Source organism: Streptomyces sp. enrichment culture (assembly GCF_964273255.1).
In the GTDB taxonomy this organism is placed as follows: domain Bacteria; phylum Actinomycetota; class Actinomycetes; order Streptomycetales; family Streptomycetaceae; genus Streptomyces.
In genome coordinates this window covers 3,489,183-3,546,192 of record NZ_OZ186835.1, presented here as the reverse complement: position 1 = coordinate 3,546,192, position 57,010 = coordinate 3,489,183, and the positions used below count along the sequence as shown (strand labels likewise).

At 73.7% G+C, this 57,010-nt stretch carries 51 protein-coding genes and 2 pseudogenes (2 of these 53 only partly in view); 38 read left to right on the top strand and 15 right to left on the bottom strand.

What is annotated here, in order from left to right:
* On the bottom strand, positions 1-601 hold the 5' portion of the coding sequence (locus ACSU53_RS15255; RefSeq protein WP_437028143.1) for a helix-turn-helix transcriptional regulator. It extends 374 nt beyond the left edge of the window; only the first 601 of its 975 coding nucleotides appear in the window; the start codon lies at positions 599-601; the stop codon falls past the left edge of the window.
* Positions 602-849: 248 nt separating this feature from the next.
* Between ACSU53_RS15255 and ACSU53_RS15250 the strand changes: the two genes are divergently transcribed.
* The 18 genes from ACSU53_RS15250 (at position 850) to ACSU53_RS15165 (ending at position 17,202) form a co-directional block, all read left to right on the top strand.
* Positions 850-1,308 (top strand): hypothetical protein, encoded by a 459-nt coding sequence (locus ACSU53_RS15250; protein ID WP_437028141.1) that lies wholly within the window; start codon positions 850-852, stop codon positions 1,306-1,308.
* Between the two features lie 384 nt (positions 1,309-1,692).
* Positions 1,693-2,625: an LLM class flavin-dependent oxidoreductase gene (locus ACSU53_RS15245; protein ID WP_437028139.1), complete on the top strand. Its 933-nt coding sequence runs from the start codon at positions 1,693-1,695 to the stop codon at positions 2,623-2,625.
* Positions 2,626-2,752: 127 nt separating this feature from the next.
* On the top strand, positions 2,753-3,799 hold the full coding sequence (gene mpaB / locus ACSU53_RS15240; RefSeq protein WP_437028137.1) for a daptide biosynthesis RiPP recognition protein: 1,047 nt from the start codon (positions 2,753-2,755) through the stop codon (positions 3,797-3,799).
* Complete coding sequence (gene mpaM, locus ACSU53_RS15235; protein ID WP_437028136.1) at positions 3,796-4,605, top strand: daptide-type RiPP biosynthesis methyltransferase; 810 nt, start codon at positions 3,796-3,798, stop codon at positions 4,603-4,605. The genes mpaB and mpaM overlap by 4 nt, the downstream gene beginning before the upstream one ends.
* A complete protein-coding gene (gene mpaD / locus ACSU53_RS15230; protein ID WP_437028134.1) occupies positions 4,602-5,873 on the top strand; it encodes a daptide-type RiPP biosynthesis aminotransferase in 1,272 nt (423 codons plus the stop codon). The genes mpaM and mpaD overlap by 4 nt, the downstream gene beginning before the upstream one ends.
* A 66-nt stretch (positions 5,874-5,939) precedes the next feature.
* Positions 5,940-6,089: a daptide-type RiPP gene (locus tag ACSU53_RS15225; protein WP_437028132.1), complete on the top strand. Its 150-nt coding sequence runs from the start codon at positions 5,940-5,942 to the stop codon at positions 6,087-6,089.
* 189 nt (positions 6,090-6,278) lie between these two features.
* Complete coding sequence (gene mpaC / locus ACSU53_RS15220; RefSeq protein WP_437028130.1) at positions 6,279-7,616, top strand: daptide-type RiPP biosynthesis dehydogenase; 1,338 nt, start codon at positions 6,279-6,281, stop codon at positions 7,614-7,616.
* A gap of 54 nt (positions 7,617-7,670) precedes the next feature.
* A complete protein-coding gene (locus tag ACSU53_RS15215; RefSeq protein WP_203591784.1) occupies positions 7,671-7,829 on the top strand; it encodes a daptide-type RiPP in 159 nt (52 codons plus the stop codon).
* Between the two features lie 84 nt (positions 7,830-7,913).
* Positions 7,914-8,072, top strand: coding sequence for a daptide-type RiPP (locus tag ACSU53_RS15210; RefSeq protein WP_203591785.1), 159 nt, complete (start codon positions 7,914-7,916; stop codon positions 8,070-8,072).
* 100 nt (positions 8,073-8,172) lie between these two features.
* Positions 8,173-8,337 (top strand): daptide-type RiPP, encoded by a 165-nt coding sequence (locus ACSU53_RS15205; RefSeq protein ID WP_203591786.1) that lies wholly within the window; start codon positions 8,173-8,175, stop codon positions 8,335-8,337.
* A gap of 100 nt (positions 8,338-8,437) precedes the next feature.
* On the top strand, positions 8,438-8,602 hold the full coding sequence (locus tag ACSU53_RS15200; protein WP_203591786.1) for a daptide-type RiPP: 165 nt from the start codon (positions 8,438-8,440) through the stop codon (positions 8,600-8,602).
* Between the two features lie 166 nt (positions 8,603-8,768).
* Complete coding sequence (gene mpaP / locus ACSU53_RS15195) at positions 8,769-10,406, top strand: daptide biosynthesis intramembrane metalloprotease (protein WP_437028127.1); 1,638 nt, start codon at positions 8,769-8,771, stop codon at positions 10,404-10,406.
* Positions 10,407-10,475: 69 nt separating this feature from the next.
* Positions 10,476-13,001 carry a class III lanthionine synthetase LanKC gene (gene lanKC / locus ACSU53_RS15190; RefSeq protein WP_437028125.1) on the top strand — a complete coding sequence of 842 codons (2,526 nt, stop codon included), beginning with the start codon at positions 10,476-10,478 and terminating at the stop codon, positions 12,999-13,001.
* A complete protein-coding gene (locus tag ACSU53_RS15185) occupies positions 13,001-14,275 on the top strand; it encodes a YcaO-like family protein (RefSeq protein ID WP_437028123.1) in 1,275 nt (424 codons plus the stop codon). The genes lanKC and ACSU53_RS15185 overlap by 1 nt, the downstream gene beginning before the upstream one ends.
* A gap of 58 nt (positions 14,276-14,333) precedes the next feature.
* A complete protein-coding gene (locus tag ACSU53_RS15180; protein ID WP_437028121.1) occupies positions 14,334-15,218 on the top strand; it encodes an ABC transporter ATP-binding protein in 885 nt (294 codons plus the stop codon).
* Positions 15,215-16,522: an ABC transporter permease gene (locus ACSU53_RS15175; RefSeq protein WP_437028119.1), complete on the top strand. Its 1,308-nt coding sequence runs from the start codon at positions 15,215-15,217 to the stop codon at positions 16,520-16,522. Before ACSU53_RS15180 ends, ACSU53_RS15175 begins: the two co-directional genes overlap by 4 nt.
* Before the next feature lie 169 nt (positions 16,523-16,691).
* Complete coding sequence (locus tag ACSU53_RS15170; protein WP_437028118.1) at positions 16,692-16,880, top strand: hypothetical protein; 189 nt, start codon at positions 16,692-16,694, stop codon at positions 16,878-16,880.
* An 85-nt stretch (positions 16,881-16,965) separates the two neighbouring features.
* A complete protein-coding gene (locus ACSU53_RS15165; protein WP_437028116.1) occupies positions 16,966-17,202 on the top strand; it encodes a hypothetical protein in 237 nt (78 codons plus the stop codon).
* Between the two features lie 79 nt (positions 17,203-17,281).
* Here ACSU53_RS15165 and ACSU53_RS15160 read toward each other — a convergent pair whose 3' ends face one another.
* The gene (locus tag ACSU53_RS15160) at positions 17,282-18,235 is read right to left on the bottom strand and encodes an NAD-dependent epimerase/dehydratase family protein (RefSeq protein ID WP_437028115.1); all 954 of its coding nucleotides are present in this window, start codon (positions 18,233-18,235) and stop codon (positions 17,282-17,284) included.
* Entirely contained in the window at positions 18,232-19,149 is a 918-nt protein-coding gene (locus ACSU53_RS15155; protein ID WP_437028113.1) for a ScbA/BarX family gamma-butyrolactone biosynthesis protein, read from the bottom strand. The genes ACSU53_RS15160 and ACSU53_RS15155 overlap by 4 nt, the downstream gene beginning before the upstream one ends.
* Before the next feature lie 295 nt (positions 19,150-19,444).
* On the opposite strand from ACSU53_RS15155, the gene ACSU53_RS15150 reads away from it, so the two are divergent.
* The 4 genes from ACSU53_RS15150 (at position 19,445) to ACSU53_RS15135 (ending at position 23,757) form a co-directional block, all read left to right on the top strand.
* Positions 19,445-20,098 (top strand): ScbR family autoregulator-binding transcription factor, encoded by a 654-nt coding sequence (locus ACSU53_RS15150; protein ID WP_437028111.1) that lies wholly within the window; start codon positions 19,445-19,447, stop codon positions 20,096-20,098.
* A gap of 521 nt (positions 20,099-20,619) precedes the next feature.
* Complete coding sequence (locus ACSU53_RS15145; RefSeq protein WP_437028109.1) at positions 20,620-22,131, top strand: DUF2252 domain-containing protein; 1,512 nt, start codon at positions 20,620-20,622, stop codon at positions 22,129-22,131.
* A 364-nt stretch (positions 22,132-22,495) separates the two neighbouring features.
* Entirely contained in the window at positions 22,496-23,335 is an 840-nt protein-coding gene (locus ACSU53_RS15140) for a hypothetical protein (protein WP_437028107.1), read from the top strand.
* A 92-nt stretch (positions 23,336-23,427) separates the two neighbouring features.
* The gene (locus tag ACSU53_RS15135) at positions 23,428-23,757 is read left to right on the top strand and encodes a rhodanese-like domain-containing protein (RefSeq protein WP_437033212.1); all 330 of its coding nucleotides are present in this window, start codon (positions 23,428-23,430) and stop codon (positions 23,755-23,757) included.
* Positions 23,758-24,102: 345 nt separating this feature from the next.
* On the opposite strand, the gene ACSU53_RS15130 is transcribed toward ACSU53_RS15135, so the two are convergent.
* Genes ACSU53_RS15130 through paaA form a run of 5 tightly spaced genes read right to left on the bottom strand, consistent with a single transcriptional unit; the run spans position 24,103 to position 27,959 of the window.
* Entirely contained in the window at positions 24,103-25,164 is a 1,062-nt protein-coding gene (locus ACSU53_RS15130) for a 2Fe-2S iron-sulfur cluster-binding protein (RefSeq protein ID WP_437028105.1), read from the bottom strand.
* Positions 25,164-25,727, bottom strand: coding sequence for a 1,2-phenylacetyl-CoA epoxidase subunit PaaD (paaD, locus tag ACSU53_RS15125; protein ID WP_437028103.1), 564 nt, complete (start codon positions 25,725-25,727; stop codon positions 25,164-25,166). Before paaD ends, ACSU53_RS15130 begins: the two co-directional genes overlap by 1 nt.
* Positions 25,721-26,509, bottom strand: coding sequence for a 1,2-phenylacetyl-CoA epoxidase subunit PaaC (gene paaC, locus ACSU53_RS15120; RefSeq protein ID WP_437028101.1), 789 nt, complete (start codon positions 26,507-26,509; stop codon positions 25,721-25,723). Before paaC ends, paaD begins: the two co-directional genes overlap by 7 nt.
* Positions 26,506-26,796, bottom strand: a complete 291-nt coding sequence (gene paaB / locus ACSU53_RS15115; RefSeq protein WP_437028099.1) for a 1,2-phenylacetyl-CoA epoxidase subunit PaaB — start codon at positions 26,794-26,796, stop codon at positions 26,506-26,508. Before paaB ends, paaC begins: the two co-directional genes overlap by 4 nt.
* Positions 26,793-27,959, bottom strand: a complete 1,167-nt coding sequence (paaA, locus tag ACSU53_RS15110; protein WP_437028097.1) for a 1,2-phenylacetyl-CoA epoxidase subunit PaaA — start codon at positions 27,957-27,959, stop codon at positions 26,793-26,795. Before paaA ends, paaB begins: the two co-directional genes overlap by 4 nt.
* 1,051 nt (positions 27,960-29,010) lie before the next feature.
* Here paaA and ACSU53_RS15105 point away from each other — a divergent pair.
* From ACSU53_RS15105 to ACSU53_RS15095, 3 genes and pseudogenes are all read left to right on the top strand, one after another.
* On the top strand, positions 29,011-29,922 hold the full coding sequence (locus tag ACSU53_RS15105; RefSeq protein WP_437033210.1) for a DUF5819 family protein: 912 nt from the start codon (positions 29,011-29,013) through the stop codon (positions 29,920-29,922).
* Positions 29,919-31,040: pseudogene (locus ACSU53_RS15100) on the top strand (HTTM domain-containing protein); the annotation flags it as partial. The gene ACSU53_RS15105 and the pseudogene ACSU53_RS15100, both read left to right, overlap by 4 nt.
* Positions 31,041-31,704: 664 nt before the next feature.
* Complete coding sequence (locus ACSU53_RS15095; protein ID WP_437033208.1) at positions 31,705-32,472, top strand: TrmH family RNA methyltransferase; 768 nt, start codon at positions 31,705-31,707, stop codon at positions 32,470-32,472.
* 216 nt (positions 32,473-32,688) lie between these two features.
* Here the strand turns inward: ACSU53_RS15095 and paaN are convergent, their stop codons facing one another.
* A complete protein-coding gene (gene paaN, locus ACSU53_RS15090; RefSeq protein WP_437028095.1) occupies positions 32,689-34,380 on the bottom strand; it encodes a phenylacetic acid degradation protein PaaN in 1,692 nt (563 codons plus the stop codon).
* Positions 34,381-34,551: 171 nt separating this feature from the next.
* Between paaN and ACSU53_RS15085 the strand changes: the two genes are divergently transcribed.
* The gene (locus tag ACSU53_RS15085) at positions 34,552-36,072 is read left to right on the top strand and encodes a 3-hydroxyacyl-CoA dehydrogenase (protein WP_437028093.1); all 1,521 of its coding nucleotides are present in this window, start codon (positions 34,552-34,554) and stop codon (positions 36,070-36,072) included.
* Positions 36,069-36,659, top strand: coding sequence for a TetR/AcrR family transcriptional regulator (locus tag ACSU53_RS15080; RefSeq protein WP_437028091.1), 591 nt, complete (start codon positions 36,069-36,071; stop codon positions 36,657-36,659). The genes ACSU53_RS15085 and ACSU53_RS15080 overlap by 4 nt, the downstream gene beginning before the upstream one ends.
* A gap of 209 nt (positions 36,660-36,868) precedes the next feature.
* Here ACSU53_RS15080 and ACSU53_RS15075 read toward each other — a convergent pair whose 3' ends face one another.
* On the bottom strand, positions 36,869-37,354 hold the full coding sequence (locus ACSU53_RS15075; RefSeq protein WP_437028089.1) for an Lrp/AsnC family transcriptional regulator: 486 nt from the start codon (positions 37,352-37,354) through the stop codon (positions 36,869-36,871).
* Between the two features lie 189 nt (positions 37,355-37,543).
* Between ACSU53_RS15075 and pdhA (ACSU53_RS15070) the strand changes: the two genes are divergently transcribed.
* The 6 genes and pseudogenes from pdhA (ACSU53_RS15070) (at position 37,544) to ACSU53_RS15045 (ending at position 44,960) form a co-directional block, all read left to right on the top strand.
* A complete protein-coding gene (pdhA, locus tag ACSU53_RS15070) occupies positions 37,544-38,686 on the top strand; it encodes a pyruvate dehydrogenase (acetyl-transferring) E1 component subunit alpha (RefSeq protein WP_437028087.1) in 1,143 nt (380 codons plus the stop codon).
* Positions 38,683-39,687, top strand: coding sequence for an alpha-ketoacid dehydrogenase subunit beta (locus ACSU53_RS15065; protein WP_437028085.1), 1,005 nt, complete (start codon positions 38,683-38,685; stop codon positions 39,685-39,687). The genes pdhA (ACSU53_RS15070) and ACSU53_RS15065 overlap by 4 nt, the downstream gene beginning before the upstream one ends.
* Positions 39,687-41,216 (top strand): dihydrolipoamide acetyltransferase family protein, encoded by a 1,530-nt coding sequence (locus ACSU53_RS15060; RefSeq protein WP_437028083.1) that lies wholly within the window; start codon positions 39,687-39,689, stop codon positions 41,214-41,216. The genes ACSU53_RS15065 and ACSU53_RS15060 overlap by 1 nt, the downstream gene beginning before the upstream one ends.
* Positions 41,217-41,317: 101 nt before the next feature.
* Positions 41,318-42,265: pseudogene (locus tag ACSU53_RS15055) on the top strand (NTP transferase domain-containing protein); the annotation flags it as partial.
* Between the two features lie 206 nt (positions 42,266-42,471).
* On the top strand, positions 42,472-43,866 hold the full coding sequence (locus tag ACSU53_RS15050) for a molybdopterin molybdotransferase MoeA (protein ID WP_437028081.1): 1,395 nt from the start codon (positions 42,472-42,474) through the stop codon (positions 43,864-43,866).
* A complete protein-coding gene (locus ACSU53_RS15045; protein WP_437028079.1) occupies positions 43,863-44,960 on the top strand; it encodes a potassium channel family protein in 1,098 nt (365 codons plus the stop codon). The genes ACSU53_RS15050 and ACSU53_RS15045 overlap by 4 nt, the downstream gene beginning before the upstream one ends.
* 202 nt (positions 44,961-45,162) lie before the next feature.
* On the opposite strand, the gene ACSU53_RS15040 is transcribed toward ACSU53_RS15045, so the two are convergent.
* Both ACSU53_RS15040 and ACSU53_RS15035 read right to left on the bottom strand, forming a co-directional pair.
* Positions 45,163-46,011 (bottom strand): ABC transporter permease, encoded by an 849-nt coding sequence (locus tag ACSU53_RS15040; RefSeq protein WP_437028077.1) that lies wholly within the window; start codon positions 46,009-46,011, stop codon positions 45,163-45,165.
* Positions 46,008-47,042, bottom strand: a complete 1,035-nt coding sequence (locus ACSU53_RS15035; protein WP_437028075.1) for an ATP-binding cassette domain-containing protein — start codon at positions 47,040-47,042, stop codon at positions 46,008-46,010. Before ACSU53_RS15035 ends, ACSU53_RS15040 begins: the two co-directional genes overlap by 4 nt.
* A 681-nt stretch (positions 47,043-47,723) precedes the next feature.
* On the opposite strand from ACSU53_RS15035, the gene ACSU53_RS15030 reads away from it, so the two are divergent.
* Entirely contained in the window at positions 47,724-48,704 is a 981-nt protein-coding gene (locus ACSU53_RS15030) for an NAD(P)H-quinone oxidoreductase (protein WP_437028073.1), read from the top strand.
* Positions 48,705-48,792: 88 nt separating this feature from the next.
* Here the strand turns inward: ACSU53_RS15030 and ACSU53_RS15025 are convergent, their stop codons facing one another.
* Entirely contained in the window at positions 48,793-49,620 is an 828-nt protein-coding gene (locus ACSU53_RS15025; RefSeq protein ID WP_437028071.1) for a hypothetical protein, read from the bottom strand.
* Positions 49,621-49,888: 268 nt separating this feature from the next.
* Here ACSU53_RS15025 and ACSU53_RS15020 point away from each other — a divergent pair, with 268 nt between their 5' ends.
* On the top strand, positions 49,889-50,428 hold the full coding sequence (locus tag ACSU53_RS15020) for a bacterial proteasome activator family protein (protein ID WP_437028069.1): 540 nt from the start codon (positions 49,889-49,891) through the stop codon (positions 50,426-50,428).
* Positions 50,429-50,536: 108 nt separating this feature from the next.
* On the opposite strand, the gene ACSU53_RS15015 is transcribed toward ACSU53_RS15020, so the two are convergent.
* Positions 50,537-52,180, bottom strand: coding sequence for a protein kinase domain-containing protein (locus ACSU53_RS15015; RefSeq protein WP_437028068.1), 1,644 nt, complete (start codon positions 52,178-52,180; stop codon positions 50,537-50,539).
* Positions 52,181-52,528: 348 nt separating this feature from the next.
* Between ACSU53_RS15015 and ACSU53_RS15010 the strand changes: the two genes are divergently transcribed.
* Positions 52,529-54,115, top strand: coding sequence for a protein kinase domain-containing protein (locus ACSU53_RS15010; RefSeq protein ID WP_437028066.1), 1,587 nt, complete (start codon positions 52,529-52,531; stop codon positions 54,113-54,115).
* Positions 54,116-54,233: 118 nt separating this feature from the next.
* On the opposite strand, the gene ACSU53_RS15005 is transcribed toward ACSU53_RS15010, so the two are convergent.
* Positions 54,234-55,217: a phosphotransferase enzyme family protein gene (locus ACSU53_RS15005; RefSeq protein WP_437028064.1), complete on the bottom strand. Its 984-nt coding sequence runs from the start codon at positions 55,215-55,217 to the stop codon at positions 54,234-54,236.
* A 435-nt stretch (positions 55,218-55,652) separates the two neighbouring features.
* On the opposite strand from ACSU53_RS15005, the gene pdhA (ACSU53_RS15000) reads away from it, so the two are divergent.
* On the top strand, positions 55,653-56,894 hold the full coding sequence (pdhA, locus tag ACSU53_RS15000; RefSeq protein WP_437028062.1) for a pyruvate dehydrogenase (acetyl-transferring) E1 component subunit alpha: 1,242 nt from the start codon (positions 55,653-55,655) through the stop codon (positions 56,892-56,894).
* A gap of 1 nt (position 56,895) precedes the next feature.
* Positions 56,896-57,010, top strand: partial view of an alpha-ketoacid dehydrogenase subunit beta gene (locus ACSU53_RS14995; RefSeq protein ID WP_437028060.1) — the 5' portion only. The gene runs 863 nt beyond the window's last position; only the first 115 of its 978 coding nucleotides appear in the window; the start codon lies at positions 56,896-56,898; the stop codon falls past the right edge of the window.

Below are 57,010 nucleotides of genomic sequence, written 5' to 3'. Positions count from 1 at the left end.
CGCGTATCTCCGCGCCTTTGGCAGCGAGTTCCCGTAGGTAGGAGAGGGTGTCGGCGTCGTCCAGGGCGGGCGCGGCCATCAGGGTGCGCATGCGCACGCCCCGGCGCAGGATGCGCAGGTCGATGGGGCGGGAGAAGTCCGCCGACTCGGGACTGATGATGCCCGTCGGGTTCGTGGTCAGGCTCTCGGTGCGGGCGAAGAAGGTGAGTTCGTCGATGACGGCCCGGACGGCTTCGAGGCCCTCGATCTGCTGGACGGTCGGGGCCTCCTCCGGCGGGCGCGGTGCCGGGGCCGTCTCCCGTTCCTGCTGCAGGGACTCCACGATGCCGTTGCCGCGCGCGGTCTGCTCCAGCTCGGCCTGCAGGGCGTCCAGCCGGTGGTCGATCAGGTGCTCCACGGCTCTGGCCGGGGCCACGGGGCGCAGGGCGCCGGTGTGGGTGCGGGTGGCCAGGCCGAGGGTGACGAGCCGGTCCGCCGTCTCGGTGTGGGTCTCGGCGGCGACCTGGTCGGGTTCGTCACCGACGCCCTGGCGCAGAAGCCGGCGGTAGAGCGCTTCCTCATCTCTGGCGACGCCCAAGAAGTCCAGACGTGGTTGCGCCACGGATTCCCCCCTGTGTGCACGAACTGTGCCGATCTTCCCCCAAGAAATACCCCGGGTAGCACCGACGGCGCCATGCGTCGTACGGGGCCGATGTGTCCCCGGGGGGCGGTTCGTGCAGCAAACGGCACGTGTACGACGCAGCAAGTTGCACGCGAACCATCTCGTTCGAGGGGGTTCCGGACGGCAGAGTTGTTCTCGCCAGGAGGAAGCACCGCAAGAGAACGAACCACTCGATACTGGGGGAAATCGTGAAGCGCTCTGTTGCCGGAACCAGGAACGGTCTTGTTCGCGTCGGCGCCCGTGCCGCCGCCACCCTGCTGGCCGGGGGACTGCTGACGCTGGCGGGCCAGGGGATCGCCCAGGCCGCCGAGAACGGACCCGCCTCCGGACGGGCGACCACGCAGGCTCCGGCCGGCACCGCCGGTTCGGCCGGGCTCCCGGGGGAGGTCGCCGAGGGGGCGGCCGGTCTGGCACGGACCGTGGTCGACGGCCTGCTGAACCACGACTGGGGGGTCCCGCCGGCCAAGGACGTGCCGGGCAACCACGACTGGGGTGTGCCGCAGCCGTCCGCTCCGGACAACCACGACTGGGGGGTCCCGCCGGCCAAGGACGTGCCGGGCAACCACGACTGGGGCGTGCCGCAGCCGGTCGTGCCGGACAACCACGACTGGGGCGTTCCGCCCGTCGCGCCGAACCCCGGTCGCTGACCGGGCCGGACGCCGGCCCGCTGCCCGGGCCGTCGAGCCCCGCCCACCGGGCGCCGGTGCTCACGGCCCGCGGTCCGGAGTGACCCGCGGGCGGCCCCGGCTGCCGTGCCGGGCCGCCGCCGCCGGCGCACGGCAGCCGGTCGGTGGCCGGCCGTTCCGGCTCCGGACCCCGACCCGTACCGGGCCCCGTCGCCCCGGGCCCCGTCGCCCCGGGCCCCGTCGCCCCGGGCCCCGCTCCGCACCCGCCGTCCGGCCCCTTCCGTCCGCCCCATCCACCCGTTCGTCCCGCCGTCGTGCCCGCGCACCGCCCGACGGCCGGCCGCCCCGTGCCTCACGAGAGAGATATATGTCGTCATGACGGATTATTCGGTTCTGATCCCGTTCGTGCCGCGTCGGCTTGAACAGACGCTGCCGTTCGCGGGCCTGGTGAACTGGACGCCCGCCGTGCGCCTGTGGCAGGGGCAGTCGATGATCCTCGAACCGCACCAGACCTTCGTGGGAGCCGCCGGCGCGGGATTCCGTGTCCCGGTGGGATTCGGTGTCACGCTGATGCCGCTGCGGCATCCGTTCGAGGCCGCCAACCAGGCCCGCTCGGTCGCCCTGGCCACCGGCCACCCGGTGATCGCGGGGTTCGGACCCGGTGCGCCGGCCTTCCAGCAGAACCTGCTCGGGGCGTCGTACGACAAGCCCCTGGCCGTCGCCCGCCAGTACCTGACGGCCGTGCGCGGACTGCTCGACGGCGAGGTGGTGGAGGCGGACGGGCCCGACTTCACCTTCCGGGCGCAGCTGGCGCCGGCCGCCGCGCCCCGGGTGGACGTGGGGCTGGGGGTCCTGCGGCCGGGCATGGCACGGCTGGCCGGCGAGATCGCCGACGCGGTGATCACCTGGCTGACGCCGCCGTCCTACCTGCGCGAGGTCATCGTGCCCGCGGTCGAGGAGGGCGTGGCGCGGGCCGGCCGCACCGAGCGGCCCCGCATCGTGGCCATGGTGCCCGTCGGTCTCGAACGCGAGGGCACCGCTCCCGAACGGCTCGCCCTGGCCTCCAACTTCGCCCACTTCCAGGCTCCGCACTACCTGGACATGCTCGGGCGGGCCGGCGTCGACACCGGGGGCGGCGACGTGCACGCCGTCGCCCGGGGAGCCGTCGACGTGGGCGCCGTCGTCACCGGTGACCCGGACACCGTCGTCAAGCGGCTCGACGAGTACCGCCAGGCCGGCGTCGACGAGATCGTCCTCAACACCACCGGCGTCCACAAGATGTTCGGCGCCCAGGAGGCGATCGGCGACCTGACGGAGATCCTCCGCGGCGCCGTCTAGGACCTCCCGTCCGGGGCCGCCGGGCCCGCGCCCGCCCCGGCCGCACCCGCCCCGGCCGCACCCGCCCCGGCCGCATCCGGCACTGCCACCAGCCATCAGCCACCAGGCAACGAAGGACCAGACAGTCATGGACACACAGACGCGCAGACGCGCGAAGGAGCACATCATGTCGTGGGGGTCGGGCGGCCGACGGCCGGCCGGCGCCCCGGGGAACGCGCCCGCCACGGTCGTCCTGGCCGATGCCCGCCACCTCGACGCGGTGCGCGCCGGCGGACTGACCGGTCCCGGCACCCTCGTCTTCACGCCGGGATCCGGGGAACCCCGGGACGGCGTGGTGCCGTACGGCGGCTCCCTGAGCGAGCCCGGTGAGGACTTCGCCCTCGGCGAGGACTTCTTCCTCCAGACCCAGGACTACGCCTCCAGCGCCTTCATGTCCGTGCTCGGCCCGACCGTGCTGCGCATCTTCGGCCCCGCGGACTTCTCCGCCTTCCTCGCCGACGCCGACCGGGCGTTCTCCGAGGGCGTCTTCCCCGAGTACCTGATCACGCCGGCGGTGCTGCTCGCCGACACCGCCGCCCTCGGCGGGCCGGCGGGCGCCGACGGCCCCGCCCTGCGGCTGTACGTCGACGCCGGCGGACGGATCTCGCTGTCGCCCACCGGTTCACCGCTGGGCACGGTCGGTGACGACCTGACGACCCTGGTGACCCGCTACGAGCACACCAACGCGGCCAGCGAGGCACCCTGCGCGGTGAGTCTGGCCGCCGCGGTGCCGGAGGAGGCGCGGACGGCGGCACTCCAGGTGCGTCCCTTCCTCGCCCGCTACCTCACCGCGGTCAAGGCCCTGCGGGCGATGACCGCCCAGGACATCGGCCACCTGACCGTCTCCGGGTTCGGCCACCGGCTCACCGAGGGCCTCGCCGCCTCCGGCGCCGAGGACGACCTGCTCGACCCCGCCGTCCCGCTGGTCCTGTGGAACACCGACCAGGCGTACGTCGTGGCCGGCGGGCGGGTGTTCGCCGTCGACCGTTCCTTCGCCGGCGCCGTGGAATGCCTGCTCGCCGCGGGCCCCGCCGCCTCGTCCTTCGTCCCCGACCACGTCCTCGACCGGGCCCGGGCGTTCCTCACCGAACGCGGCCTGGCCCTGGACACCCGTACCCCGGCAGGTGCCCGATGACCTCCCTCACCCTGACCCGCCCGCCCGGCCTCGGCGGCGCGCGGATCGCCGAACTCGGCGACCGTGCCCGGCTCTGCGGCCTCTACGACGACCAGGGCGCCCCCCTCTACGACGACCTCGCCGCCGCCGACGGCTTCGAGATCCGGGACATCGTCGGCGCCGTGCGCGCCGCCGGTGACGGCCCGGTGCTCGATCTGGCCGCCGGCGCGGGTCGGTTCACCCTCCCGCTGCTGGCCACCGGACGCGAGGTCACCGCACTCGACCTGTCCGAGGACATGCTCCGGCTGCTCCGGGCCCGGCTGGCCCGCGCCCCCCGGGCGGTGCGCGAGCGGTGCACGGTGGTCCGGGGCGACATGGCCGCCTTCGACCTGGGCCGGGAGTTCGCCCACATCGTCCTCGGCACCACCTCCCTGTCCCTGCTCGACGCGACGGGCCGGGCCGGCCTCTACCGGTCGGTGGCCGCGCACCTGGCGCCCGGCGGACAGTTCCTGCTGTCGGTCATGGAGCGCGCGGACGACGACGTGCCGACCGAGGTGCACGCCCGCGTCAAGGGCGCGAGCGGCACGGCGTACGACCTCTACGAGTACTGGCCGGCCGGTTCCGACCACCGCTACGTCACCATCGCCCCGTCCGAGCCCGCCGACGGCCCGGTCACCGTGTGCGTGGACGAGGTCGGCACGATGAGCATCGCCGCCATCGAGACCGAACTGGCCGCGGCGGGACTGACCGTGGCCGGACGCCGGCCGCTGAGCGGGCCCGGCGACCGGCACCGGGTGCAGCTGCTGAAGGCGGTGGCCGCCCGATGAGCACCCACGCCCTGTGGCCCTACCTGATCGCCCCGAGCACCCACGGCAACGACAGCCAGTGCGCGGTGAGCGCCCGCGGGCACCGCGTCACCTTCGCCGACGGCAGCGAGGTCCTCGACGCCGACAGCGGCCTGTGGAACGTCAACCTCGGCTACGGCAACGAGGCCATCGCGGCCGCCGTGGCGGAGGCCGCCGCCAACGGGTCCTACCTGCACTCCTTCCGGTTCGAGAACACCTACGCCCGCAAGGCCGCCGACGACCTGCTGACGGTGTGCGGCACCGAGCACTACGCCCGGGTGCTGTTCTCCTCCGGCGGAGGCGTGGCCAACGACGCCGCGATGAAGCTGGTGCGCCACTACCACGCGCTGCGCGGCCGGCCCGAGCGGAACCTCGTGGTCGCCCTGCGGGGCAGCTTCCACGGACTGACCTTCGGCGGCTTCGCCCTCACGGGCGAGGACCTCGGCCAGCGCGCCTACGGCGTCGACCAGCGCCTCATCCGGCACGTCACGCCCAACGACATGGAGGAACTGCGCACGCTGATCGCCCGCAGCGGCCGGCAGATCGCGGCCGTGGTGGTGGAGCCGGTGCTCGGCACCGGCACCGTGCCGCTGACCGACGACTACCTGGCCGAGCTGGTGCGGCTGCGCGACGAGAGCGGCTACCTCCTGGTCGCCGACGAGGTCGCCACCGGCTTCGGGCGCACGGGCACCTTCTTCGCCTCACAGACCTGGCCGGGCCAGCCCGATGTGCTGCTGTCCTCCAAGGGGCTGACCAACGGCACGGTCCCCGCCTCGGCCGTCGTCTTCTCGCACGAGATCGCCGACGCCTTCACCGGGCACGACGCGATCCTCACCCACGCCGAGACCCAGGGCGGCAGTTCCGTGCCCTGCGCGGCGATCAGTGCGGCCGTCGCGGAGATGCACCGCCTGGACGCGGTCGTCGCCGGCCGCCGGGTGGCCGCCCGGCTGGACGCCGCCCTCGACGACCTGGTCGAACGGCATCCGCTGGTCACCGGCGTCACCGGGCGGGGCTGCTTCCGCACCCTGCACGTCGGGGGACCCGGCGGGCACCGCCTGTCACCGCCCGGAGTCGCCCACCTGGTGGGCGCGGTCCGCAGGGCCGGAGCCATCGTCCATCCCGGTCCCGCCGGCATCCAGCTCGTGCCGTCCCTGACGTACAGCGATGCCGAGGTCGACGAACTCATGACCTGCGTCGAGGCAGGACTCGACGCCCTGCTTCCCACCCCGAGGCCCGCCGGCCGCCGCTGACCCCGCCGGCACCGCCACCCCGTACGCCCACCCCGTCCCCCCCGCCCTACCGGAGGAATCACCGCCATGAACGAGCAGATGCCGCAGACCGAGGACTTCCCGGCCGACGTCACCGAGCTGGAGATGCAGGAGCTCGAGGCCCTGGAGTCACCGGGCTTCTGGACCGGCGTGTCGATCGGGACCGCCGTCAGCGTCTCGGTCGTGGTCGCGACCTGACCGCCGCACGAGCCGAGCGTTCCCACGGCCTCCACCGCCCCCGGCGACCCGGGGGACGAAGACCGGCCGCAGGTCCTGCCTCGGCCCCGCTTCCGGCAAAGGAATGAGCTGGGCCGAGGCAGGTCCCCCACCGTATCCGATCCGACGAACCCGACACAGAGCACGCGTTGACGTGGTCAGGAGCCCGCTGTGACTACTGCTGTGAGGACCGACACCGCCGCTTCCGGCGGCGACCGGCACGGCACCCGGCGGCCGGCGAAGGTCTGTAAGGGGGCCGTCCGGCCCGAGTTCATCCCGCCGGCCCCGCCGCTGCGCGGCATCGGCCGCCTGGCCGACTGGCTGCGCCGGGACGGCGCACCGGCCGTCACCGTCATCGCGGACCCCGCGGTCGCGGAACAGCCCGTCACTGCCGGGGTGCTGGACCAGGTGAGGACCGCCGGGCACACGCCGCGCCTGATCGTGCTGGACGGCCCCACCGGGCTCGACGCGGTCGCGGAGACGGCCGCCGGGCTCGACCCCGAGGGGATCGTCGTCGCCGTCGGCGGCGGCACCACCCTCGACTTCGCCAAGCTGGCCGCCCTGTCCGCCCGCCATCCCCACTTCCACCGCTACCTCACCGCCCCGCAGCGCAGCGGCTTCCTGGTGCTGCCCCCGGCCCTCGGACCGCACGTCCGGGTGCTGGCGGTGCCCACCACCCTGGGCACGGGCAGCGAACTGGGCACCGTGGCCTGCTTCTCCCGCGACGGCGGCAAGTTCCTCGCCACGGGCTCGTGCCTGCGGCCGGTGGCGGCCCTGTGGGCGCCCGAGGCCACGGTCACCCTGCCGCCCGCTCTCGTCGCCGACGGCGTCCTGGAGGCCCTGTTCCGCACGGTCAGCCCCTACACCGGCGACGCCACCGAACTCCCCGAGCAGGACGCCGCCGTGGAGGCACTCGCCCGCCGGATCGTCACCGCCGGCTACGAGGTCGCCGCCCTGCGGGACCGGGGCCGGCCGATCCCGGCCGAACTGCGCCTGCGGATCGCCGAGTCGAGCGGCGAGAGCCAGATCGGGCGGATCAACATCGGCCGCAGCCCCTACGCCGTGAAGTGCTGGGCGATGGCCAACGAGCTGTCCACCACCCTCGACCTCGCCAAGATGCGCACGGTCGCCGCCCTGTGGCCGGTGCTGTGGCGGCACACCCTCGACGGAGACGCCCGGCTGGGCAGCGCCGCCCGGATCACCCGGCTGTGGAGCGTCCTGCGCGCCGCCGTCCCTGCACTGCCCGACGACCCCGCGGACGGGCTGCTGCGGCTGATGAGCGACTGGCACATCGACCGCACCGTGCACGCCGGGCCCGCACAACTGGCCCGCGCCACCACGCGCATCATGCGCGGCTGGGGCGCCGGTCTTCCCATCCTCGACGAGTTGAGCGGCACCGATGTGCGCGCGCTCCTCGACGAGGCCACCGAGCCGGCCTCGGGCGGATCCCCCGCCGCCCGGGGCTCCCAAGACCACCACGGCGTCCGGCCCCCGGCCGACCGCCCGTGATGGAGACACCGAGAACGTCCCGGACCTCCCGGGACCCGACAGAAGGAGCACGTCATGAGCGAGAACAACATCGTCGAGACCGAGCTGCAGGACCTCGCCGTCTCCGAGCTGGAGATGCAGGAGCTGGAGACGCTGGAGGCCCCGGGCTGGGCGACCTCCGCGGGCGTCAGCGTCGGTATCTCGCTGGTCTCCGTCGCCTGGAGCCTCACCTGATCCACCGTCGGCCGGCCGCTCCGGGCCGGCAGGTGCACCACCCGAACGTCACCGGACCATCCACGAACCGAGGGAGAGCACGTCATGAGCGAGAACAACATCGTCGAGACCGAGCTGCAGGACCTCGCGGCCACCGAGCTGGAGATGCAGGAGCTCGAGGCGCTGGAGGCCCCGGGCTGGGCGACCTCCGCGGGCGTCAGCGTCGGCGTCTCGCTGGTCTCCGTGGCCTTCAGCCTCACCTGATCCACCGCAACTCCCCAACTGTCCGATCCACAGGGTGTTTCACGTGAAACATCCGCTTCCGGTGAGAAGGGCTCACCGGTCCATACGAGAGGAATCCGTCATGGCTGAGATCAAGAACGACGCGCCGGTCGCCGCTGCCACCGCCGAGAACGTGGAGCTGGAGATGCAGGAGCTGGAGGCGCTGGAGGCCCCCGGTTTCTGGACCGGCGTGTCCATCGGCGCCACGGTCTCCTCGGCCGTCGCCACCTCGATCGCCCTCACCTGATCCACCGCACGTCCCCACCTGTCCGATCCGCGGGGTGTTTCACGTGAAACATCCGCTTCCGGTGAGAAGGGCTCACCGGTTCACACGAGAGGAATCCGTCATGGCTGAGATCAAGAACGACGCGCCGGTCGCCGCTGCCACCGCCGAGAACGTGGAGCTGGAGATGCAGGAGCTGGAGGCGCTGGAGGCCCCCGGTTTCTGGACCGGTGTCTCCATCGGCGCCACGGTCTCCTCGGCCGTCGCCACCTCGATCGCCCTGACCTGATCGCGGCCCGCGACGAGGGACGCGACCCCCAGTGAGTAGCCCTCACTAGGTCTTCGGCACCACCGCAGATCCTGCCTCGGCCCTGCTTCCGGCAAACGAATGAGCTGGGCCGAGGCGGGGGGCGCCCCACCCCACCGACCGACCTCTTCCGCGTAAGGACACCACCGTGAGCGCTACCACCGCTTCACCCGCTGCGCCCGCCGCGCACACGCAGCGGCCGAACCGCGCACCGGGCACCGAGATCCACCCGCCCATGGGCGACGGCGGCACATGGGTGCTGCAGCGTGGCCCGCGCTACATCCGTGTCAGCCCCGAAGTCGCCGCTCTCGCCGAGCACTTCGACGGCCGGCGCGACCACGACGAACTGGCCCGGTTGATGGGCGGCACCTGGACCGCCGAGATGGTCGGCTTCGCCGTCCGGCGGCTGGACGACCTCCAGCTGGTCGACAACGGCGACATGAAAGCCCCCCGCCGCCAGGGCCGTTTCAAGATGGTCCCGCCGTTCACCTTCCAGTTCACGCTGCTGCGTCCGGGCCGCACGATGCAGTCCCTGCAGCCGCTCTTCGCCCGCATGGGCAACCGGTACCTCGTCGGCACCGCCCTGCTGATCGCCGTGGCCGGCCTGCTCGCGCTCGCCGTGCAGAACACCTACGTCACGTCGTCGCTGTCCGGCCCGTTGTCGCCGCTGACCTACCTGGGCATCCTGGCCGGGCTCGTCATCGGCACCTCGATCCACGAACTGGGCCACGCCGCCACGCTGATCCGCTACGGCGGCAAGCCGTCCCGCATCGGGATCATGCTCTTCTACCTGATGCCGGCGTTCTTCTGCGACGTCTCCGACGCCTGGCGCCTGCCGCAGCGCCGCCAGCGCGTCCACGTCGCCCTCGCCGGACCCGCCGTCCAGACCTTCCTCGCCGGTGCCGCCGCCCTCGCCGCCTGGCCGCTCGCCGACTCCGGCGCCAAGACCGCCCTGGTCTTCTTCGCCCTCGGCAGCTACATCACCGGCCTGCTGAACCTGCTGCCCTTCATCAAGCTGGACGGCTACATCGCCCTGATGAGCCACGTCGACATCCCCTACCTGCGCGACCGGGCCATCACCGACGCCCGCCGTCTCATGGCCCGGCTGCTGTTCGGCGGCACCTACGAGCGCGAGCTGACCCGGCGCTGGACCACCGTCTACGGCCTGGCCTGCATGGTCTTCCCGCTCTACCTGCTGTCGACCGCGCTCCAGCTCTGGATCGACCTGCTGCGCCGCGGCGGCGTCATCGGCATCTGCCTGGCGGCCTGCGGGGTGTCGTACGGGCTGTACTTCCTGGGCCGCGGGGTGCGCAGGCTGGCGGCGGAGGTCCGCGCGTCCGGTGCCGGACGGCCCCGGATCGCCCTGGTCTCCACCGCTGTGGCCGCCGCCGCGGGCGCCCTGATGTTCCTGCCCGTCCCGCACACCGTCTCGGCGGCCTACGTCAGCCGGCCCGGCGGCACCGACCTCGTCCTGCTCGACGGGGCCGACACCGACCGCATCGCGCCCGGCCAGAAGGTCACGCTCACCACCAACGGCCCGGTACTGAACCCCACCACCGGCAGCGCGACCGTCGGCGACGCCCCGGCGGCGGCCGGCGAGGCACCGCTGGACTCCTTCTTCCCGCTCGACCTGGACGGCGCCCTGACGATGCCGGTCACCAGCTACCGGCTCGACCTGGACGGCCCCCTGGACGAGCCCACCGGGGCGGCCCGGGTGGACACCGGCCGGCTGCCGCTGTGGGAGGTGGGCTACCGCACCTACATCAGCCCCTTCCTCCCGTCCTGAACCCCGCCCCCGCCCCCGCGCGGCCACCGCCGCGCGCCACCATCCCGATCCACGGTCAGGAGACGTCTCGTGCTCGACTTCCGCTTCCTCGACTTCTGCCGCGAGGACTCCCTCTTCTACGACGCACCCGATCACGACGGGGCCACGGACCAGGACTTCCACGCGGGCCGCGTCCCCGGAACCGGCTGGACGGTGACCCGCGGCAGAGAGTGGACCTTCTGCACACCACCCGACCTGGACGTGCCCGACCAGGGCTGGAAGATCCACGTGTCGGCCTCGCCGGACAACGCCGCCGAACTCCTCGACCAGGTCGTCCCGTACTGCGTCGAGCACGGCCTGATGTACAAGTACATCTCCAACCGGGAGATCCTCGGCCGGCGCGGCAGCAAGTACGGCGACCGCAGCGCCAGCGGCAAGTTCATCACCATCTACCCGCCCACCGAGGAGATCCTCGAACGCACCCTGCGCGAGCTGGACGAGCTGATCGGCGGCACCCCCGCCCCGTACATCCTCAGCGACCTGCGCTGGAACGAGGGCCCGCTGTTCGTGCGCTACGGCGGCTTCGTGCTGAAGATGGCCCGCGCCGAGAACGGCGCCCTGGTCCCCGGCATCCGCAATCCCGACGGCGAGATGGTGCCCGACGTGCGCCGCCCCGCGTTCCGGCCGCCGGAGTGGGTGACCCTGCCCCCGTTCCTCGCCGAGGCCCACGCCCGGCGCAAGGAGGGCACCTTGAAGAACTTCCCGTTCCGGGTCTACAAGGCCCTGCACTTCTCCAACGGCGGCGGCGTCTACCGCGCCGTCGACAACCGCACCGGCGCCGAGGTCCTGCTCAAGGAGGCCCGCCCGCTGGCCGGCCTGGACGCCAGCGGGGCCGACGCGATCACCCGCATGGAGCGCGAGCACTGGGCGCTGACGACGCTGGCCGGGCTGCCCACCGTGCCCGCCCTGGTCGACTACCGGGACGGCCACGAGCACCGCTTCCTGGCCCGCGAGTTCGTCGAGGGCGAGGCACTGATCGACGTGCTGCGCCGCCGCCACCCCTTCACGTCCGGCCAGGACTCGCCCGAGGTGCGCGCCGCCTACACCGCGTGGGCGCTCGACATCCTCGACCAGGTCGCCCGGGGCGTGGCCGACATGCACCGCCGGGGCGTCGTCTTCGGCGACCTGCACCCGGGCAACATTCTCGTCAAGGCCGACAACACGGTCGCGTTCATCGACATGGAGACCTGCACCCCGGTCGACGCCGGCTACCAGCAGGCGATGGGCGCCCTCGGCTTCCACGCCCCGCACCACCTCACCGGCCCCGCGGTCGACCTGTTCGCCCTCAACGTGCTGCGCCTGACGATGTTCATGCCGCTGCCGCAGGTGGTGCCGTGGGGCGTGGCCAAGGTGCGCACCCTGCTGGAGGCGGCCACCGAGCACTTCGACCTGCCCGAGTCGCTGACCCGCGCCATCGCCGACGGTCTCGGCCCCGAGGTCCTCACCGGCGACCGCGACTTCCGGGCGGACTGGCCCGCCAACCCCGGGCCCGGCCTGCGCGAGGCGATCGCCCGGTCCATCGTCGAGGCGGCCTCCCCGGAGCGCGACGACCGGCTCTACCCCGGCGACGCCATGCAGTTCCTCGTCCCGGACGGCGGCACGACCTTCGCGTACGGCGCGGCGGGCGTGCTGTGGGCCCTGTCCCGGACCGGCCACCGGCCGCCGGCCGAGCACGTGCAGTGGCTCGCCGACCACGCCCGCGACGCCGAGACCGACGGCCCCGGCTTCTACACCGGCCTGGCGGGACTCGCCTACACCCTCGACCACCTCGGGCGCCGCGAGGAGGCGGACGCGGTGATGCGGCGCGCCTTCGCCACCCCGGCGGCGAACGTCAGCGACTCGCTGTGCAACGGCTGGTCGGGCCTCGGCCTGGTCGCCCTGCACCTCGCGGAGCGCCGCGGCGACGCCGCGTACCTGGAGATGGCCCGCACCCTGGCCGGCCGGCTCGGCGGCCCCGAGAGCGCCCCGGCGGGCCCCAAGCGGGTCGGCCTGGTCCACGGGCGCACCGGCCACGCCCTGTTCCTGCTGCGGCTGTTCGAGCACACCGGCGACGTGCGGCACCTGGACGCCGCCGAGGCGGAGCTGCGCGCCGACCTGGACACCATCGACCTGGACCAGGAGGACAGCAGGCTGCGGCTCGGCCCCGGACTGATCGGCAGCGCCGGACTCGCCCTGGTGATCCGGGCGTTCCAGCGGTACCGCCCGAGCGCCTGCCTGGCGGCGGCGCGGGCCCGGCTCCTGGAGACCGTGCACACCCACTTCGCCATATCCTGCGGCCTGTTCACCGGCCGCGCGGGCGCCCTGTTCGCGCTGACCGGCGAGGACCGCGACCCGGCCCTGGTCCGCACCCACCTGGACGCGCTGGGCTGGGAGGCCATGGCGGCCGAACCGGGCCGCGTGGACTTCCTCGGCGACCACGGCTACCGGCTCTCCACCGACCTGGCGACCGGCTCGGCCGGCGTCCTGCTGGCCCTGGCCGCGCTGGACGACGACACCACCACCGCACTGCCCTTCCTGGGCGGCACCCCGGCGCCCGCCTACGTGGAGGCGGCCTGATGATCGACGTACCGCGCACCCTGGCCCCGGCCGCCGGCGTCGCCACCCGCTACTCGCTGGTCCCGCCGCGGGACGGCAACCCGCTGTGGAGCAGTGCCGTCGCGCTGGCTCCGGTGGCCGGAGCGGACCCGACCGAGGTCCCGCTGTCGGCCCTGGTCGCCGGCGCCAACGGGCACTCCCGGGCCGACGCGCTGCTGCGCGGCGCCGGGGAGGCCGTCGAACGCCGGGCGCTGCACCCCGACGACCGGCTTGGCACCGTCCGCGGCACCGCCGCCGGGCTGGGCCGACCGGCGCTCGCCGCCCACGACGCCCGGAACGCGCTGGCCCACCCGGACGCCGCCCAGGCGGAGCTCGACTGGTATCCGGCGACGCGGCTGAGCGACACGGCCACGGTCCTGGTCCCGGCCGCGCTCGTCGACTGGCCGGCCACCGCGTCGGGCGCCCTGTTCGACCCGGGGCCGTCCGGAGCGGCCTCCGGCGGCAGCGCCGACATGGCCCTGCGCTCGGCCCTGGTCGAGATCGTCGAGCGGGACGCGTTCACCACCGCCTGGGGGCGCCAGCTGCGGCTGCCCTGCTGGACGGACCCGTTCGCGGCGGCCTCGGGGACACCGGACCGCCCCACCGGCGAGGCGCTGCGCACCCTGTGGCGGCGCGCGGCCGACGGGGGAGTCAGGACGGTCTTCGCCCGCATCCCGACCGCCGTCGACGGCCTGTGCTGCGTGGTGGCCTGCCTGCTCGAACCGGAGCGCCCCGGCGCCCTGGTGACCGTGGGCATGAAGGCGTCCGACCGGGCGCACGACGCCCTGCTCGGCGCCCTCCAGGAAGCCTGGCAGGTCCGGGCGGCGCTGGAGGCCACCCTGCTGGACGGTCCCGTGACCGACGTGCCGGACCCGCTGGTCACCGAGCACGACCGGATCCGGTACATGCTCACCGCGCGGGCCCGCCGCGCCGTGCGGGACTGGGCCGACGGCTTCGTGCCCGCCCCGGCTCCGATGACCGCCGCCGAGGTGACCACCGACGGGATCGTCACCGCGCTGCTCGCCGACGGCGCCGACCCGCACGTCGTCGACCTCACACCCCGGCTGCCGGACACCGTGGCCGCGATGGGCTGGCACGCGGTGAAGGTCGTCCCGGCCGGCTACCAGCACCTGCGGATGGACGAGACCCACGCGTGGAGCTGGAACCGCTCCCGGCTGGCCTCCGCCCCCGAGCGCACCGGTTGCCCGGCGCGCCTCACCGACCACCGGGCCGCGGCCCCCCACCCCCTGCCCTGACCGGGCGGCCCCGCCCGGGCCCGCCCCCGATCCCCTCGAAACGGGAGGACACCGAACGATGCTGGAACTGGACAACGTCGTACGTCGCTTCGGCGACCACTGCGCGGTCGACCAGGTGTCGTTCCGCGTCGACGACGGCCGGATGACCGGCTTCGTCGGCGGGAACGGCGCGGGGAAGACCACCACCATGCGCATGATCATGGGCGTCCTGGCCCTCAACGGCGGCGAGATCCGCTGGAACGGCGGCCCGGTCACCGCCGAGGACCGCCGCGGCTTCGGCTACATGCCCGAGGAGCGCGGGCTCTACCCGAAGCAGACCGTGCTCAGCCAGCTGGTCTACCTGGGCCGGCTGCGCGGACTGAGCGCCCGCGCCGCCCAGGACTCGGCCTCCGGGCTGCTCGACCGGCTCGGCCTGGGGGACAAGCGCGACGCCCGCCTGGAGTCGCTGTCGCTGGGCAACCAGCAGCGCGTGCAGATCGCCGCCGCGCTGATCGGCGAACCGCACCTGCTGGTCCTCGACGAGCCCTTCTCCGGCCTCGACCCGCACGCGGTGGACTCCATGGCCGAGCTGCTGCGCGAGCACACCGCCCGCGGCGTTCCGGTCCTGTTCTCCTCCCACCAGCTGGAGCTCGTCGAGCGGCTCTGCGACGACCTGGTCATCCAGTCCGCGGGACGGGTCCTCGCCCAGGGCACCGCGAGGGACCTGCGCCGCCGGGGCCGGGTGCGCCACCGCCTGGTGACCGCCGGGTCCACCGGCTGGCTGCAGGACGTCGAGGGCGTCGACGTCATCGAGCGGAGCGAGGGAACCGCACTGCTCGAACTCGCCACCGACGAGGTGGCCGACCGGCTCCTGGCGGAGGCACTGCGCCGGGGCCCGGTACGGGAGTTCGCCGAGATCGTCCCCAGTGTCGCCGACGTGTTCAGGGAGATGACGGCAGCATGACCACGCTCACCACCGAGACCGCAGCGCACACCGGAGAGCACGTGAGCACCGGGACCACCGGGACCACCGAGCCGGGCGGCACCACCGCCGGCCCCGCGCCCGCAGCGGGCGGACCGCACAAGGCGCCGAAGAAGCGGCAGCCGTCCGCCTGGCCGATCGTCGCCGCGCGGGAGATCGCGGTGAAGATCCGCGACCGGGGCTTCCTGCTCTCCACGGTCGCCACCCTGGCCGTCATCCTCGGGGCGGTCGGACTGCAGGTCTACCTCGCCTCCACGGTCGGGAAGATCACGGTCGCGGCCGTCTCCACCGACGCCGACCAGCTGGTCCGGCAGGCGGAGGCACTGGCCGACCGCGCCGACCAGGACATCGAGATCAGCGTGCGCGCGCAGTCCTCCCCGGACGCGGTGCGCGACGCGGTCCGTTCCGGCGACGTCGACGCCGGGCTGCTGAGGACGTCGGAGGGCTGGACGCTGCTCGGCGACACCGACAGCGACTCCACCGCCGCCACCTGGATCGGCGCCGCCGTGCAGACGGCCGCGCTGGAGGCCAACGCCGCCGCCGCGGGCACCGACATGGAGACCCTGGCCGAGGGCGCCACGCTCCAGCACACACTGCTGTCGCCCGACGAGACGCCCGAGACCGTGGTGCGGATGGCCACCTACTTCTTCGGCTTCCTCTTCTACCTCGCGGCCGTGCTGCTGGGCGTCTCGCTGGCCACCAGCATCGTGGAGGAGAAGCAGAACCGGATCGTCGAGATCATCGCCGGATCCATCCGTTTGCGGGACCTGCTGGTGGGCAAGATCGTCGGCAGTACGACGCTGGCCCTGGCCCAGATGGTGGCGTTCACGGCGGCCGCGGTGATCGGTCTGGTCGCCACCGGCGAGAGCGGCACCCTGGGGCAGGTCACGACGGGTCTGGGCTGGTTCCTGGTCTACTACGTGGTCGGGATCGCCGTCCTGGCCTGCGTGTTCGCCGCAGCCGGAGCCATCGCCACCCGCACGGAGGACATCCAGTCCACCACGACCCCGGTGAACGCCCTGGTCGCCGTCGTCTTCGTGGCCGGCATCACGGCCACCGGGACGGCCCAGAGTGTCCTGTCCTTCGCCCCCCTGACCTCGACCATCACCATGCCGGCCCGGATCATCGCGGGCGACACCGCCTGGTGGGAGCCCGCGGCCTCGCTGCTCGTCTCGCTGGGCGCGGCCACCCTGGTCGTCCTGGCCGCCGAGCGGGTCTACCGCAGGGCCCTGATGCAGACCGGCCGCAAGCTGTCCTTCCGTCAGGCCTTCAAGCTGGACGACTGAGCCGGGCGCCGGGCGGCACTCCCGCCCGGCCTGGCCGGAACCGCTCCGGCGGACGCGGACGCGTCCCTACCATCCAGACGCCGGCCGGCGGCATCCCCGCCGGGCATCGGCGGACCCACCCCGTCCACCCGGTCCGAAGGACCGGAACAACCCCCCGAGGAGACACGTCATGAGCGACACCAACCGCCCCAGCAACACCGTCCTGTACGCCGCCCTCATCGCCATCCTGTGCGGTGCCGAGGTGGCGGTCATCACCAGCGACATGGAGAACACGGTCCGGTACGGTCTGGGCGCCGTGCTGCTCCTGGCCCTGATCGCGTGCGTGTTCCAGCTGAGCCGCACCCGCCGCACCCGCTGATCCCGCAGCACGGCGTTCGCCCCAGGCCGGGGCCGCCCCCGCCCCCCGAGCGGCCCCGGCCGGAACCATCCTCCTGGAGGCTTCCATGCCCAACGAGCACCCCGTCCGCATCAGCGGCCCGGACGGCGCCCCTCCGGAAACCGCGGCGATCCGCCTGATCGCCCTGCTGCCCCCGGGGTGGCGGGCCGCCCTCCTGGAGTGCCACGACCGCACGGCGACGCTGACGCTCACCGTGCCGGACGGCGTCGCGGCCCCGGCGGTCGACGGAACCCTCGACGACATCCTCGCCAACCCGGTCCTGCGGGGCTGGTCCAGAAGCTGACGGCACCGCCCCCGCGTCCTCAGCCGTCCACGGCGACAAACCGCTTGGTCGGTACGGTCGGGCCCCGGAAGACCGTCACTTACTCGCCATGAACGCCGGGCCGCCCCGCCACGAACGTCCGGTACCAGGGCGCCGCCTCCGCGAACGCCCGGGAGAAGCCCGGGCCCGGTGAACAGTCCGCCTCCTGCCAGAAGGCGTCGTCCGCGAACCAGTGGTCCACGGTGAGCATGCCGAGGTGATGCAGCGCCCGTGGAGAACCGGCGGCGCGGTCCAGGGCGGTGGGCACGTCCACGGCGCCCGTTCCGTCCGCCGGCCGTCCCGTCGCCAAGGTGCCCACCGCGGCGAGGAGTTCCGGGACGGGGACCGGCTCGGGGTGGCTGACGTAGTGGACGCTGCCGGGGGACCAGGCCCCGGACAGCGCCGCGGCCACCGTGGCCCGGCCCAGCGTGGTGACGTCGATCATGGACTGACGCGCGTCGCAGCCGGTCAGCGTCGTCGCCGACAACTCCCGCAGCAGGGCGAGCAGCCCGGGGACCACCCAGCGGTCGCCCTCCCCGTACACCAGGTGCGGACGCAGGACCACCCCGCCCGCGTCGAGCACGTGCCGTTCGGCCGCCGCGCGGCTGCGGCTGGTCGCGGAGACCGGGGCGACCGGCGCCTCACCGGGCCGTACGCCGCGGAAGGGCCCGCGGCCGTGGACCGCCGCGGTGCTGACGTACACGATCCGGCGCACGCCGCTGCGCACCGCCTCCTCCACCAGGGCCCGGGTGCCGAGGTCGTTGACCGCCGTGACGGCGGCGGGATCGCCGTCCACGCGCGTGGCGCAGTGGACGAGGACGTCGGCCGAGGCGCAACAGCCGTCCAGCGTGGCGGGATCGGCGAGGTCGCCGGGCACCTGCACGGCGTCCGGCGACCCGGGCGCGGAGCGCCGGGACAGCAGGCGCAGGCGCACCTCCGGCCGCTGCCGCGCCGCCGCGGCGACCCTGCCGCCGATGAAGCCGGTCGCGCCCGTGAGCAGGAGGTTCACCGTCACGATGCGGCCTGCAGCGGGGCGTCGGGGGCGGCGGTGAGGGTGGCGGTGAAGACGTGTTCCTCGTTCTGCCGGCCCGTGACCCGGACCGTCGCCTGGTCCTCGGTCTTGTCGAGCACCTCGGCCTCTATCAGGCAGGGGGAGTCCAGTTCGGCGTAGCGGCTGAAGGCGACGGCCATGGCGGACGGCAGGAAGGGCAGCCGGCCCGAGGCGGCGGTCGCGGCCTGCCGCGCCGCTTCGAACAGCACCATGCCGGGCACGTGGTCGTTGGGCCGGGGGAAGAGGACCGGGTGACCGGTGTGCACCCGCAGCCGCCAGGTGCCCGTGCCGGCGGGGGCGAGGACGACGTCGTCCTCGCGGCTGCGGCCGACCTGGGCGGGCGGTATCGCGGGCAGCAGGGGTATGCGGGCGCCGACGGCGGCCAACTGGCGGGCGCGCAGGCGGCGGTAGGCGGCCGGTGAGGTGCACCCGGTGCTGCCGGTGCCGCGCGCCACGAGCCGTCCGGCCCGGCGGAACTCCATGGTGGTGCGCATGCTGTGCAGTCCTCGGCCGCGTCGGCGGACCTCGGAGCAGACCACGTCGACGGTGACCGGCTCGGCGGCCTCCGAGAGCAGCAGCCCGGACGGGTCCGTCACCACTTCCAGGTCACGCATGACGAAGTGGGTGTCCGCGGGGGCCCCGAACTCGGCGTGGGCGAGGGCCATGGAGGTCTGCCGCAACGTTTCGCCGACGATCATCGGATCATGGTGCCGGTCGTCCACGGGAGCGAAGAAGGCGTGCTCGGCGGGCCAGCGGGCGGTGACCCGGAAGCGGTCGGCGGAGATCCGGACCCATTCGACGGGGAAGACGTCCGACAGGCGCGGCCGGTGGGCGAGTTGCGGTGTGACCGGCGTGGGGCCGCCTGCCGGTGCCGCCACGTCCGTACCCTCCTGTGAGAGACCGGCCGGGCCCTCCGCGGACGTGCTTAAGTCACCTGTCTGCGGCATGGAGACCCCCGAGGTCGACGGCCTGGTTCCAGTCAACTTCGCACTAAGATACGGACGAGCCGGTTTTTTTCCAAGTGATCGGCGTCGCAGACCGCCCCGCATCACTGAGGATGTCCTCACGCGCCCGTACGACACGGCGGCCGCACCGCCATCGCACCCGCACCGCCGGGGCGAGCACGCGGGGGCCCGGGGCGATCACGAATCACGCCAGATCAGGAGGCACCCGATGGCGCGACAGGAGCGCGCGATCCGCACGCGGCGGACGATCCTCGAGGCGGCCGCGGCCGTCTTCGACGAACGCGGATACACCTCGGCGACCATCGGGGAGATCCTGGAACGGGCCGGGGTGACCAAGGGCGCGCTGTACTTCCACTTCGGGTCGAAGGAGGAGCTGGCGCTCGGCGTCTTCGAGGAACAGCTGGCGCTGACCCTCCCGCCGCAGGCCAGCAAGCTGCAGGAACTGGTCGACTCGGGGCTGGTCCTGGCCCTGCGGCTGCGCACCGAGCCCCTGGTCCGGGCGAGTGTCGGACTGGCGCTGGACCAGGGCGCGCTGGGACTGGACCGTACCCCGGCGTTCCGGATGTGGATCGACCAGACCACCCGCACCCTGGCCGAGGCGAAGGCCGGGGGCGAACTGCTGCCGCACGTCGACCCGACCGAAACCGCCGAGCTGCTGGTGGCCAGCTTCTCGGGAGTGCAGCTCCTGTCCCAGCTCCGGTGCCAGCGGCGCGACCTGGAGCACCGGGTGGTCGTGCTGTTCCACCACATGCTGCCGGGCGTCGCGGTGCCGGCGGTGCTGGCCCGGCTGGAGATCTCCGCTGAGCGGGCGGAGCGGGTCTCCGCACAGGGGCGTGCCGAGCCCATGGCGGAGGCGGGCTAGGCGGTGGCGACGGGCCCGGCGACTGAGCGGCGTCGGTGTCGTCCCGTCTCTCCCGGCATGGGGGACCGTCCGACGCGGAGGGGGCGCGGCAGAGGCCGCACCTGCCACGGAACGCCGAGCGGGGCCGGCGGCGGCAGAACCACCGCCGGGTGACCAACGGCCTTCTCCTCCGGCAGCGTCGCCGTCACCGCACCGCGCGGTTCTCCGCCCGTCGGCCGCGTCGACGACGTTGCCGGCCCGTACACCTAGGGGGCGGGCGGAAGGACGACCGTGCCCGGCCCCGGAAGCACCAGCCACTCGTGCCCGTCGACCGGAACGCGGGGTGGGCGGTCCGCCGTGGGCGCGGTGCGCCGTCGTGCTGCTCGGCCGGTTGTCCACAGGGTGTGACGTGTTCCGGCCCCCGGTTGTAGCGTCTGCCTCGTCGATGCCGTTCCTCGCACTGCCGGTGCTCCGTGCAGGCGCGAGGCGGCGAGCCGGGTCGGTGCGCGGGCGGGCGCACCCTCGCAAGGGGGAAGGCTGCAGTGAGCGAACAGGGTGCCGGAGCGGTCGGAGCCGCGCAGCGTGGGCGGGTGCAGGGCGGGCGGGAAGCCGGAGCGGGACCGCGGCTGCCGCGGGTGAAGGGCTTCGCCGGATGGCCCGCCGAGGGCTCCGCCAAGGCGGACGGCAAGGCGCTGCGCGGACGGGTGCCGCGCGCCGGACACGCCCGGCTCGACCTGGACGCCGCGCGGCCGGACGCGGTCGCTGCCGTCGAGGAGTCCAGCCGTGGCCGGCTGCCGGAACTGACACCGATCCGGGTGGGCCGGATGGCGGCGACCCCGTTCGCCTTCCTGCGGGGCTCGGCGGGCCTCATGGGGCACGACCTGGCCCGCACTCCGGTGACCGGGATCCGGGCCCAGATATGCGGCGACGCCCACGCGGCCAACTTCGGCCTCTACGGTGACGCGCGCGGCGGCCTGGTCATCGACCTGAACGACTTCGACGAGACGGCGCAGGGCCCCTGGGAGTGGGACCTCAAGCGGCTCGCCGCCTCCCTGGTCCTGGCCGGCCGGGAGGCCGGTGCCGACGAGGACACCTGCCGCGCCGCCGCCCAGGACGCGGCGGGCGCCTACCGCCGCACGATGCGGCTGCTGGCGAAGATGCCGGTCCTGGACGCCTGGAACGCCATCGCGGACGAGGAACTGGTCTCCCACACCGACGCCCACGATCTGCTGGGCACCCTCGAGCGGGTCTACGAGAAGGCGCGGGCCAACACCAGCGGCCGCTTCGCCGCCAAGTCGACCGAGGCGACGGAGGACGGCGGGCGCCGCTTCGTCGACGCGCCGCCCGTGCTGAGCCGGGTGCCGGACGCCGAGGCCGTCGCCGTGGCCGCGTCCCTGGAGGAGTACGTCACGACGCTTCCCGAGGACCGCCTGCCGCTGCTGGCCCGGTACGCCGTGCACGACGTGGCGTTCCGTGTCGTGGGCACCGGCAGTGTGGGCACCCGCTCGTACGTCGTCCTGCTCCTGGACCACCGCGGTGAGCCGCTGGTCCTCCAGGTGAAGGAGGCCCGCCCCTCGGCCCTCGCTCCCCACCTGCGGACCGCCGGCTTCGAGGTGGCCGGGCCGCTGACCGGTTCCGACGGACACGCCACCGGCGGGCCGACGGCCGGCGCCGCCGGGCACGAGGGCCGCCGTGTGGTGATGGGGCAGAAGCGCATGCAGGTGGTCAGCGACAACCTGCTGGGCTGGACGACGGTCGACGGCCGCCACTACCAGGTGCGCCAGTTCCGCAACCGCAAGGGCAGCGTGGACCCGGCGGCCCTGGCCGCCGACCAGGTCGACGACTACGCCCGGATGACCGGCGCCCTGCTGGCCCGCGCCCACTCCCACAGCGCCGACCCCCGTCTGATCGCGGGCTACTGCGGCAAGAACGAGGAGTTGGACGAGGCCGTGGCCGCCTTCGCCGTCCGCTACGCCGACCGCACGGAGGCCGACCACGCGGACCTGGTGACGGCGGTCCGGTCGGGCCGGATCGCGGCCGAACTGGGGGTCTGAGGCTCGGACGGAGGGACGGCCGGCGCGGGGCGTTGACTCGGGCCGCTCCTGCGCTGCCCGCCGCGGGGCTTCGTGCGGGGCTTCGTGCGTGCTGCGGTCAGGGGGCGGGGACGCAGGGGCGGGTGCCTGAGCCGTTGCGGGAGGCAGGCCGGCCCGCCCGGCCCGCCGGACCCGGCCTGCCTGGGTGCCCGGTCTGCCTGGCCCGTCCCCGCCCGGCCCGCCCCTCCGTCTCAGCGAGGTCGGATGGCTGGGGTGCCCGGGACGCGTGCAGGCGGATGCCGTTGGGATGCCGGTGGACGCCGGGCGCCCGGGCCACCGCCCGTGACGGACGCCGCTGGTCCGGTGGGTGCCCTACGCTGTCCGGGTGACGACCTCGCAAGGTGATCAGGGTGGCGACGCCGACGCACGGCGGGAGCCGACGGATGACGGCGCGCGTCGGCCCGAGGAACGGCTGGAGCAGGCCGTTCGGGCCGCCGAGCAGGCGTTGATCGAGTTCGAGATCGCCGTGGAGAGCTTCCGCGTCGAGGTGGAGAACTTCTCGCGGCTGCACGAACAGAAGCTCGGCCCGATGTACGCCCGGCTCGAGGAACTGGACGTCCGGATCCTGGAGGCGAGGGCCGAACGCAGCGGCGATCCCGACGACCGGCGCCGTGCGGACGAGGCCCGGGCCCAGGTGGCCCCGATTCCCGGCGTCGAGGAACTGCTGAACGGCTGGATGGACGGCGACGGGCTCTTCCCCGAGGCCGTCGCCATGCTCACCGATCAGCCGGTCCGTCCCCCGCAGCGGGTGCGCCCCGGGGAGGAGGCCCGGAAGCTGTACCGGGATCTCGCCCGCAAGGCCCATCCCGACCTCGCCCAGGAGGAGGCGGAACGCCGCCGGCGTGAGGAGTTCATCACCCGCGTCAACGCCGCCTATGCCCGCGGCGACGCCTCGGAGCTGCGCGCGCTCGCCGAGGAGTGGGCGGCCGGACCGCAGCAGAAGCGTGTCGCGAGCGCGGCGGAGGAGCTCTACGCCCGCCTGGAGTGGCTGGCCCAGCGCAAGGAGATGCTGACCGTGCTGGCCAAGGAGCTCGAGGACAGCGCCATCGGCGGCATGCTCCGGCTGGCACCCGACGACCCGGACGGCCTGCTGGACGAGATCGCCGAGCAATTGCGCACGCAGCTCGCCGCACGGGAGGCGGAGCTGGCCGCGCTGCTGGCCTGAGCCGCGTTCCCGGGCCGTGCAGCCGAGCAGCGCGCACGAGCTGTGCGCCCGGTCGGTCCGGTAGCGTCGGGGACATGAGTCTTGGAGCTGGTGTGCCCACGGTCGGGGTCGCGGACCTCAAGGACGGCGACTTCCTGCTGGACGTCCGCGAGGACGACGAGTGGAAGGCCGGTCACGCCGACGGGGCGCTGCACATCCCCATGAGCGAGTTCGTCGCGCGGTTCGGTGACCTGACCGAGGCGGCCCCGCAGGACGGACGGGTGCACGTCATCTGCCGCTCGGGCGGCCGGTCGGCCCAGGTCACGATGTATCTGGCCCAGCAGGGGATCGACGCCGTGAACGTGGACGGCGGCATGCAGGCGTGGGAGCACAGCGGACGCCCCGTCGTGGCCGACGGCGGCGCCCCCGGGTACGTGCTGTAGCCACGGTCCGGGCGGGAGCCGGACGCCGGGGCCGACAGCCGGGACCCGCCGGTCCGCCGCAGTCACGCTCCGGGTGACGGGTCCCCACACCCATGGGCTCCATGAGCCCCACGCGCTGGCCCCACGGGCCCCACGGGCCGGTGAGCGCGTCAAGGTCCGATGCCCGTCGCCGGCGCCGTCGTCGGCGACGGTACGGCCAAGGCCGGGGCCGGAACAGGTGGTGGATCCGCCACAGGTGGATCGACCTGCATCGGATTCACCTGCGTCGGATTCACCCGCGTCGGATGCACCTGTGGCGAGTCACCTGTGGCGGCCATGCGGCGGCGCGGAGCCGGGTCGGCGCGGTTACCTGTCGAAGTCCACTTCCACCCGCTCGGTCACCGCGTGCGACTGGCAGGCCAGGACGTAACCCGCCTCGGTCTCCTCCGCCTCCAGCGCGTAGTTGCGGTTCATGCGCACCTCGCCCGAGACGAGGAAGGCCCGGCAGGTTCCGCAGACGCCCCCCTTGCAGGCGTAGGGGGCGTCCGGGCGGTTCCGCAGGACCGTGTCCAGCAGGGACTCGCCCTCCTGCGCCGGCCAGGTGCCGCCGCGTCCGTCGAGCCGGGCGGTGACGGTGGTGTGGGCCGGAGCCGGGCCCCGGCTGCCCGCCGGCGCCGGAGCGGCGTCCACGTGGAAGATCTCCTGGTGCACGCGGGACCGGTCGACGCCGAGGGTGCGCAGCGCCCGGTCGGCACCGTCGACCAGACCGTACGGGCCGCACAGGAACCAGCCGTCCACCCGCTCCACGGGGAGCAGAGCCGGCAGCAGTGCGGTCAGGCGCTCCCGGTCCAGGCGTCCGGACGGCAGCCCCGCCTGCTGCTCCTCCCGGGAGAGCACCGTGACCAGCTGGAACCGCTCGGGAAAGCGGTCCTTCAGGTCGGCGACCTCCTCCAGGAACATGGTCGAGGCGGATGTCCGGTCGCTGCGTATCAGACAGAACCGGGCCCGAGGCTCGCGCTCCAGCAGGGTCGAGACGATCGACAGCACCGGTGTGATGCCGCTGCCGCCGACGACCGCCGCGTACAGCCCGGGTGCGGGCGGCAGCGTGAAGCGGCCCGCCGGAGTCATCACCTCCAGCTCGTCCCCGATGTTGATCTCCTTGAGCGCGTACGTCGAGAAGGCACCGCCCTCGACGAGCCGCACACCCACCCGCAGGGTGTCCGGGGCCCGGCCGTCGGGCGCGGGGGAGCAGATGGAGTACGTACGCCTGATCTCCTCGCCCTCGGCGGTGCGCCGCACGGCCAGGTGCTGACCGGGGACGTACCGGTACGCCTCGCGCAGGTTCGGGGGCACGGCGAGGGTGAGGGCGACGGAGTCGTCGGTGAGACGGTCGACCGCGGCCACCCGGAGCTTGTGGAAGCGGGCCATCACAGCTCCTTGAAGTGGTCGAACGGTTCGCGGCAGGCCAGGCAGCGGCGCAGCGCCTTGCACGCGGTGGAGGAGAAGCGGCTGAGCAGCTCGGTGTCGGCCGACCCACAGTGGGGGCAGCGGATCGCGTCCAGGTGTTCCTCCCGGCCGTCCTGCGGTGCTTCCCCCGGCCGGGACGTGCGGCTGCGGGTGGGGCCGAGCTCCACGCGGACCGGTCCGGACGCCTCCCGGACGCGCGGCGGGGCGATGCCGAACTCGCGCAGCTTGCGCCGCCCCTCGTCGGTGATGTCGTCCGTCGACCAGGCGGGCGCGAGCACGGTGCGGACCGTGACCTCACGGACCCCGTGGTCGCGCAGTGCCCGCTCTATGTCCAGGGACATGGCCTCGATGGCCGGGCAGCCGGTGTACGTCGGGGTCAGTTCCACCTCGACGGTGTCCGCGCCCCGGGCGTGCACCGCGCGCACCACACCCAGCTCGCGCAGGGTGAGCACGGGGAGTTCCGGGTCGGGCACCGAGCCGGCGATCTCCAGCAGCTCCGCCTCCAGGGGCGTGACGGTCACCATGCCGCCCCCGGGTGGCTGCGGTGCAGGTGCTGCATCTCGGCGAGCATGCGGCCGAAGGGCTCGGTGTGGAGGCCCTGCCGGCCCGCCCCGGCCGTCCACGCGCCGGTGCGGGGGGTGCCGGGAACCGTGAGCGTGGCCCGTTCCAGGATTCCGCCGATGTGCTCCAGCCAGTCGGGTTCCAGGGCGGCCGGGTCGGCGCCGAGGCCCTCGACCGGGTGGAACATCTCACCGGTGTACCGCCACAGCGCGTCCACGGCCCGCTGCATCCGCCCGTGGCTCTGCTCGGTGCCGTCGCCCAGGCGGAGCGTCCACTGCTCGGCGTGGTCGCGGTGGTAGGCCGTCTCCTTGACGGCCTTGGCGGCCAGCGGTGCGAACGGGCCGTCACCGGAGGCCAGTTCGGTGTACAGCAGGTGCTGGTAGGTGGAGAAGTACAGCTGGCGGGCGATGGTGTGGGCGAAGTCGCCGTTGGGCTGCTCCACCAGCTGCAGGTTGCGGAAGGACCGCTCCTCGCGCAGGTAGGCCAGCTCGTCCTCGTCCCCGGCCATCGACAGCAGGATCCGGGCCTGGCCCAGCAGGTCCAGTGCGATGTTGGCGAGGGCGACCTCCTCCTCCAGCACGGGGGCGTGGCCGGCCCACTCGCCCAGCCGGTGGGAGAGGACGAGGGCGTCGTCGCCGAGGGCCAGGGCCGCGGCCGTGACGGAGGTGTCCGCCGCGGGCGCGGTGTCGGCTGCGGGTGTGGCGTCCGTCGCGGGTGCGGCGTCCTTCGCCGGTGTGGTGGTCACAGGTGCTGCACCCCCTCGGGAATGTCGTAGAACGTGGGGTGCCGGTAGGCCTTGTCCGCGGCGGGCTCGAAGAAGGGGTCCTTCTCGTCCGGCGAGGAGGCGGTGATCGCCGAGGACGGCACGACCCAGAGGGAGACGCCCTCGCCGCGCCGGGTGTACAGGTCACGGGCGTTGCGCAGGGCGAGCTCCGCGTCCGGCGCGTGCAGGCTGCCGGCGTGGGTGTGGGACAGGCCGCGGCGCGAACGCACGAAGACCTCCCACAGGGGCCAGTCGGTGTGGGTCGTCATGCGCGGGCCGCTCCCGTCTCGCTGTACGTGCCTGACTCGTTGTACGTGGTCGCCCCGGCGTCGTCGGCCGCCCCGGCCGTCGATGCCCCGGTCGCGGCAGCCGTGCCGGTTGCGGCAGCCGTGGCGGTTGTCACGGCCGTGGCGGTTGCCGCGGCCGTGGCGGTTGCCGCGGTCGGGGCGGTGCGCTTGGCGGCGTAGGCCGCTGCCGCCTCCCGGACCCAGGCGCCCTCTTCGTGGGCCTTCCGGCGCTGGGACAGCCGCTGCTCGTTGCACGGGCCGTTGCCCTTGAGCACGTCCCAGAACTCGGACCAGTCGATCGCGCCGAAGTCGTAGTGCCCCCGCTCCTCGTTCCACCGCAGGTCCGGGTCGGGGAGGGTCAGCCCGAGGGACTCGGCCTGGGGGACGCAGATGTCGACGAAGCGCTGGCGCAGTTCGTCGTTGGAGTGCCGCTTGATCTTCCAGGCCATCGACTGCGCCGAGTGCTGTGACTCGTCGTCGGGCGGGCCGAACATCATCAGCGACGGCCACCACCAGCGGTCCACCGCGTCCTGCGCCATGGCGTGCTGTTCCGGGGTGCCCTTGCTCAGGGCGAGCAGCAATTCGTAGCCCTGCCGCTGGTGGAACGACTCCTCCTTGCAGATGCGGACCATCGCGCGGGCGTAGGGGCCGTAGGAGCAGCGGCACAGGGGGACCTGATTGGTGATCGCCGCACCGTCGACCAGCCAGCCGATCGCGCCGACGTCCGCCCAGGTCAGCGTCGGGTAGTTGAAGATCGAGGAGTACTTCTGGCGGCCGGAGTGCAGCTTGTCGAGCAGCTCGTCACGGCTGGTGCCCAGGGTCTCTGCGGCGCTGTAGAGATACAGGCCGTGCCCCGCCTCGTCCTGCACCTTGGCCATCAGGATCGCCTTGCGCCGCAGCGAGGGCGCCCGCGTGATCCAGTTGGCCTCCGGCTGCATGCCGATGATCTCGGAGTGGGCGTGCTGGGCGATCTGCCGCACGAGGGTGGCCCGGTAGGCGTCCGGCATCCAGTCGCGCGGTTCGATCCGCTCGTCGGCGGCGACCGCAGCATCGAACACGCGCTGGAACTCGGTGGTGTCGGCGGCGCCGTCGATCGCGTCGTCCACCGGGCCGCGCGTCGTATCGCGGGCGGCTGCTGTCGCCATGGGATCCCCCTCGACCTGGTTTTCCTGACCTGACTGCTCGGCGGTCCGCAAGCCTCTGAGCCGCTGGGCTCCGAAGTCACTCCCGACCGATCGTTCGGTTCGTGCGATTCCATGGTGAGACGGCCACCGCGAGGTGTCAACCGCTGTGGACAACCTGCTCGTGGACGTCCGCGGCCGCGGCGGATCGGGCGGGGGCACCATGTCCCGCGCCCGTGTCCGCCCGCCGTGCGCCCGCTTCTGCCGTGCGCCCGCTCTGCCATGCGCTCGCTCTGCCATGCGCTCGCTCCTGCCGCCGCCAGCTCCTGCCGTGCGGCCCGCCTTTCTGCGGTCCGGCGCCTCGGCCCGGCCCTTTCCCCGCCGGACCGGCCCTTCCTGCCTTCGCGCGCTTCCCCTTCGCGCGTCCTCCCGCCTCCGCGCCCCTCGGCCCTCCGGTCTCCGTGCGGCCCGTGATGTGCGGATGTGGTGACGGCCACGGCAACCGGAGCCCGCCGGGGCTGTGCCAGTGCTACCCGTGCTGAGTACCGTTCCGTCCGGCGCACGGTGGTGTGCCGCGAGGCACCGCGACGGCCGCGAGGCGGCGACGGCGGTGCGCGGGGACGACCGGACCCGCGCACGGTGGGGCGGGGCTTGGGACCTGAGCGTGGAACGGGGCGGAATGGACGCGTACGACGACGGCTCCTCGGCCCGGCACGGGCCGACGGAGCCGAGCGGCCCGAACCCGCTGGAGCCCACGGAGGCCGCCGGAAACGGCCCTGCGGCGGCCGGTGACATCTCCTCGCCGGACTCCCACCGGGCGGGCGCCGGTACTACGCCAGCACCCGACGACTCCCCGCCGTCCGTGGACTCCGACTCAACCGACGGCATCCAGTCCACCGGCGGCACCCCGTCCACCGACGGCCCCTCGGCGCTGGCCGGGGCCTCGTCCACCGGCGGCACCCCGTCGCCCCCCGCAGCCCCCGACGAGGTCGCGTCGCCGAGGGATCCCGCACCCGCCGAGTCGCCGGGCGTCACCGGTGACACCGGTGACGCCGGTCCTCCCGCGTGGCCTTCGGTGCATCGGCCTTCGACCGGGCCGGGACCCCGGGGACCAGCCGGCGAGTCCGAGCCCGGGGCCCAGCCCGATCCCGCGGAGGCCGTAGCGCCTGCCGGACGCGGCGGACCCGCCCCATCCGCCGGACCCACCCCATCCGCCGGGGTCGCCCGCCCTGCCGCGCGGGGCGCGTCCGTCGCGTCCGCCGGGCCTGTCGGGCCCGCCGTGTCCGGTGCTGCCGTCGCGCCGGTTCCCGGTGGTTCCGGCGCCGCACCGGGCCGGCCCCGCACGGGCGTGGCCGCGCTCTCGCTGCCGTACCGGATCGGTGCCGCCCTCGCGCTCGCGGTCGTGGCCGCCGCTGTGTGCGTGCACCTGGGGATGACCTTCCTGCACGTCGCCCCCGCCAACACGGTGAGCAAGGAGCACGGCGGCGCGATCCAGCGGTGGATCTACCCGGAGTTCGAGCAGAACTGGAAGCTGTTCGCCCCCAACCCGCTGCAGCAGAACATCTCCCTCCAGGTGCGGGCGGACGTGCTCACCGCGGACGGTGACGTGCGGACGACCCGCTGGTACGACCTGTCCGCCGAGGACGGGCGGGCCATCGACGGCAATCTGCTGCCCAGCCACACCCAGCAGAACGAGCTGCGCCGCGCCTGGGACTTCTTCGTGGCCACGCACGACGACGAGAACCGTCCGGTGGGCGGACGGGGCGCGCTCTCCGAGTCCTACCTCCGCCGCATCGTCGTGATGCGGCTGGACCGGGCGGATGCGGCCGGAGCCGGGGGCGTCGTCGACCGTGTGCAGGTCCGGTCGCGAACCACCAACGTCCCGCCGCCCGCATGGAGCCGGGAGCAGGTCTCCACCACTCCGGTGGACCGCACGCTGCCCTGGTGGCCGGTGCCCGAGGACGAGGCACGAGGAGGCATCGGGTGAACCGCTTCTCCCTGGCGCTCTCCCGCGGCATCGCGCGGGTGACCGACGCCGCCCTCGGTCCGTACCAGACGGCCGTCCTGCGGATCGGCCTGAGTGCGACCTGGCTGCTCTTCCTGCTCCGCGAGTTCCCCCACCGCCAGGAGCTGTACGGGCCCGACAGCCCCTGGGCATGGGACCTCGCCCAGCAGCTCGTCGCGACGAACGGTGCCTTCACGGCCCTGCTCTGGTCCGACGGGCAGCGCTGGTTCGAGGTCTTCTACGTACTCGCGGTGCTGTGGAGCCTCCTGCTGCTGCTGGGCTGGCGTACCCGCACCACGTCGGTGCTGTTCATGGTGGGCGTGCTGTCCCTGCAGAACCGCAGCGTCTTCATGGGCGACGGCGGCGACAACGTGCTCCACCTGATGGCCATCTACCTGGTCTTCACGCGGTGCGGCCAGGTGTGGTCGCTCGACGCCCGGCGAACCAGCCGCGCTGCCGGGGCACGGGCACGCGGCGAAGTGCCACGGGACCGGGTCGGGCCGGTGCTCTGGGCCGTGCTCGGTTTCCTGCTGCTCGTGGTGACGTCGGCGGGGCGGATGGACGGTGAGTGGCTCGTCCCCGTGCTGCTGTGGACCGTGTGGGTGGCCCAGGGGCTCTGGTGGCTGACCGGTCGCCGGGGGAGGTCCGGACAGCCACGGGTCCTGCTCGACGTGATCGCGAACATCGTGCACAACGGCGCGCTGCTGGTGATCATGGCCGAGGCGTGCCTGATCTACGCCACGGCCGGCTGGTACAAGGTCCAGGGCTCGCGCTGGCAGGACGGCACCGCCGTCTACTACCCCCTGCAGCTCGAGTACTTCTCACCCTGGCCCGCGCTCGGGGACCTGCTCGCCGCCAGCGGCACCCTGGTGATGCTGATGACGTACGGGACGGTGGCCGTGCAGGTCGCCTTCCCGTTCACGCTGTTCAACCGGCGGGTCAAGAACGTCCTGCTGGCCGTCATGATCGCCGAGCACGCCGGGATCGCGGTGGTCCTGGGGCTGCCCTTCTTCTCGCTGGCGATGATCGCGGCCGACTCCGTCTTCCTGCCCACCTCGTTCCTGCGCCGGCTGGGCCGGGCGGCGGGCCGCGTACGCGGAATCCGGGGGCGGCGCGGTCGCGCCGACCACGGCCGGAGGGGGCCGTCACCGGCGGTCCCCTCCGCTGCCGGTGCCCGGGCCGGTGCCGGGGCCGATGCCGACGCGGATGCCGAGGCCCCGGGTGTGACCCCGTCCGGCTCCGGCCGGGGCCCTGTCCAGGGTGCCGCCTCCAGTCCGGACGCCGGCTCCGGCGCCCACCCGGGCTCCGGGGACCGCAGCGCCCTCGTTCCCCGGCCCGGTCCCGGGAGCGACCGGCGCACCACGCCGGGTGCCGGTCACCCCGGTCCGGGCGTCGTCCCGGCGGGCGGCAGCGCACCCGCTCAGGGGCCCGTGATCCCGTCCCCGGCACCCGGCGACGGGCCCCGGAACCGCACATAGGCTGCACGTCATGACCGCCCCCGCCCCCGACGACGGCCACCCCGACCGCTCCTCCGCCCCCGCCCCCGACGATGGCCACCCCGACCGCTCCTCCGCCTCCGCCCCCGACGACGGCCGCCCCGACCGCTCCCCCGCTTCCGGTCCGGGGTCCGCCACGGCGCCCGACCGCGGCACCTCCGGCGCCTCCCCGTCCACAGCGGCTTCCGCCTCGGAGGCGGCCCCGGTATCCGCGTTCGTGCCCGGCTCCAGCCCCAGTTCCTCCGCCTCGGCCTCCGCCTCCGCACCCGTGTCCGAGGCCATCACCCTGTGGCGTCGGCTGGCGGGGTCCCCCGACGTGGTCCTGCTCGACGGATTCCACGCGCTGAAGCACGCCGTGCGCTTCGGGGCGGAGATCCGGGTGGCGGTCACCGCGGACCGGGGCGCCGCGCTCGCCCTCGCCGACGAACTGGCGCCGGACGTGCACGGGTCGCTGGAGGCACTGCTGACCGAGGTGCCGTACGAGACGTACGCCTCGGTCGTGGCCCGTCCGCATCCCACCGCGGTCGCGGCCCTCGCCGTCCGGCCCTCCCGCGCGGGCCGTGTGGCGGCGCTGGCACGCACCCCGCGTACCGCTCCGATCGTGGTGCTGGACCAGCCGCGCAACCTGGGCAACACCGGGGCGGTGATCCGGCTGGCCGCCGGGTTCGGTGCCACCGGGGTGGTCACCACCGGCACGCTGGACCCCTGGCATCCCACCGTCGTGCGGGGCGGGGCCGGGCTGCACTTCGCGACCACGGTGGAGCGGCTGACCGTCGACGAGCTGCCCGCCGGACCGGTGTTCGCGCTCGACCCCGAGGGGCGGGACATCCGCGGGACGGTACTGCCCGACGACGCGCTGCTCGCGTTCGGCTCCGAGCGCAGCGGGCTCTCGCCCGAGCTGCGCGCACGGGCGGACCAGCTGGTCGCGCTGCCGATGCGTCCGCAGGTCTCCAGCTACAACCTGGCGACCAGCGTGGCCATGGCGCTGTACCACTGGAGCGCCACCGGGGGCGCCGCCGGTCGCGCCCCCGCCTGAGAGCACCCGACCGGTGGCGCACCGCGGTACACGCCGCGCCGGCCATCGCCTACGGCGGGGCGTGGCATACCGCCGACCACGGCATACCGCCCGGCCGCGGTAAGCCCACGACGGCCCGCAGGACGGCCTGCACACCGCCCCGCTCTCACCACCCCGCTCCCACCGGCCCGTTCGCAACCGTCCCGCACACCGCCGCGCCCGCGATGGCGGCCCGGCCTACGCCTCCCGGCGCACCTCGACCACCCGGAAGCGGTTGGCCACGAACGCGCCGTCGGTCAGCGCCGCGTTGGCCGCGGGGTTGCCGCCGGAGCCGTGGAAGTCGGAGAAGGCGGCCGTCTGGTTCACATACACCCCGCCGGTCAGGTTGAGGGACAGCTGGGCGGCCTCCTCCAGACAGACCTCGCGCACGGTCTCCTCGACCTCCGGGGAGGTCGTGTACGCGCCGACCGTCATGGCGCCCTTCTCGCGGATGGTGCGCCGCAGGAGTTCGGCGGCGTCCGCGGCGGAGTCGACCGCGACGGCGAAGGAGACCGGGCCGAAGCACTCGCTCATGTAGGCGGCCTCGGCGTCCGGCTTCGAGCCGTCCAGCTTCACGATCACCGGAGTGCGCACCACCGCGCCCGGGAACTCCGGGTGGGTGATCTCGCGGGAGGCCAGGACGACCTCGCCGAGACCGGCGGCGGCCTCCAGACGCGCCTTGACGTCCGGGTTGACGATCGCCCCCAGCAGGGCGTTGGCCCGGGTGTCGTCCCCGAGCAGGCCGTCGACCGCCTTCGCCAGGTCCGCCGCGACCTCGTCGAAGGTCTTCGGGCCCGCGTCCGTGGTGATGCCGTCCCGGGGGATCAGCAGGTTCTGCGGGGTGGTGCACATCTGACCGCTGTACAGGGACAGGGAGAACGCCAGGTTGGACAGCATCCCCCGGTAGTCGTCGGTGGACTCGACGATCACCGTGTTGACGCCGGCCTTCTCCGTGTACACCTGTGCCTGGCGGGCGTTGGCCTCGAGCCAGTCGCCGAACTCGGTGGAACCGGTGTAGTCGATGATCCGGATCTCCGGACGGGTGGCCAGGGTCTTGGCGATGCCCTCGCCGGGCCGCTCGGCGGCCAGCGCCACCAGGTTCGGGTCGAAGCCCGCCTCGGTGAGCACCTGGCGCGCGACCTGGACGGTGAGCGCCAGCGGCAGCACGGCGCGCGGGTGCGGCTTGACCAGGACCGCGTTGCCCGTGGCCAGGGAGGCGAACAGGCCCGGGTAGCCGTTCCACGTCGGGAAGGTGTTGCAGCCGATGACCAGGCCGATGCCCCGCGGGACCGGCGTGAACGTCTTGGTGAGCGCCAGCGGGTCGCGCTTGCCCTGCGGCTTGGTCCACTCCGCCGTGTCGGGCGTGCGGACCTGTTCCACGTAGGCGTACGCCACCGCCTCCAGGCCGCGGTCCTGCGCGTGCGGGCCGCCCGCCTGGAACGCCATCAGGAACGCCTGCCCCGAGGTGTGCATGACCGCGTGGGCGAACTCGTGCGAGCGGTCGCTGATGCGCTTGAGGATCTCCAGGCAGACCACCGCGCGCATCTCCGCGCCGGCGTCCCGCCAGGCCCGCATCCCCGCCTTCATGGCCGGCAGCAGCTCGTCCAGGTCGGCGTGCGGGTAGCTGACGCCCAGGTCGAGGCCGTACGGGGAGACCTCGCCGTCCACCCGGCCGTCGGTGCCGGGCTGGCCGAGGTCCAGGCGGGTGCCGAGCAGGGCGTCGAAGGCGGCCTTGCCCGCCGCCAGGTCCAGGCTGCCGTTCTCCCCGTACGCCTTGGGGTGTTCCGGGTGCGGGGACCAGTACGCGCGCGTGCGGATCGCTTCCAGGGCCCCGTCCAGGGTGGGCCGGTGCCGGGTGATCAGCTGGTGCGCGGTGAGTTCGGCGGCCATGGGGACCAACTCCTCGTCTCAGGAACTCTTCGGCGAGCTCATGGACCTGGGCAGTACGTGGGCAGAAACATGGGCGGGGACGGGCGGTCAGAGTTAGAGTAACCGAACGATCGGTCGGGACAAGGGGGTCCGCCGCATCTGTGGAAAACGTCGTGCGGGAGGATCGCGCCCATGACAGCACTCGACCTCAGCAGTCCCGTGGCCGTGGTCGGCACCGGCACCATGGGCCGGGGAATCGCCCAGGTCGCGCTGGTCGCGGGCCATCCGGTGCGGCTGTACGACGCCGTCCCCGGCCGGGCCCGCGAGGCGGCCGACGCGATCGGCGCACGGCTCGACCGTCTGGTGGCCAAGGAGCGGCTGAGCGCCGCGGACCGGGACGCGGCCCGTGCCCGGCTGCTGCCCGCCGACGACCTCTCCGACCTCGCGGACTGCGCCCTGGTCGTCGAGGCCGTCCTGGAGCGGCTCGACGTCAAGCAGGAGCTGTTCACAGCGCTGGAGGGCATCGTCTCCGACGACTGTCTGCTCGCCACCAACACCTCCTCCCTGTCGGTCACGGCCGTCGGCGGCGCCCTGCGCGTCCCCGGCCGGTTCGTGGGCCTGCACTTCTTCAACCCGGCCCCGCTGCTGCCGCTGGTCGAGGTGGTCTCCGGGTTCGCCACCGACCCGGCCTGCGCCACCCGCGCGCACGAGACCGCCCGCGCCTGGGGCAAGTCCCCGGTCGCCTGCGCGGACACCCCCGGGTTCATCGTCAACCGGATCGCCCGCCCCTTCTACGCGGAGGCGTTCGCGGTGTACGAGGGCCGGGGGGCCGACCCGGCCACCGTCGACGCGGTGCTGCGCGAGTCCGGCGGCTTCCGGATGGGCGCCTTCGAGCTGACCGACCTGATCGGTCAGGACGTCAACGAGTCCGTCACCCACTCGGTGTGGCAGTCCTTCTTCGGGGACGTGCGCTTCACCCCCTCCCTCGCCCAGCGGCGTCTGGTCGAGTCCGGCCGCCTGGGCCGCAAGAGCGGCCGGGGCTGGTACGACCACGGCGACGGTGCGGAACGGCCCGAGCCGCACACCGCCGGCCCGGAACCGGCGCCCGCGCACGTGGTGGTCGACGGCGACCTGGGGCCGGCCGCGGACCTCGTCGACCTGATCCGTGGGGCGGGCATCGAGGTGCGCGAGGGCACCGCGTCCGGGGACGGCCGGGGGCTGGTGCTGCCGGGAGGCGGCCGGCTGGCCCTCGCCGACGGGCGGACGTCCGTGGAACTCGGCGACACCGTCCACTTCGACCTCGCCCTGGACTACCGCACGGCCGGCCGGATCGCGCTGTCCGTCTGCCGGGAGACCACGCCCGCCCGGACCATCGCCGAGGCCACCGGCCTGTTCCAGGCGCTCGGCAAGCAGGTCAGCGTCATCGGGGACGTACCTGGCATGATCGTCGCCCGTACGGTGGCGCGGATCATCGACCTCGCGTACGACGCCGCCGCCCGCCACGTGGCCACCGAGGAGGACATCGACACCGCGATGCGGCTCGGGGTGAACTATCCGCTCGGCCCGTTCGAGTGGAGCCGCCGCCTCGGGGGCGGCTGGGCCCGGTCCCTCCTGGCGACGCTGCACGAGCGCGAACCGTCGGGCCGCTACGCGCCGTCGGCGGCGCTCCTGCGGCACGCGCACGCCACCGAGAAGCGGGAGAGCACCCCATGACCACGGCCCGGCGCGACACCTACACCCCGGAGACGCTGCTGTCCGTGGCCGTCCAGGTGTTCATCGAGCGCGGCTACGACGGCACCTCCATGGAGCACCTGTCCAAGGCCGCCGGAATCTCCAAGTCGTCGATCTACCACCACGTGGCCGGCAAGGAGGAACTGCTGCGCCGTGCGGTGAGCCGCGCGCTGGACGGCCTCTTCGGCATCCTCGACGAGGAGGCGGCGCGCGAGGGCCGGGCGGCCGAGCGCCTGGAGCACGTCGTGCGCCGCATGGTCGAGGTGCTCACGGCGGAGCTGCCCTACGTGACGCTGCTGCTCAGGGTGCGCGGCAACACCGACACCGAACGCTGGGCCCTGGAACGGCGGCGCGAGTTCGACCACCGGGTGGCCGCCCTGCTCGAGGCGGCCGCGGACGACGGGGACGTGCGCGGCGACATAGACGGGCGGCTCGTGACCCGGCTGGTCTTCGGGATGATCAACTCGATCGTCGAGTGGTACCGGCCCGACGGCCGTGGGTCGAGCGAGCGCGAGGTCGCCGACGCGGTGGTCCAGCTCGCCTTCGGCGGTCTGCGCAAGGCGTCCTGAGCGGGGTCGCTGGGAGGAGGCGGCCCCGGCCGGGGCCTTCGGACCTGCCGTGCGGCTCCGGATCGGTCCCGCTGCCGTTCCGGACCTTCCCTCTCGCCCCCGGCGCCTCCGGTCCCCCGCACTCCGCTCCGCGGTCCTGAGGCCGCCGCACAGCCCCGCGGCTCCGGGCGCGCCCCGCACTCGGCCGCACGGCTCCAGGCCCGCCGTATTCAGCCCTGCGGCTCCAGGTCCTCCTCCTCGAACACCAGCAGCGTGCGCGTGCTGAGCACTTCCGGGATCGCCTGCAGGCGGGTGAGCACGAGCTCGCGCAGGGTTCGGTTGTCCGGCGTGTGCACCAGCAGCAGGACGTCGAAGTCCCCGCCGACCAGGGCGATGTGCGAGGCGCCCGGAAGCTGCCTGAGCTGCTCACGGACCGTCCGCCAGGAGTTCTGGACGATCTTCAGCGTGATGTACGCGGAGGTTCCGTGGCCGGCCCGCTCATGGTCCACGCGGGCGCCGAAGCCCCGGATGACACCGTCCTCCACGAGCCGGTTGATCCGGGCGTAGGCGTTCGCCCGCGACACGTGCACCCGCTCGGCGACCGACCGTATGGACGCACGCCCGTCCACCTGGAGCATGCGCAGGATGTCCTGGTCGACGTCGTCGAGGGGGCGTGCGGGCCGCGGGGGTCCGGCGGGTTCCGCTCCTTCGGCCATTTGTTCAGACGACACCCGCCCCCGCCTCTCCACGATGGACGTACTGCATCCATCTCAGGCTGTGGAGAACCGTTTGTCCACAGCCTGGCGCCACCTGTAGCCAAAATGTGCCGGCGACCGAACAATCGGTTGGTGAGGCGCGTCACAGACGCCGCGCCTCCTTGAGCCGCTCCCACCAGGAGGTGCGTCATGACGGTCATGGAGCAGCGGGGCGCCTACCGGCCGACTCCGCCGCCCACCTGGCAGCCCCGTACGGACCCCGCGCCGCTCTTGCCGGACGCGGAGCCGTACCGGGTGCTCGGCACCGGGGCGGCCGCGAAGGCGGACCCGGAGCTGCTGCGCCGGCTGTACGGGGAGCTGGTGAAGGGCCGCCGGTACAACGCGCAGGCGACCGCCCTCACCAAGCAGGGCCGTCTGGCGGTCTACCCCTCCAGCACCGGCCAGGAGGCGTGCGAGGTCGCCGCCGCCCTCGTCCTGCGGGACCAGGACTGGCTCTTCCCCAGCTACCGCGACACGCTCGCCGTCGTCGCCCGCGGAGTGGACCCGGTCGAGGCGCTCACCCTGCTGCGCGGTGACTGGCACACCGGCTACGACCCCTACGAGCACCGGGTCGCCCCGCTCAGCACCCCGCTGGCCACCCAGTTGCCGCACGCGGTCGGTCTCGCCCACGCCGCCCGGCTCAAGGGCGACGACGTGGTCGCGCTGGCCATGGTCGGCGACGGCGGCACCAGCGAGGGCGACTTCCACGAGGCCCTGAACTTCGCCGCCGTCTGGCAGGCCCCGGTCGTCTTCCTCGTCCAGAACAACGGCTTCGCGATCTCGGTGCCGCTCGACAAGCAGACCGCGGCGCCCTCGCTCGCCCACAAGGCCGTCGGCTACGGCATGCCCGGCCGCCTGGTCGACGGCAACGACGCCGCCGCCGTGCACGAGGTCCTGTCCGACGCCGTCCGCAGAGCCCGCGAGGGCGGCGGCCCCACGCTGGTCGAGGCCATCACGTACCGCATGGAGGCCCACACCAACGCGGACGACGCGACCCGCTACCGGGGCGACGCCGAGGTGGAGACCTGGAAGGGCCACGACCCCGTGGTGCTGCTGGAGCGGGAGCTCACCGAGCGCGGTCTGCTCGACGCGGACGGCATCGAGACCGCCCGCCGGGACGCCGAGACGCTGGCCGCCGACCTGCGTGAGCGCATGAACCGGGACGCCGTGCTCGACCCCATGGATCTGTTCAGCCACGTCTACGCGGAGCCCACGCCGCAGCTGCTGGAGCAGCGGGAGCAGCTGCGGGCCGAGCTGGAGGCCGAGGCCGAGTCGGAAGGGACGCACCGATGACCACCGTCGCCGTCAAGCCGGCCACCATGGCGCAGGCGCTCACCCGTGCGCTGCGCGATTCCATGGCCGCCGACCCGTCCGTGCACGTCCTGGGCGAGGACGTCGGCACGCTCGGCGGCGTCTTCCGCATCACGGACGGCCTCGCCAAGGAGTTCGGCGACGACCGCTGCACGGACACCCCGCTGGCCGAGGCCGGCATCCTGGGCACGGCCGTCGGCATGGCGATGTACGGACTGCGCCCGGTCGTGGAGATGCAGTTCGACGCGTTCGCCTACCCGGCGTTCGAGCAACTGCTGTCGCACGTGGCCAAGATGCGCAACCGCACCCGTGGCGCCATGCCCCTGCCGATCACCATCCGCGTCCCCTACGGGGGCGGCATCGGCGGCGTCGAGCACCACAGCGACTCGTCCGAGGCGTACTACATGGCGACTCCGGGGCTCCATGTCGTCACGCCCGCGACCGTGTCGGACGCCTACGGGCTGCTGCGCGCCTCCATCGCCTCCGACGACCCGGTGGTCTTCCTGGAGCCCAAGCGCCTGTACTGGTCCAAGGACTCCTGGAACCCCGACGAGCCGGCACCCGTCGAGCCGATCGGCCGTGCCGTCGTGCGGCGCACGGGCCGCAGCGCCACCCTCATCACCTACGGCCCGTCCGTCCCCGTCTGCATGGACGCCGCCGAGGCGGCCCGTGCCGAGGGGTGGGACCTCGAAGTCGTCGATCTGCGGTCCCTGGTGCCCTTCGACGACGAGACCGTCTGCGCCTCGGTGCGCCGGACCGGACGCGCGGTCGTCGTCCACGAGTCGGGCGGCTTCGGCGGCCCGGGCGGGGAGATAGCGGCGCGGGTCACCGAGCGCTGCTTCCACCACCTGGAGGCGCCGGTGCTGCGCGTGGCCGGGTTCGACCTGCCCTATCCGCCGCCGATGCTGGAGCGCCACCACCTGCCCGGCGTCGACCGGATCCTGGACGCGGTGGGCCGCCTGCAGTGGGAGGCCGAGAGCTGATGACACAGGTCCTGGAGTTCAAGCTGCCCGACCTCGGTGAAGGGCTGACCGAGGCGGAGATCGTGCGCTGGCTGGTCGAGGTCGGCGACGTCGTCGCGATCGACCAGCCGGTCGTCGAGGTCGAGACGGCCAAGGCGATGGTCGAGGTGCCCTGCCCCTACGGCGGTGTGGTCACCGCACGTTTCGGCGAGGAGGGCACCGAACTGCCCGTCGGGTCACCGCTGCTGACGGTCGCGGTGGGCGAGACGGACGGGGACGGTCCGCGGGCCGGAGCGGACACTGCCAAGGCCGCCCGCGACGAGGACTCCCGTGGAGAGGGCTCGGGCAACGTCCTGGTCGGATACGGCACGTCCCAGGCCCCCGCCCGGCGCCGCCGGGTCCGTCAGGGCAGGCCGCTGTCCAAGGCGTCGCACGCGGCGACGCCGGCCACGCCAACGCACGCATCCGGCGCGACGCACGTGTCCACGGCGTCACCGTCCCCCGGGACGTCCGCGTCGTCCTCGCCCCCTGGAACACCCCCGGCCTCGTCGCCCCCCGTGCCCTCCGCCGCCGACCGGACCCCGGCCGGGTCCGGTGAGGCGGACGGACCGGTGCCGGTGATCTCACCGCTGGTGCGCAGGCTGGCCCGGCAGAACGGCCTGGACCTGCGGCGGCTGACCGGCTCCGGACCCGACGGACTGATCCTGCGGGCCGACGTGGAGGGCGCCCTGCGCGCCGCCACCGCGCCGGGCGTCTCGGACGGCGTGCAGCACGGCGCCGCGACGGACCGCAGGGACGGCACCGTTTCGGCCGCCGCGACGACCGCGGCCTCCTCGGCCGGGGCGGCGCGGGAGCGGGCCGGTGTCACACGGGTGCCGCTCAAGGGCATCCGGGGAGCCGTCGCCGACAAGCTGACGCGGAGCCGTTCCGAGATACCGGACGCCACCTGCTGGGTCGACGCCGACGCGACGGAGTTCATGCGGGCGCGGACCGCGATGAACGCCTCCGGCGGGCCGAAGATCTCGGTGCTCGCGCTGCTGGCCCGGATCTGCACCGCGGCCCTGGCCCGCTTCCCCGAGCTGAACGCTTCGGTGGACACGGCGGCCCGCGAGATCGTGCGGCACGAGGCCGTCCACCTCGGCTTCGCCGCGCAGACCGACCGGGGGCTCGTCGTGCCCGTGGTCCGGGACGCGCACGCGCGGGACGCGGAAGGGCTCACGGCGCAGTTCGCCCGGCTGACCGAGGCCGCCCGGGCGGGCACGCTGACGCCGGCGGACCTCACCGGCGGCACGTTCACGCTGAACAACTACGGGGTCTTCGGCGTCGACGGTTCCACACCGATCATCAACCACCCGGAGGCGGCCATGCTCGGGGTCGGCCGCATCGTGCCGAAACCGTGGGTGCACGAGGGCGAACTGGCCGTGCGTCAGGTCGTCCAGCTGTCGCTCACCTTCGACCACCGGGTCTGCGACGGTGGAACCGCGGGCGGCTTCCTGCGCTACGTGGCGGACTGCGTGGAGCAGCCGGCGGTGCTGCTGCGCACCCTGTGACGCCGGCGGTGTCACCGGACGCCCTGACGACGCCGTGACACCGCCGCCGTTCTCGAGCCCCCGCGTTCTGGGTGATCGCGGGGGCCGCGCATACTCGGGGTGTGACCGAGTACCAGCCCCCTGGTGACCCCGGCGCCGAGCCCGGCTCAACGGCGCGGCGTGTGCGGGTCCCGGCGCACACCCCGTACGACGCGGTCGTCCTGGCCGGCGGCGCCGCCCGGCGGCTGTCGGGCGCCGACAAGCCCGGTGTGCGCGTGGGCGGGCGAGCCCTGATCGACCGGGTGCTCGCCGCCTGCGCCGGAGCCCGCACCACCGTGGTGGTGGCCGCCCCCCGGCCCACCGCGCGGCCCGTCGTCTGGGCACGGGAGGAGCCGCCCGGCGGGGGCCCGCTCGCCGCCCTCCACGCCGGGCTGGGGTACAGCGACGCCGACGTGGCCGTGCTGCTCTCGGCCGACCTGCCGTTCCTCGGGGCACACACCGTCGAACGGCTGGTGACGGAGCTGCGCGCGGGCACCGCCGACGGCGTCGTGCTGACCGACGGCGACGGCCGGGACCAGCCGCTGGTGGCCGCCTACCGGACCGCCGCCCTGCGCAGGACGCTGACCGCACTCTTCGAGTGGCACGGCGGCGTCGCCGGGCTGCCGCTGCGCCGGCTGACCGACGAGCTCGACCTCCGCCGCCTCTTCGACCCGGTCGCGTCCTTCGACTGCGACACCTGGGACGACATCGCCGCCGCCAGAGCACGCATCAGGGAGCATGGACACGTGCTGGACGAATGGATCTCCGCAGTCAAGGACGAGCTGGGCATCGACCTGGACGTCGACACCACCCTCCTGCTCGACCTGGCCCGCGACGCCGCCCACGGCGTGGCCAGGCCCGCGGCACCGCTGACCACCTTCCTCGTCGGTTACGCCGCCGCCCGCGCGGGCGGCGACCGGGACACCGTCGCCGAAGCGGCCCGCAAGGCGGCCGCCCTCGCGAACCGCTGGGCCGACGAGGCCGACGGCACCGACGGCACCGACGGCACCGACGACACCGACGAGGCCGGCAAGTCCGGCGGGGACAGCCGTACCGGCAAGGACAGCCGTACCGGCAAGGACAGCCGTACCGGCAAGGACAGCCGTACCGGCAAGGACAGCCGTACCGGCAAGGACACGGAGGAGGGCTCCGGGGCGACCCCGGACACGCCGTCCCCCGGCGCCGCCGGCGCGTCGGCGCGCGACGACGCCGGCCCCGGCACCCGCCCGGACGCGGGATGACCGCCCACCGCACCCGGGGGAACCAGGACGCCGACGACCTCGGCGTCGAGGAGGCGCTCGCCCTGGTGAAGGAGAATCCCGGCCCCCGTCCGCCCGGCCGGACGTCCGCTGCCGCAGCGGAGCGGCCGTCCACGCCCGGCGAGCGGGCCGGTGCCCCCGACCGGCGTGCCGACGCCACCTCCTGGGCCGAGGCGCGAGCCGTCGCCGAACGCGCCGGCCGCTCCGGCCGCGCCGGACGGCGCGCTCCGGTGTCCGTCACGCTCGACGAGGCGCTCGGCCTCACCCTGGCCGCTCCGCTGGCCGCCCTCACCGACCTGCCCCCCTTCGACACCTCAGCCATGGACGGCTGGGCGGTCGCGGGACCGGGGCCCTGGGACGTGCGGGAGGAGGGTGTGCTCGCCGGGCACACCGCGCACGCGCCGCTCACCGACGGCGAGGCCGTCCGCATCGCCACCGGTGCCCGCGTTCCTCCGGACACCACCGCGGTGCTCCGCAGCGAGCACGGCCGCACCGACGCCGGGGGGCGGCTGCACATCGACGCCACCCACGGACCGAAGGCGGTCGCCCACGGCCAGGACATCCGGCCCCGCGGGCAGGAGTGCCGCAGCGGCGACCAGCTCCTGGCCGTCAGCACCCTGGTGACCCCGGCCGTGCTCGGCCTCGCCGCGGCCGCCGGGTACGACACGCTCACCGTGGTCCCCCGCCCCCGGGCCGAGGTTCTCGTCCTCGGCGACGAACTGCTCACCCAGGGGCTGCCGCACGACGGCCTGATCCGTGACGCGCTCGGCCCGATGCTGCCGCCGTGGCTGCGGGCGCTGGGCGCCGACGTCGTCTCCGTCCGGCGGATCGCCGACGACGCGGAGGCGCTGCACGAGGCGATCACCACCTCCGGCGCCGAGGTCGTCGTCACCACCGGCGGCACGGCCGCCGGACCCGTCGACCACGTCCACCCCACGCTGCACCGCATCGGTGCCGAACTCCTCGTGGACGGCGTCGGCGTGCGCCCCGGCCACCCCATGCTGCTGGCCCGCTTCCACGACCGCCGGCACCTGGTGGGGCTGCCCGGCAACCCGCTCGCCGCCGTGTCCGGGCTGCTCACCCTCGCCGAGCCCCTGCTGCGGACGCTCGCGGCGCGCCCCGCGCCCGAGCCGTACACGCTGCCGCTGCGGGACGCCGTGCAGGGCCACCCGCGCGACACCCGGCTGGTTCCCGTCGTGCTGCGCGGCGACCACGCCGTGCCGCTGCACTACAACGGCCCGGCCATGCTGCGCGGTGTCGCGGCCGCCGACGCCCTCGCGGTCGTCCTTCCCGGGGGCGCCCGGCCGGGCGAGGAGACGGAACTGCTGGACCTGCCCTGGGCGTCCAGTGGGATCGGGGTGTGTTTCACGTGAAACTTCCGGGCCAGGACGCCATCGCCCGCCAGGCGGACGAACACCTGGTGACGCATCGGGTGACGCTTCCGCGGAAGGTGGTCGAGCACCCGATCCGTCAGGTCGCCAAACGACTGTCCGTGGCCCTGGTGGTCCTCGTGGTGACGGCGCTGATCGTGTACGTGGACCGCGACGGCTACACCGACAACGCCGACGGCAGCGTCGACTTCCTCGACGCCTTCTACTACGCCACCGTCACCCTCTCCACCACCGGGTACGGCGACATCACCCCGGTCAGCGACGCGGCCCGGCTCACCAACATCTTCGTCATCACGCCGCTGCGCGTGCTGTTCCTGATCATCCTGGTCGGCACCACCCTCGAGGCCCTCACCGAACGCACCCGGGAGGAGTGGCGACTGAACCGCTGGAGGTCCGCGTTGCGTGATCACACCGTCGTCGTCGGGTTCGGCACCAAGGGCCGCTCGGCGATCAAGACCGTCTGTGCGACAGGCCTGCGCAAGGAGCAGGTCGTGGTGGTCGACCCCAGTGCCAAGGCGATCGAGGCCGCCGCGGCCGACGGCTACGCGGGCGTGGTCGGGGACGCGACCCGGAGCGAGGTGCTGAAGCGGGCCGAGGTCTACCGGGCGAAGCAGATCATCATCGCGACGCAACGTGACGACACCGCCGTCCTCGTGACGCTGACGGCCCGCCAGCTCAACCGGGGCGCGAAGATCGTGGTCGCCGTGCGTGAGGAGGAGAACGCCCCGCTGCTGAAGCAGTCCGGTGCCGACGCCGTCATCACCAGCGCCAGCGCGGCCGGGCGACTGCTCGGCCTGTCGGTGCTCAGCCCCGCGGCCGGCATGGTGATGGAGGATCTCATCCAGCAGGGCACGGGCCTCGACATCGTCGAACGCCCGGTCATAAAGGCCGAGGTCGGCAAGACACCGCGGGAGGTGGACGACCTCGTGGTGAGCGTGCTGCGCGGTCACCGGGTGCTCGGCTACGACGACCGCGCCGTCGGGACGCTGGAGCTGACCGACCGGCTGATCACCATCGTGCGGGTGACCCAGGGCCGGCAGGTCGCCCCCGACATGCGCCCGCTCCCCCGGGACTGATCAGGACCCCGGGAGCGCGGCGACGGACCAGACCGGCACCGCCCGCGCCCGGGCGGCACCGGTACGGTCGCCGACGACGCGACGCGGGCCCTGGCAACGTGAAGCGGGCCCCGACGACGCGATACGGGCCCCGGCGTCGCCGGGGCCCGCATCGGTGCCGCCGAAGGCCGAAGGAGTGCTCCTCACTCCGGTCCGAGCAGCCCTACTTGCGGTTGTACAGCCGCATGGTGACCGGACCGAAGACCAGGATGAACAGGCCCGCCCAGCCCAGGGTCCACAGGATCTCGACGGCCGGCCAGTCACCGGCCATCAGGCCGCGCACGGCGGAGGCGAGGTGGGTCACCGGGCTGTTGTTGACGAAGGCCTGGAGCCAGCCCGGCATGGTGGACGGGTCCACGAAGACGTTGGACAGGAAGGTCAGCGGGAAGATGACCATCATGCTGACGCCCATCACCGACTTCTCGGTGCGCAGCAGCAGGCCGAACATGGTCCAGATCCACGAGAACGCGAACGCGAACAGCACCAGCAGCGCGATCCCGGCGAGCACGCCCATCACCCCGCCGTCGGGACGGTAGCCGAGGATCATCCCGACGGTCAGCATCACGACGGACGCGAGGGTGTAGCGCAGCGCGTCGCCGAGCAGGTAGCCGACCATCGTCGACGGACGCCAGATCGGCAGGGTGCGGAAGCGGTCGAAGACGCCCTTCTCGATGTCCGTGTTGACCGAGATCCCGGTGTACATCGTGATCATCACGACCGACATCACCAGGATGCCCGGCAGCAGGAACTGGATGTACGCCTTCGGCGAGCCGGCCAGCGCCCCGCCGAACAGGTACGTGTACATCAGCACCATCATGATCGGGAAGGCGGTGACGTCGAAGAGCTGCTCCGGCACGTGCTTGATCTTGAGGATCGCGCGCCAGCCGAAGGTCAGTGAGGCCGACAAGGCGCTGGGCCGCGGCGGCCGCTCCTTGGCGACCAGCAGTTCCGCCAGGGAGTCGGTGCGCACCGGGGCGAGTTCGACGCTCTCGGTGGTCGTCGTGGTGGTCATGCCGCCACCTCGTCCTTCGGGTCGTGGTCCGGTCCGGATACGTCACCGGTACCGGGTGCGCCGGTGTCGTGCCCGGTCAGGGCGAGGAAGACCTCGTCGAGGCTGGGCTGGCCGAGCGAGAAGTTGTCCACCGTGACACCGGCCCGGGCGAGCTCGCTCAGCGCACGGGCGGCCTGTTCGGCGGCGGTGTCCTCGCTGGCGGCGGCACCGAGGCGCGCGGTCAGCGCGACCGGGTCGGGGTCGGCCTGCACGCGGGCGTCGAAGGCGCGGTGCAGGAGGTCGGCGGCGAGCGGACGCTGCCCGGGGTCGCGCAGCCGCAGGTGGACGGATCCGGCGCCGACGGACGCCTTGAGCTCCCCCTTGGTGCCCTCCGCGATCACCGTGCCCCGGTCGATGACGGCGATCCGGGAGGCCAGCTGATCGGCCTCGTCCAGGTACTGCGTGGTCAGCAGGACCGTGGTGCCCTGGGCGACCACCGCGCGGACGATGTCCCACACCTGGTTGCGGCTGCGGGGGTCCAGACCGGTCGTCGGCTCGTCGAGGAACAGCAGGTCAGGGGTGTTGAGGATGGAGGCGGCGATGTCGATGCGGCGGCGCATGCCGCCCGAGTAGTGCTTGACCTGCTTCCCGGCCGCGTCCGTGAGGCCGAACGCTTCCAGGAGCTGGGCGGCCCGGGTGTGGGCGGCCGGCTTGCGGTGTCCCAGCAGGCGGGCCAGCAGCACCAGGTTCTCGGTGCCGGTGAGGTCCTCGTCCACGGAGGCGTACTGCCCGGTGAGGCTCACCCGGGCCCGCACCTCGTCCGCCTCGCGCACGACGTCGCGGCCGAAGACCCGGGCCTCGCCGCCGTCCGGGCGCAGCAGCGTGGCGAGCATCTTCACGGTGGTGGTCTTGCCGGCGCCGTTCGGGCCGAGGACCCCATAGACCGTGCCGACGGGCACGGTGAGGTCGACGCCGTCCACGGCGCGTGTCTCACCGAAGGTTTTGACCAGGCCCGCGGTTTCGATCGCCGGGCCGGGCGGTGGGGTGCTCATGCTTCGATTCCTTCCGCGAGCGTGCGCTTCGCAAGGACTGACCTCCACGGTCGCGCGAAGTCATCGGCGCCGCACATGTTTTTTCCGCGGTTCGGTCCAGCGACGGACGGACTCCGCCCCCGGTCCCGGGCCGGACGGCGGACCGGACTCCGTCTCCGGACCCGCGCCGGGCGTCGGACCGGATCCCGTCCCCGGGCCCGCGCCTGTCGGCGGACCGACCGGGCGCCGGGCAGGCCGCCGAACGGCGGACCGGACCAGGCACGGGGGCACCGGCCGGGCGCGGCACTACGGGACAGAGCGTGACCGACGGCCGAGAACGCCCGGGAGCGGCGCGTGGCCGAGGCGGCAGGACACCGAGGCGGCGAGGCGGGGAGGCCAAGGGGGAGGGGAGGCAGCGGCGGCGAACCGCCGAAGGCGGCGGGCCGGAGGAACGGTGAGCGGCGCCCCGAGGACGGCGCTGGGCCGGAGCACGCACGAACCGGAGATGCACGAACCGGTGGTGCACCAACCTGAGGACGCACGAACCTGAGGACCCACGAACCGGAGGACGCACAAACCGGAGGACGCACAAACCGGAGGTGCACCAACCGGGAGATGCACAAACCGGAAGTGCACCAACCGGGAGATGCGCGGACCGGAGGTGCACGGGCCGCGGGAAGGCGGCGGAGTACCGTCGCCCCCATGCATGCGATCACGATTCCTGAACCCGGTGGGCCCGAGGCGCTGGTCTGGGGCGAGGTCCCCGATCCCGAGCCCCGCGAGGGCGAAGTGCTGGTCGAGGTGGTGGCCGGCGCCGTCAACCGGGCCGACCTCCTCCAGCGGCAGGGCTTCTACGACCCGCCGCCCGGCGCGTCCCCCTATCCGGGCCTGGAGTGCTCGGGGCGGATCACCGCGCTGGGCCCCGGGGTCTCCGGCTGGGCCGTCGGTGACGAGGTCTGCGCCCTGCTGTCGGGCGGCGGCTACGCCCAGAAGGTCGCGGTCCCGGCCGGGCAACTGCTCCCCGTCCCGGAAGGGCTCGACGTCAGGCAGGCCGCCGCGCTCCCGGAAGTCGCCTGCACGGTCTGGTCCAACGTGTTCATGGTCGCGCACCTGCGGCCGGGCGAGACGCTGCTCGTGCACGGCGGGTCCAGCGGCATCGGCACCATGGCCATCCAGCTCGGCAAGGCGGTCGGGGCCCGGGTCGCCGTCACCGCCGGGACCAAGGAGAAGCTGGAGCGCTGCGCCGAACTCGGTGCCGACGTCCTGATCAACTACCGGGAGCAGGACTTCGTCGCCGAGGTGGAACGGGCCACCGACGGTGCCGGGGCGGACGTCATCCTGGACAACATGGGGGCCAAGTACCTGGACCGCAACGTGCGGGCCCTGGCCGTCAACGGCCGCCTGGCGATCATCGGCATGCAGGGCGGCGTCAAGGGCGAGCTGAACATCGGCGCCCTGCTCGCCAAGCGTGCCGCCCTCAGCGCGACCTCGCTGCGGGCCCGTCCGCCGGCGGAGAAGGCCGCGATTGTCGCCGCCGTCCGGGAGCACGTCTGGCCGCTCGTGGCCGGTGGCCACGTCCGCCCGGTCATCGACCGGGAGATCCCGATGCCCGACGCCGCCACGGCCCACCGGGTGCTGGAGGAGAGCGGGCACGTCGGCAAGGTGCTGCTGATCGCGCCCTGACGAAGACGGGGGCCGGCCCCGATGAAGGGCTCCGCCGCGGGAGGCCCCGCGGCGGAGTGCCGAGCGGGGGCCGTGTCCCGTCCGTCGCTCAGTGCGGGGACTGCCGCATGCGCAGGCCGATGAAGGCGAGCCCCAGGCCCAGGCCGATCAGCATCAGCCCGCTGCCCAGCGGCAGTATCCGCACCGCGGGCCGGGCGGCGTGCTCGGGACCGCCAAGAGCGTTCGCCGCCGTGGAGGAGGCCGACGGCAGCGGGACGGCGGCCTCCGACGCCGGTGCCCGGGCCGCCGCGTCCGCCCCGGATGCCTCCGGCCGGACCGTGTCCTCGCGTGCGCCGGAGTCCTCGGCGCGGGCGTCCGTGCGGTCCGGCTGCCCGGTGGCGGCGCCGTCGCCCGAAGCGTCCGCCGAGGGAGCCGCGGGGTCGTCGGTCCGGCCGCTGTCCGCCGTGCCGTCCGGGCGGTCGTGGTCCGTCTCCGGCCGTCCGGGCCGCTCGCGGCCCTCGCCGGGCCGGGCGCCCGCCCGGGACGGCGGGGCGGACGGCGACAGGGAGGGCGACGGGGAGGCCGTGGCTGCTGCCGGGAGCCGGTGGTGCGGGCCGCCGCCGGTGAGCGCGTCGTCACGGGACGGGGCGTGCGGGGACGGGGCGTGCGGGGCCGGGCCGCGGCCGCCGTCCGTGTCCGTCCCCCGGCCGCCTCCCGGTTCCGGCCCGGCCCGGCCGGCGTCCCGTCCGCCGTCGTCGGGCGTGCCGGGCGCGCGGTGGTGGGTGTGGGCCACGGTCGTGCCGGCCGGCAGCGGCCCGCCGGTGGCGCCGGGCGCCGGCGTGGCCACCGTCAGGGCGATGCCCGTGCCCAGGACGACACCCGCCCGCAGGGCGGCCGCCGCCCCGTTCGCTCCCAGTCTGCGCAGCCATGGAGTCACGACCGTGACCTCCCGCGCCGACGGATGGCTCGGGGCACCGTCGGCAGAGTTGGGCCGGATGGACCCCAAAAGACTCGCATTTCCCGGCCTCACCGGCATTCCGGGCGATCCGGTCGGCTGAATCGTGACCTCGCGGCGGGGAACCCGGCCCCCAGCGTCGCAGCCCCCAAGCCGCCGGGACGCGGCCCGGCCTCCGTGCGGACGACGGGACCGCGGCCCGGGCGGGGGCACCACCGGAGCGGCGCGCAGGGTACGAGAGAATGGCCGTATGGAGATGCCGAGGAACGAACGGTCACCGGAGAAACCGCAGATCCTGGTCGTCGGCCAGGACGGCATGGCGCTCGGCGGTGGCACCGGGGACGAGGACTCCCGCGAGACCCCGGTGACGGAGCAGGTCGAGCAGCCCGCCAAGGTCATGCGGATCGGCAGCATGATCAAGCAGTTGCTGGAGGAGGTGCGCGCCGCTCCTCTGGACGAGGCCAGCCGGGCCCGGCTCAAGGAGATCCACGCCAGTTCGGTGAAGGAACTGGAGGACGGTCTGGCCCCCGAGCTGGTCGAGGAACTGGAGCGGTTGTCCCTGCCGTTCACCGACGAGGCCACGCCCAGCGACGCCGAACTGCGCATCGCGCAGGCCCAGCTGGTGGGGTGGCTGGAGGGTCTGTTCCACGGGATCCAGACCACGCTGTTCGCCCAGCAGATGGCGGCGCGCGCCCAGTTGGAGCAGATGCGCCGGGCGCTGCCGCCGGGCGTCGCCGAGGGGTCGGAGGACCCGCACATCGGCGGTCGCTCGGGCGGTCCCTACCTGTAGCACCTGTAGCACCCGGGAGCGGCCGCAGCGGCACGCTCCGCCACCCGGACGAGCGGAAGGGGCCCGGCATCCTGCCGGGCCCCTTCGACGTGCGTGCCGCCGCCCGGTTCAGGCAGGCGGGTTGCCGGTGGAGACCTTGAGCGTGATCTGCGGCATGTCCTCGGGGTCGACGTCGGTGCCGGCCGGCGGGAACTGCTCGCGGACGGATCCCTCGCCGTAGACGTTCTCGTCCACGTTGACGATCTTCAGGTCGCCCCAGCCGGCCGCCTGGAAGCACTCCTTGACCGACTTGATGTACTTGAACTTGAAGTTCGGGAGCCGGATCTTGTCGGGGTCGTTGTACGACTCCTGCGGCTCCTCGCACTCCTCCTTGTCGATCGTCTTCGACGTGTCCGGCCCGCGGTAGCCCTCCGCCTTGGTGGCCGACGCCGAGGGCGTGCTGCCGCCGCCCTTGTTCTCCTCGCCGCCGCCGCCGTTCAGCGCCAGCGCGGCGATCAGGCCGCCGACCGCGAGGACGGAGACCACGACCGAGCCGACGATCACCGGGCGGTTGCCCCGCCCCCCGCCCGGGCCGCCCGACGCGGCGGGCGGCGGCGAGATCGTGTACGGGGCGGGCGTCGCCGGGCCGGACTGCGCGGAGTAGGCCGACGGGTGCGGCGTCGGGTAGCCCCCCTGCTGCGGGTAGCCGTACGACGGGGCCGGAGCCGGGGAGCCGTACGGGTGGGGCGTGGGGGTGGGGCTCGGCTGGTACGGGGTCTGGACGTTGCCCGACTGCGCCGGGCCGGTCTGGTCGACCGGCGGGAACACCGCGGAGCCGACGCCCGAGCCGGCCGGCGCCTGCGTGCCGGGGACGATGCTCGGCGGGGCCGCCTGGAAGGACTGGCCCACCCGCAGGCACTCCCCGCGCATCGCCTCGGCGCTGGGGAACCGCTCGTTGGGGTTCTTCTTCAGGGCGCGGGCGATCAGCGCGTCCACGGCCGGGGGCAGCGAACGGTTGATGGAGGAGGCGGCCGGCGGCTCCTCCTGCACGTGGGCGTAGGCGATGGCCAGCGGGGAGTCGGCGTCGAACGGGAGGCGGCCGGTGACCAGCTGGAACAGCATGATGCCGACCGAGTAGAGGTCGGACCGGGCGTCCACGCCCCGGCCGAGCGCCTGCTCCGGCGAGAGGTACTGGGGGGTGCCGACGACCATGCCGGTCTGCGTCATCGACGTGACACCGGACTGCATGGCGCGGGCGATGCCGAAGTCCATGACCTTGACCACGTCGCGCTTGGTCATCATCACGTTGCCCGGCTTGATGTCCCGGTGGACCAGGCCCATCTCGTGGCTGATCTCCAGGGCCGCGAGCACGTCCGCGGTGATCTTCAGGGCCTTGTCGGCGGGCATCGCGCCGTGCCGGCGCACGTCCTCGTCGAGCACCGAGCCCAGCGGGCGGCCCTCGACGTACTCCATGACGATGTACGGGGTGGTCATGCCGTCGAGGTCGTCCTCGCCGGTGTCGAAGACCGACACGATGTTGGTGTGCGTGAGCTTGGCCACGGACTGCGCCTCGCGGCGGAAGCGCTCACGGAAGGCCTGCTCCCGGCCGAGTTCCGTGTGCAGTGTCTTGATCGCGACCTGACGGTCGAGCACGCTGTCGTACGCGAGGTGGACGGAGGCCATGCCGCCCTGGCCGAGCAGGTCCCGCAGTTGGTAACGTCCGCCGGCGAGCGAACGTCCCGCGTGGTGGCCCTGTGCGCCGTCCTGGCTCATGTTCCGCTTCCCCCGTAGCCTCTCCGGCGCCGTCGTCGGTGACCGTCCGTCGTAGATCCCGTGTGCTATTCCCGGCCAAGTCTGCCGCAGGTCACCGACACGTCAAGCGCGGTGCCCGTTCCGTGACCGTACGCGAAAGAAGCGTCGCGGAAGCGTTACCGCAGGCGTACGGCCGGTACACGCAATTTGCACGACCGTATGGAGTGCGGGTTTCATGACCGGTCCGTCTCGTCCCGGTCCCCGCGGGCCGTACCGGACCGAAGGCTCGCGCAAAGGCTGTAGCGTGGCTCGACGGAGAGACCGTGACAACACCGCGCGTACCGCGGGCAGAAACGACGGCGAGGACTGATGGCACAGCAGCAGCGCGCCCAGGGCCCGTCCGACCCCGAGGCGACTGGCGGCGGCATGTCGGACGCGCCGGACAACTGGGGCAACGGCGGGCTCGTCGGCGACGGCCGGTACCGGCTGACGCACCGGCTCGGCCGGGGCGGCATGGCCGAGGTGTTCGCCGCCGAGGACGTGCGTCTGGGACGCACCGTCGCCGTCAAGCTGCTGCGTTCCGACCTCGCCGAGGACCCGATCGCCAAGGCCCGCTTCACGCGTGAGGCACAGTCCGTCGCCGGCCTCAACCACCATGCGATCGTCGCCGTCTACGACTCCGGCGAGGACGTCATGGGCGGCCAGCCCGTGCCGTACATCGTGATGGAGCTGGTCGAGGGCCGCACCATCCGGGACCTGCTGATGAACGCCGAGGCGCCGGGCCCCGAGCAGGCGCTGATCATCGTCTCCGGGGTGCTGGAGGCACTCGCCTACTCCCACCAGCACGGCATCGTGCACCGGGACATCAAGCCCGCCAACGTCATCATCACCAACAACGGCGCCGTGAAGGTGATGGACTTCGGCATCGCCCGTGCCCTGCACGGCGCGTCCACGACGATGACGCAGACCGGCATGGTCATGGGCACCCCGCAGTACCTTTCGCCGGAGCAGGCGCTCGGCAAGGCCGTCGACCACCGCTCCGACCTGTACGCCACCGGCTGCCTGATGTACGAACTGCTGGCGCTGCGTCCCCCGTTCACCGGTGAGACGCCGCTGTCGGTGGTGTACCAGCACGTCCAGGACATCCCCACGCCGCCGTCCGAGGCGTCGGACGCGAGCCCGCCGGAACTGGACGGGCTGGTGATGCGCTCGCTCGCCAAGGAGCCGGACGACCGCTTCCAGACGGCCGAGGAGATGCGCGGGCTGGTCCAGTACGCGCTGCAGATGCTCTACGACCAGGGCGGCCACACCGGCACCTGGAACACCGGCCCGGTCGACGTGCACGACGGCCGCAGCACCCCGGCGGCCGGCTTCGCCGGCACGTCCGTGATGCCGCACCCCGACGCCGCGGGCACCGCGGCGATCCCGCAGCCGATCCTGCCCGCCGGGTACGGCGGCGGGGACGACGGCGGCTTCGAGGGCGGCGGCAACCGCGGCAGCGGGCGCGGCAAGCTGTGGGTGCTGGCCGTGCTCGCGGTGATCGCCGTCGTGGCCGGTGTCGCCCTGGCGCTCAACAACTCCGGTGGCGCGGGGGGCGGCGAGAAGCCGGAGAAGTCGCCGACGACCTCGCAGACCACCGAGGACGAGAAGTCCAGCGAGAGCCCCAGCGACGACGTCGACCAGGAGCCGAGCCAGGACACCGACCCGGGCACCGGGACGGGCTCCGGCGGCAACTGGACGCCGACCCAGCAGCCGACCGAGCGGCCCACGCAGCAGCCCACCCCGGACCCGACGGGTGACCCGACGGGCCAGGACCCGACGGCACCGACCGACCCGACCACGGAGCCGGAGGAGCCGTCGACCCCGCCCGCGACGCAGCCGACGGGCGGCGGCGCGGCAGAGGGCGCGACCGGCGGCGGCGAGGACGCCGGCGGCACGGGCGACGTCGGCAACTGACGCCCGGGCGCAGGCCGCCGTCCCGCGCGTTCCCCGTCCGCACTCCGCTGCCCCGTGCCACGGACGCGCCCGCCTCGTGCCGCGGACGCGTCCGCCTCGTGCCAGGGGTGCGCCCGCCTCATGCCACGAACGCGTCGCACACCGCGTCGTACTCCCGGGTCCGCCACACGGCCAGCGCGGCCGTGGCGGGGAACTGGTCGTCCGCGCGGGTGTCGGCGCGTTCGTAGTGCCAGCGCAGGATCCAGAAGTCGTTGAGGCGTTCCCACCAGACCCGGTGCACCGCCGCCGCCAGGTCCGACGGCGTGGCCGCGGCGGCACCCCGGTAGGCCCGGGCGTAGGCCCGCACGCGCGGCAGGTCGAGGGTGCCGCCGGGCCGCACGAAGAAGATCGCCGCGGCCCGCACCGCCTCCTCCGCGCGGGGCTGCACGCCCAGCCGGTCCCAGTCGACGATGGCGGCCGGCGCGTCTCCCCGGTAGAGCAGGTTGAACGGGTGGAAGTCGCCGTGCACCCACCCCACCGCGCCACCGCGCGGGGGGCGCCGGTGCGCGTGCCGTTCCAGGAGCGTGCGGCGTTCCAGCAGCCGGTGCCGGGCGAGGGCGTCGATCAGGTCGAAGGTGTCGGCCGGGTCGGCGGCGGGGGCCGGTCCGGCGGCCGTGCGGCCGTGCGCCGGCATCACGCGCTCCAGACCGGCGTGCACCGCGCCGAGCAGCGCCCCCAGCCGACCGCACTGCTCGGGGGTGAGCTGGCCGCCGTGGCGGTGCCGGCCGTCGATCCACGGGTGCAGGGCGAAGGCGTGGCCGCCGACCAGCACGACGGTGCGCCCGTCCCGCGCGGGCAGCGGCGGCGCCACCGGGACCCCGAGCCCGGCCAGGCGCAGGGTGGCCCGGTGCTGACGGCCGATCGCCGCCGGGTCCGCGGTCTCCGGGTCGAAGTGGTGCTTGAGGAAGTAGCGGCCGCGCGTCGTGCGCAGGCGGTAACCGCGGTTGAGCAGCCCCTCCTCGACGGGCTCGCAGGTGACGGCCGAACCGGCGGCGTACCGGCTCAGGAGGGCGCGCAGAGGGGGCGCGTGCGGTGCGGGAGGTGGTACACGGAGTTGCGACACGCGCCGGATGCTAGGGGAACGCGCACCCCCGTGAGCTGCGCGGTGTCACACCCAGTCAATTCCGGTCGCACTGGGTGTCCGTTCCGACGCCGGTGGTGCGGCTCGGCTCTTCCCGAGCCCGGGGTGGCCGGGATAACGTGCCGTTGCTCCGGCCTCCTGCAAGGCTGTGACCAGTGCACCCGCAAGACCTTCCCGATTTACTTGGAAATCCAAGCAAAAACGCAGGTCAGGTGGGGTTTCACAGAAATGTGTCGCACTGGGTAACGTGCACATTGCAGGGCGCTCGCCGGGGCACCTGTCACGCCTGTTCCCGGTCGAGTGGCACCCACCCCGTGCCCGGTGGCCGAAAACAGGTGAGCCTTTCCCGCTCCGTGAGCGGGGAAGACCCCCAGGTCACCCGGCAACCCCGGGGGCCGGACCGACGGAGGAGCACACGTGACCGTGGAGAGCACTGCCCCGCGCACACCGCGACGCAGCGCCGGAAGCAAGGCCGGCGCCACCGGCACCAAGAGCGGCGCCGCGGCCAAGAAGGCCACCGGCGCGGCCAAGAAGGCCACCACCGCCAGGAAGGCCACCGGTGCCGCCGCGAGCGCCGAGCCCGCCCTCGTCCAGCTGCTGACGCCCGAGGGCAAGCGCGTCAAGAACGCCGAGTTCGATCCGTACGTCGCCGACATCACCGCCGACGACCTGCGCGGGCTGTACCGCGACATGGTGCTCACCCGCCGCTTCGACGCCGAGGCCACCTCGCTGCAGCGCCAGGGCGAGCTGGGCCTGTGGGCCTCGCTGCTCGGCCAGGAGGCGGCGCAGATCGGCTCCGGCCGGGCGCTGCGCGACGACGACTACGTCTTCCCCACCTACCGCGAGCACGGCGTCGCCTGGTGCCGGGGAGTCGACCCCACCAACCTGCTCGGCATGTTCCGCGGCGTGAACAACGGCGGCTGGGACCCCAACAGCAACAACTTCCACCTGTACACGATCGTCATCGGCTCCCAGACGCTGCACGCCACCGGCTACGCCATGGGCATCACCAAGGACGGCGCGGACAGCGCCGTCGTCGCCTACTTCGGCGACGGTGCCTCCAGCCAGGGCGACGTCGCCGAGGCGTTCACCTTCTCCGCGGTCTACAACGCCCCGGTCGTCTTCTTCTGCCAGAACAACCAGTGGGCGATCTCCGAGCCGACCGAGAAGCAGTCCCGGGTGCCGCTCTACCAGCGCGCCCGCGGCTTCGGCTTCCCGGGCCTGCGCGTGGACGGCAACGACGTCCTCGCGACGCTCGCCGCCACCAGGTGGGCCCTGGAGCGGGCCCGCAGCGGTGAGGGCCCGACGCTGCTGGAGGCGTTCACCTACCGCATGGGCGCCCACACCACCTCCGACGACCCCACCCGCTACCGCCACGACGACGAGCGGGCCGCCTGGGAGGCCAAGGACCCGCTCCTGCGCCTGCGCCGCCACCTCGAACTCTCAAACCACGCGGACGAGGGATTCTTCGCGGAACTGGAGACCGAGTCCGAGGCGTTGGGCAAACGAGTGCGCGAAGCGGTCCGTGCCATGCCGGACCCGGACCACTTCGCCATCTTCGAGAACGTCTACGCGGACGGACACGCCCTCGTCGACGAGGAACGGGCGCAGTTCGCCGCCTACCAGGCGTCCTTCGCCGACGCGGACGGGGGTAAGTGACATGGCAGAGAAGATGGCCCTGGCCAAGGCGATCAACGAGTCGCTGCGCCGCGCCCTGGAGACGGACCCGAAGGTCCTCGTCATGGGCGAGGACGTCGGCAAGCTGGGCGGCGTGT

Coding starts and splice junctions, on each gene's coding strand:
- ACSU53_RS15030 (WP_437028073.1), top strand. CDS start 47,724: ATGCATGCGATCACGATTCCTGAACCCGGTGGGCCCGAGGCGCTGGTC.
- ACSU53_RS15180 (WP_437028121.1), top strand. CDS start 14,334: ATGCTGGAACTGGACAACGTCGTACGTCGCTTCGGCGACCACTGCGCG.
- ACSU53_RS15010 (WP_437028066.1), top strand. CDS start 52,529: ATGGCACAGCAGCAGCGCGCCCAGGGCCCGTCCGACCCCGAGGCGACT.
- ACSU53_RS15035 (WP_437028075.1), bottom strand. CDS start 47,042: ATGAGCACCCCACCGCCCGGCCCGGCGATCGAAACCGCGGGCCTGGTC.
- ACSU53_RS15015 (WP_437028068.1), bottom strand. CDS start 52,180: ATGAGCCAGGACGGCGCACAGGGCCACCACGCGGGACGTTCGCTCGCC.
- ACSU53_RS15175 (WP_437028119.1), top strand. CDS start 15,215: ATGACCACGCTCACCACCGAGACCGCAGCGCACACCGGAGAGCACGTG.
- paaA (WP_437028097.1), bottom strand. CDS start 27,959: ATGGCGACAGCAGCCGCCCGCGATACGACGCGCGGCCCGGTGGACGAC.
- mpaB (WP_437028137.1), top strand. CDS start 2,753: ATGGACACACAGACGCGCAGACGCGCGAAGGAGCACATCATGTCGTGG.
- ACSU53_RS15200 (WP_203591786.1), top strand. CDS start 8,438: ATGGCTGAGATCAAGAACGACGCGCCGGTCGCCGCTGCCACCGCCGAG.
- ACSU53_RS15130 (WP_437028105.1), bottom strand. CDS start 25,164: ATGGCCCGCTTCCACAAGCTCCGGGTGGCCGCGGTCGACCGTCTCACC.
- ACSU53_RS15165 (WP_437028116.1), top strand. CDS start 16,966: ATGCCCAACGAGCACCCCGTCCGCATCAGCGGCCCGGACGGCGCCCCT.
- paaN (WP_437028095.1), bottom strand. CDS start 34,380: ATGGCCGCCGAACTCACCGCGCACCAGCTGATCACCCGGCACCGGCCC.
- pdhA (WP_437028087.1), top strand. CDS start 37,544: ATGACGGTCATGGAGCAGCGGGGCGCCTACCGGCCGACTCCGCCGCCC.
- ACSU53_RS15075 (WP_437028089.1), bottom strand. CDS start 37,354: ATGGCCGAAGGAGCGGAACCCGCCGGACCCCCGCGGCCCGCACGCCCC.
- ACSU53_RS15040 (WP_437028077.1), bottom strand. CDS start 46,011: ATGACCACCACGACGACCACCGAGAGCGTCGAACTCGCCCCGGTGCGC.
- ACSU53_RS15225 (WP_437028132.1), top strand. CDS start 5,940: ATGAACGAGCAGATGCCGCAGACCGAGGACTTCCCGGCCGACGTCACC.
- ACSU53_RS15050 (WP_437028081.1), top strand. CDS start 42,472: ATGACCGCCCACCGCACCCGGGGGAACCAGGACGCCGACGACCTCGGC.
- ACSU53_RS15210 (WP_203591785.1), top strand. CDS start 7,914: ATGAGCGAGAACAACATCGTCGAGACCGAGCTGCAGGACCTCGCGGCC.
- mpaD (WP_437028134.1), top strand. CDS start 4,602: ATGAGCACCCACGCCCTGTGGCCCTACCTGATCGCCCCGAGCACCCAC.
- ACSU53_RS15215 (WP_203591784.1), top strand. CDS start 7,671: ATGAGCGAGAACAACATCGTCGAGACCGAGCTGCAGGACCTCGCCGTC.
- ACSU53_RS15170 (WP_437028118.1), top strand. CDS start 16,692: ATGAGCGACACCAACCGCCCCAGCAACACCGTCCTGTACGCCGCCCTC.
- paaD (WP_437028103.1), bottom strand. CDS start 25,727: ATGGTGACCGTCACGCCCCTGGAGGCGGAGCTGCTGGAGATCGCCGGC.
- ACSU53_RS15205 (WP_203591786.1), top strand. CDS start 8,173: ATGGCTGAGATCAAGAACGACGCGCCGGTCGCCGCTGCCACCGCCGAG.
- paaB (WP_437028099.1), bottom strand. CDS start 26,796: ATGACGACCCACACCGACTGGCCCCTGTGGGAGGTCTTCGTGCGTTCG.
- ACSU53_RS15080 (WP_437028091.1), top strand. CDS start 36,069: ATGACCACGGCCCGGCGCGACACCTACACCCCGGAGACGCTGCTGTCC.
- ACSU53_RS15185 (WP_437028123.1), top strand. CDS start 13,001: ATGATCGACGTACCGCGCACCCTGGCCCCGGCCGCCGGCGTCGCCACC.
- mpaM (WP_437028136.1), top strand. CDS start 3,796: ATGACCTCCCTCACCCTGACCCGCCCGCCCGGCCTCGGCGGCGCGCGG.
- ACSU53_RS15060 (WP_437028083.1), top strand. CDS start 39,687: ATGACACAGGTCCTGGAGTTCAAGCTGCCCGACCTCGGTGAAGGGCTG.
- ACSU53_RS15085 (WP_437028093.1), top strand. CDS start 34,552: ATGACAGCACTCGACCTCAGCAGTCCCGTGGCCGTGGTCGGCACCGGC.
- ACSU53_RS15065 (WP_437028085.1), top strand. CDS start 38,683: ATGACCACCGTCGCCGTCAAGCCGGCCACCATGGCGCAGGCGCTCACC.
- ACSU53_RS15150 (WP_437028111.1), top strand. CDS start 19,445: ATGGCGCGACAGGAGCGCGCGATCCGCACGCGGCGGACGATCCTCGAG.
- ACSU53_RS15020 (WP_437028069.1), top strand. CDS start 49,889: ATGGAGATGCCGAGGAACGAACGGTCACCGGAGAAACCGCAGATCCTG.